Origin of the sequence: Arthrobacter sp. STN4, from assembly GCF_024539665.1 — a bacterium.
Classification (GTDB): Bacteria; Actinomycetota; Actinomycetes; order Actinomycetales; family Micrococcaceae; genus Specibacter.
The window spans coordinates 115,344-172,295 of record NZ_JAKZGX010000007.1 but is presented as its reverse complement, the minus strand read 5'-3'; the positions used below and the strand labels follow the sequence as shown (position 1 = coordinate 172,295).

General features: G+C 63.2%; 54 protein-coding genes, 3 pseudogenes, 4 riboswitches and 1 other annotated feature (2 of these 62 running past the window's edge). Of the genes and pseudogenes, 34 read left to right on the top strand and 23 right to left on the bottom strand.

The annotated features are described in order from the left end of the window. Both MMF96_RS07915 and MMF96_RS07910 read right to left on the bottom strand, forming a co-directional pair. On the bottom strand, nt 1-599 hold the 5' portion of the coding sequence (locus MMF96_RS07915) for an IS30 family transposase (protein ID WP_256883162.1). It extends 436 nt beyond the left edge of the window; the window shows 599 of its 1,035 coding nt (coding positions 1-599); the start codon lies at nt 597-599; its stop codon lies beyond the left edge, outside the window. 135 nt (nt 600-734) lie between these two features. Continuing rightward, entirely contained in the window at nt 735-1,193 is a 459-nt protein-coding gene (locus MMF96_RS07910) for a hypothetical protein (RefSeq protein ID WP_256883161.1), read from the bottom strand. A gap of 557 nt (nt 1,194-1,750) precedes the next feature. Between MMF96_RS07910 and MMF96_RS07905 the strand changes: the two genes are divergently transcribed. The 6 genes and pseudogenes from MMF96_RS07905 (at nt 1,751) to MMF96_RS07880 (ending at nt 8,219) form a co-directional block, all read left to right on the top strand. Continuing rightward, nucleotides 1,751-2,209, top strand: coding sequence for a hypothetical protein (locus tag MMF96_RS07905; RefSeq protein ID WP_256883160.1), 459 nt, complete (start codon nt 1,751-1,753; stop codon nt 2,207-2,209). A 267-nt stretch (nt 2,210-2,476) separates the two neighbouring features. Further along, nucleotides 2,477-2,932: pseudogene (locus MMF96_RS07900) on the top strand (Clp protease N-terminal domain-containing protein); the annotation flags it as partial. Nucleotides 2,933-3,235: 303 nt separating this feature from the next. Next, nucleotides 3,236-3,880, top strand: a complete 645-nt coding sequence (locus MMF96_RS07895) for a PadR family transcriptional regulator (protein ID WP_256883159.1) — start codon at nt 3,236-3,238, stop codon at nt 3,878-3,880. After that, complete coding sequence (locus tag MMF96_RS07890; RefSeq protein ID WP_256883158.1) at nt 3,877-4,602, top strand: ABC transporter ATP-binding protein; 726 nt, start codon at nt 3,877-3,879, stop codon at nt 4,600-4,602. Before MMF96_RS07895 ends, MMF96_RS07890 begins: the two co-directional genes overlap by 4 nt. A gap of 1 nt (nt 4,603) precedes the next feature. After that, nucleotides 4,604-7,513 carry an ABC transporter permease gene (locus tag MMF96_RS07885; RefSeq protein WP_256883157.1) on the top strand — a complete coding sequence of 970 codons (2,910 nt, stop codon included), beginning with the start codon at nt 4,604-4,606 and terminating at the stop codon, nt 7,511-7,513. 259 nt (nt 7,514-7,772) lie between these two features. Beyond that, a complete protein-coding gene (locus tag MMF96_RS07880) occupies nt 7,773-8,219 on the top strand; it encodes a Clp protease N-terminal domain-containing protein (protein WP_256883156.1) in 447 nt (148 codons plus the stop codon). A 354-nt stretch (nt 8,220-8,573) separates the two neighbouring features. On the opposite strand, the gene MMF96_RS07875 is transcribed toward MMF96_RS07880, so the two are convergent. Then, a protein-coding gene (locus MMF96_RS07875; protein ID WP_256883155.1) for an IS3 family transposase occupies nt 8,574-9,802 on the bottom strand; the annotation gives its coding sequence in 2 pieces (ribosomal slippage) (nt 8,574-9,514 and nt 9,514-9,802; 1,230 coding nt in all). Then, nucleotides 9,402-9,515, bottom strand: a sequence feature (AL1L pseudoknot). It overlaps the preceding gene by 114 nt. A gap of 246 nt (nt 9,803-10,048) precedes the next feature. Here MMF96_RS07875 and istB point away from each other — a divergent pair. Then, nucleotides 10,049-10,873, top strand: a complete 825-nt coding sequence (istB, locus tag MMF96_RS07870; RefSeq protein WP_256883154.1) for an IS21-like element helper ATPase IstB — start codon at nt 10,049-10,051, stop codon at nt 10,871-10,873. Here istB and MMF96_RS07865 read toward each other — a convergent pair. From MMF96_RS07865 to MMF96_RS07825, 9 genes are all read right to left on the bottom strand, one after another. After that, a complete protein-coding gene (locus MMF96_RS07865; RefSeq protein ID WP_256883170.1) occupies nt 10,866-11,384 on the bottom strand; it encodes an aldo/keto reductase in 519 nt (172 codons plus the stop codon). The genes istB and MMF96_RS07865 overlap by 8 nt on opposite strands. Nucleotides 11,385-11,635: 251 nt before the next feature. After that, on the bottom strand, nt 11,636-12,991 hold the full coding sequence (locus tag MMF96_RS07860) for a hypothetical protein (RefSeq protein WP_256883153.1): 1,356 nt from the start codon (nt 12,989-12,991) through the stop codon (nt 11,636-11,638). Next, on the bottom strand, nt 12,988-13,575 hold the full coding sequence (locus MMF96_RS07855; protein ID WP_256883152.1) for a hypothetical protein: 588 nt from the start codon (nt 13,573-13,575) through the stop codon (nt 12,988-12,990). Before MMF96_RS07855 ends, MMF96_RS07860 begins: the two co-directional genes overlap by 4 nt. Nucleotides 13,576-13,912: 337 nt before the next feature. Continuing rightward, nucleotides 13,913-15,076, bottom strand: coding sequence for a site-specific integrase (locus tag MMF96_RS07850; protein WP_256883151.1), 1,164 nt, complete (start codon nt 15,074-15,076; stop codon nt 13,913-13,915). Between the two features lie 13 nt (nt 15,077-15,089). After that, on the bottom strand, nt 15,090-15,317 hold the full coding sequence (locus MMF96_RS07845) for a helix-turn-helix domain-containing protein (RefSeq protein WP_176618692.1): 228 nt from the start codon (nt 15,315-15,317) through the stop codon (nt 15,090-15,092). 77 nt (nt 15,318-15,394) lie between these two features. Further along, complete coding sequence (locus MMF96_RS07840; protein WP_256883150.1) at nt 15,395-16,453, bottom strand: DUF4192 domain-containing protein; 1,059 nt, start codon at nt 16,451-16,453, stop codon at nt 15,395-15,397. Nucleotides 16,454-16,552: 99 nt separating this feature from the next. Then, a complete protein-coding gene (locus MMF96_RS07835) occupies nt 16,553-17,521 on the bottom strand; it encodes a hypothetical protein (protein ID WP_256883149.1) in 969 nt (322 codons plus the stop codon). Beyond that, nucleotides 17,521-17,997 carry a hypothetical protein gene (locus MMF96_RS07830; RefSeq protein ID WP_256883148.1) on the bottom strand — a complete coding sequence of 159 codons (477 nt, stop codon included), beginning with the start codon at nt 17,995-17,997 and terminating at the stop codon, nt 17,521-17,523. The genes MMF96_RS07835 and MMF96_RS07830 overlap by 1 nt, the downstream gene beginning before the upstream one ends. A gap of 269 nt (nt 17,998-18,266) precedes the next feature. Continuing rightward, nucleotides 18,267-18,776 (bottom strand): hypothetical protein, encoded by a 510-nt coding sequence (locus MMF96_RS07825; protein WP_256883147.1) that lies wholly within the window; start codon nt 18,774-18,776, stop codon nt 18,267-18,269. 173 nt (nt 18,777-18,949) lie between these two features. On the opposite strand from MMF96_RS07825, the gene MMF96_RS07820 reads away from it, so the two are divergent. Next, entirely contained in the window at nt 18,950-19,381 is a 432-nt protein-coding gene (locus tag MMF96_RS07820) for a LexA family protein (RefSeq protein ID WP_375141412.1), read from the top strand. 54 nt (nt 19,382-19,435) lie between these two features. Further along, entirely contained in the window at nt 19,436-20,731 is a 1,296-nt protein-coding gene (locus tag MMF96_RS07815; protein WP_256883145.1) for a Y-family DNA polymerase, read from the top strand. On the opposite strand, the gene MMF96_RS07810 is transcribed toward MMF96_RS07815, so the two are convergent. Further along, nucleotides 20,726-21,133 (bottom strand): SOS response-associated peptidase, encoded by a 408-nt coding sequence (locus tag MMF96_RS07810; protein ID WP_256883169.1) that lies wholly within the window; start codon nt 21,131-21,133, stop codon nt 20,726-20,728. The two genes, MMF96_RS07815 and MMF96_RS07810, sit on opposite strands and share 6 nt — an antisense overlap. A gap of 181 nt (nt 21,134-21,314) precedes the next feature. Between MMF96_RS07810 and MMF96_RS07805 the strand changes: the two genes are divergently transcribed. The 9 genes from MMF96_RS07805 (at nt 21,315) to crcB (ending at nt 30,464) form a co-directional block, all read left to right on the top strand. Further along, nucleotides 21,315-22,502 (top strand): site-specific integrase, encoded by a 1,188-nt coding sequence (locus tag MMF96_RS07805; RefSeq protein ID WP_256883144.1) that lies wholly within the window; start codon nt 21,315-21,317, stop codon nt 22,500-22,502. Beyond that, entirely contained in the window at nt 22,486-24,624 is a 2,139-nt protein-coding gene (locus MMF96_RS07800) for a site-specific integrase (RefSeq protein WP_256883143.1), read from the top strand. The genes MMF96_RS07805 and MMF96_RS07800 overlap by 17 nt, the downstream gene beginning before the upstream one ends. Further along, entirely contained in the window at nt 24,621-25,073 is a 453-nt protein-coding gene (locus MMF96_RS07795) for a DUF6262 family protein (RefSeq protein WP_256883142.1), read from the top strand. Before MMF96_RS07800 ends, MMF96_RS07795 begins: the two co-directional genes overlap by 4 nt. A gap of 885 nt (nt 25,074-25,958) precedes the next feature. Beyond that, on the top strand, nt 25,959-26,729 hold the full coding sequence (locus MMF96_RS07790) for a hypothetical protein (protein ID WP_256883141.1): 771 nt from the start codon (nt 25,959-25,961) through the stop codon (nt 26,727-26,729). A 66-nt stretch (nt 26,730-26,795) separates the two neighbouring features. After that, nucleotides 26,796-26,874: riboswitch (Fluoride riboswitch) on the top strand. Between the two features lie 20 nt (nt 26,875-26,894). Next, the gene (locus MMF96_RS07785; RefSeq protein ID WP_256883140.1) at nt 26,895-27,647 is read left to right on the top strand and encodes a 2,3-diphosphoglycerate-dependent phosphoglycerate mutase; all 753 of its coding nucleotides are present in this window, start codon (nt 26,895-26,897) and stop codon (nt 27,645-27,647) included. A 19-nt stretch (nt 27,648-27,666) separates the two neighbouring features. Next, entirely contained in the window at nt 27,667-28,962 is a 1,296-nt protein-coding gene (eno, locus tag MMF96_RS07780; RefSeq protein WP_256883139.1) for a phosphopyruvate hydratase, read from the top strand. Continuing rightward, nucleotides 28,955-29,530 carry a universal stress protein gene (locus MMF96_RS07775; RefSeq protein ID WP_256883138.1) on the top strand — a complete coding sequence of 192 codons (576 nt, stop codon included), beginning with the start codon at nt 28,955-28,957 and terminating at the stop codon, nt 29,528-29,530. The genes eno and MMF96_RS07775 overlap by 8 nt, the downstream gene beginning before the upstream one ends. Before the next feature lie 62 nt (nt 29,531-29,592). After that, nucleotides 29,593-30,099, top strand: coding sequence for a CrcB family protein (locus MMF96_RS07770; RefSeq protein WP_256883137.1), 507 nt, complete (start codon nt 29,593-29,595; stop codon nt 30,097-30,099). Continuing rightward, entirely contained in the window at nt 30,096-30,464 is a 369-nt protein-coding gene (gene crcB / locus MMF96_RS07765) for a fluoride efflux transporter CrcB (RefSeq protein WP_256883136.1), read from the top strand. Before MMF96_RS07770 ends, crcB begins: the two co-directional genes overlap by 4 nt. Before the next feature lie 27 nt (nt 30,465-30,491). Here the strand turns inward: crcB and MMF96_RS07760 are convergent, their stop codons facing one another. Continuing rightward, entirely contained in the window at nt 30,492-31,781 is a 1,290-nt protein-coding gene (locus tag MMF96_RS07760; protein WP_256883135.1) for an MFS transporter, read from the bottom strand. A 217-nt stretch (nt 31,782-31,998) separates the two neighbouring features. Then, nucleotides 31,999-32,547 (bottom strand): inorganic diphosphatase, encoded by a 549-nt coding sequence (locus MMF96_RS07755; protein ID WP_256883134.1) that lies wholly within the window; start codon nt 32,545-32,547, stop codon nt 31,999-32,001. A 156-nt stretch (nt 32,548-32,703) separates the two neighbouring features. Further along, nucleotides 32,704-32,784: riboswitch (Fluoride riboswitch) on the bottom strand. A 223-nt stretch (nt 32,785-33,007) separates the two neighbouring features. Here MMF96_RS07755 and MMF96_RS07750 point away from each other — a divergent pair. The 4 genes from MMF96_RS07750 to MMF96_RS07735 all read left to right on the top strand — a co-directional run bounded on the left by MMF96_RS07750 (nt 33,008) and on the right by MMF96_RS07735 (nt 37,507). Continuing rightward, entirely contained in the window at nt 33,008-33,382 is a 375-nt protein-coding gene (locus MMF96_RS07750) for a hypothetical protein (RefSeq protein ID WP_256883133.1), read from the top strand. A 40-nt stretch (nt 33,383-33,422) separates the two neighbouring features. Beyond that, nucleotides 33,423-34,220 (top strand): hypothetical protein, encoded by a 798-nt coding sequence (locus MMF96_RS07745; RefSeq protein ID WP_256883132.1) that lies wholly within the window; start codon nt 33,423-33,425, stop codon nt 34,218-34,220. 50 nt (nt 34,221-34,270) lie between these two features. Beyond that, nucleotides 34,271-34,344, top strand: a riboswitch (Fluoride riboswitch). Nucleotides 34,345-34,361: 17 nt separating this feature from the next. After that, entirely contained in the window at nt 34,362-35,921 is a 1,560-nt protein-coding gene (locus MMF96_RS07740) for a hypothetical protein (RefSeq protein WP_256883131.1), read from the top strand. After that, nucleotides 35,918-37,507, top strand: coding sequence for a hypothetical protein (locus MMF96_RS07735; RefSeq protein WP_256883130.1), 1,590 nt, complete (start codon nt 35,918-35,920; stop codon nt 37,505-37,507). Before MMF96_RS07740 ends, MMF96_RS07735 begins: the two co-directional genes overlap by 4 nt. Before the next feature lie 317 nt (nt 37,508-37,824). Here the strand turns inward: MMF96_RS07735 and MMF96_RS07730 are convergent, their stop codons facing one another. The 4 genes and pseudogenes from MMF96_RS07730 to MMF96_RS07715 all read right to left on the bottom strand — a co-directional run. Next, on the bottom strand, nt 37,825-38,622 hold the full coding sequence (locus MMF96_RS07730) for a phosphatase PAP2 family protein (protein WP_256883129.1): 798 nt from the start codon (nt 38,620-38,622) through the stop codon (nt 37,825-37,827). 95 nt (nt 38,623-38,717) lie between these two features. Continuing rightward, entirely contained in the window at nt 38,718-39,092 is a 375-nt protein-coding gene (locus MMF96_RS07725; protein ID WP_256883128.1) for a hypothetical protein, read from the bottom strand. A 229-nt stretch (nt 39,093-39,321) separates the two neighbouring features. Next, nucleotides 39,322-39,945 (bottom strand): annotated as a pseudogene (locus tag MMF96_RS07720) (histidine phosphatase family protein). A gap of 223 nt (nt 39,946-40,168) precedes the next feature. Further along, nucleotides 40,169-40,345 (bottom strand): annotated as a pseudogene (locus MMF96_RS07715) (ATP-binding cassette domain-containing protein); the annotation flags it as partial. Between the two features lie 311 nt (nt 40,346-40,656). Next, nucleotides 40,657-40,735: riboswitch (Fluoride riboswitch) on the top strand. Between the two features lie 21 nt (nt 40,736-40,756). Between MMF96_RS07715 and MMF96_RS07710 the strand changes: the two are divergent. Both MMF96_RS07710 and MMF96_RS07705 read left to right on the top strand, forming a co-directional pair. Next, nucleotides 40,757-42,328 carry a hypothetical protein gene (locus tag MMF96_RS07710; RefSeq protein WP_256883127.1) on the top strand — a complete coding sequence of 524 codons (1,572 nt, stop codon included), beginning with the start codon at nt 40,757-40,759 and terminating at the stop codon, nt 42,326-42,328. Then, complete coding sequence (locus MMF96_RS07705; RefSeq protein WP_256883126.1) at nt 42,325-43,884, top strand: hypothetical protein; 1,560 nt, start codon at nt 42,325-42,327, stop codon at nt 43,882-43,884. Before MMF96_RS07710 ends, MMF96_RS07705 begins: the two co-directional genes overlap by 4 nt. A 177-nt stretch (nt 43,885-44,061) precedes the next feature. On the opposite strand, the gene MMF96_RS07700 is transcribed toward MMF96_RS07705, so the two are convergent. Then, entirely contained in the window at nt 44,062-44,385 is a 324-nt protein-coding gene (locus MMF96_RS07700) for an SOS response-associated peptidase (RefSeq protein WP_256883125.1), read from the bottom strand. A 291-nt stretch (nt 44,386-44,676) separates the two neighbouring features. Next, complete coding sequence (locus tag MMF96_RS07695) at nt 44,677-44,898, bottom strand: hypothetical protein (protein WP_256883124.1); 222 nt, start codon at nt 44,896-44,898, stop codon at nt 44,677-44,679. Nucleotides 44,899-45,257: 359 nt separating this feature from the next. Between MMF96_RS07695 and MMF96_RS07690 the strand changes: the two genes are divergently transcribed. After that, nucleotides 45,258-45,758 carry a hypothetical protein gene (locus MMF96_RS07690; RefSeq protein WP_256883123.1) on the top strand — a complete coding sequence of 167 codons (501 nt, stop codon included), beginning with the start codon at nt 45,258-45,260 and terminating at the stop codon, nt 45,756-45,758. Here MMF96_RS07690 and MMF96_RS19865 read toward each other — a convergent pair. After that, entirely contained in the window at nt 45,706-46,035 is a 330-nt protein-coding gene (locus MMF96_RS19865; RefSeq protein ID WP_375141411.1) for an ArsR/SmtB family transcription factor, read from the bottom strand. The genes MMF96_RS07690 and MMF96_RS19865 overlap by 53 nt on opposite strands. Before the next feature lie 249 nt (nt 46,036-46,284). On the opposite strand from MMF96_RS19865, the gene MMF96_RS07680 reads away from it, so the two are divergent. From MMF96_RS07680 to MMF96_RS07670, 3 genes are all read left to right on the top strand, one after another. Next, nucleotides 46,285-47,205 (top strand): sigma factor, encoded by a 921-nt coding sequence (locus tag MMF96_RS07680; RefSeq protein ID WP_256883168.1) that lies wholly within the window; start codon nt 46,285-46,287, stop codon nt 47,203-47,205. Between the two features lie 214 nt (nt 47,206-47,419). After that, nucleotides 47,420-47,962, top strand: a complete 543-nt coding sequence (locus tag MMF96_RS07675) for a hypothetical protein (RefSeq protein ID WP_256883121.1) — start codon at nt 47,420-47,422, stop codon at nt 47,960-47,962. A gap of 278 nt (nt 47,963-48,240) precedes the next feature. Then, nucleotides 48,241-49,071: an NlpC/P60 family protein gene (locus tag MMF96_RS07670; RefSeq protein WP_256883120.1), complete on the top strand. Its 831-nt coding sequence runs from the start codon at nt 48,241-48,243 to the stop codon at nt 49,069-49,071. A 102-nt stretch (nt 49,072-49,173) separates the two neighbouring features. Here the strand turns inward: MMF96_RS07670 and MMF96_RS07665 are convergent, their stop codons facing one another. Continuing rightward, nucleotides 49,174-49,776, bottom strand: coding sequence for a hypothetical protein (locus MMF96_RS07665; RefSeq protein WP_256883119.1), 603 nt, complete (start codon nt 49,774-49,776; stop codon nt 49,174-49,176). Between the two features lie 165 nt (nt 49,777-49,941). Here MMF96_RS07665 and MMF96_RS07660 point away from each other — a divergent pair, with 165 nt between their 5' ends. The 6 genes in view from MMF96_RS07660 to MMF96_RS07635 are tightly spaced (at most 9 nt apart) and all read left to right on the top strand, a layout consistent with a single transcriptional unit that may run on beyond the window. Beyond that, nucleotides 49,942-50,232 (top strand): hypothetical protein, encoded by a 291-nt coding sequence (locus MMF96_RS07660; protein ID WP_256883118.1) that lies wholly within the window; start codon nt 49,942-49,944, stop codon nt 50,230-50,232. Between the two features lie 9 nt (nt 50,233-50,241). Next, nucleotides 50,242-51,744: a type IV secretion system protein gene (locus MMF96_RS07655; protein WP_256883117.1), complete on the top strand. Its 1,503-nt coding sequence runs from the start codon at nt 50,242-50,244 to the stop codon at nt 51,742-51,744. Then, nucleotides 51,737-53,203, top strand: coding sequence for an SCO6880 family protein (locus MMF96_RS07650; protein WP_256883116.1), 1,467 nt, complete (start codon nt 51,737-51,739; stop codon nt 53,201-53,203). The genes MMF96_RS07655 and MMF96_RS07650 overlap by 8 nt, the downstream gene beginning before the upstream one ends. Then, nucleotides 53,200-54,660, top strand: coding sequence for an ATP-binding protein (locus MMF96_RS07645; RefSeq protein ID WP_256883115.1), 1,461 nt, complete (start codon nt 53,200-53,202; stop codon nt 54,658-54,660). The genes MMF96_RS07650 and MMF96_RS07645 overlap by 4 nt, the downstream gene beginning before the upstream one ends. Beyond that, nucleotides 54,660-56,480: a type IV secretory system conjugative DNA transfer family protein gene (locus MMF96_RS07640; protein ID WP_256883114.1), complete on the top strand. Its 1,821-nt coding sequence runs from the start codon at nt 54,660-54,662 to the stop codon at nt 56,478-56,480. The genes MMF96_RS07645 and MMF96_RS07640 overlap by 1 nt, the downstream gene beginning before the upstream one ends. Nucleotides 56,481-56,482: 2 nt before the next feature. Then, nucleotides 56,483-56,952, top strand: the 5' portion of a protein-coding gene (locus MMF96_RS07635) for a hypothetical protein (protein WP_256883113.1). The gene runs 88 nt beyond the window's last position; the window shows 470 of its 558 coding nt (coding positions 1-470); it begins with the start codon at nt 56,483-56,485; the stop codon falls past the right edge of the window.

Here is a 56,952-nt window from a genome sequence, read left to right as displayed (position 1 = left end):
CCGCCCTTGCCGACCACCAAATCCCCTTCCCACGCCCCAGGAACACGGCGATCTGAGGCTTCCTCGGGCCGGTCGTCGATGCTGACCATCCCGACGATCCTCCCACCCGTGCGTTCACCCAGCGGCTTCACCGATTTACGCTTGGTGCGCTTGGACTGCAGCAGGATCCCGGACTTCGCCAACTCGCCTTTGGGCAGGGCGTAGATCCACCGGTAGATGGCCTCGTGGGACACGGTCCGCCCCTGAGCGTCGGGTGATTTCGTCATGGTCTCAACGCTGGCGTCCGTGGCTTCCAAACGCAAACGGCCAGCTATCTGCCGGGGCGTCCGGGACCTCGCCAAGTCTTCCCTTACCCGCGCGGCAAGGACAGGATCCGTCTCGATCTTGCGCGCCTGCGGACGCTTGCGCTTCCGCTCCGCGGCACAGTCCGCAGTCACGGGCCGGTAGCCGCGGGTCTTCGTCGAGTTCCGCCGGCGTTCCCGCCAAATAATCGTGTGGTCCCGGCCGAGATCAGCGCCGATCTGCCGGTCCGTCCTGCCATCCTGGATGCCTACGGCAATGTCCGCCCGATCCGAAAACGACAACGCCCTACGCCCCACCAGCAACTCCTCTATTCAACCAACTTGTTGCTTCGAGGGTATGACACCGCCGCTTTCAGAGTTCTTGGGCCAAGCCGTCCACTTTGAAAGCTGAGGCTTTAGGCTGCCAATAGGCACCCGTCCGGTTAGGAACGTTCAGTGGGACTGCTTTTGGCCGGTGGAATGGTTTCGGCGGATAAGCCGTCGAGTATGGAAGGCTGCAAGCAACCCGGAGATTGTGGCGAAGCCGGCCCCGAGTCCTGCAAGCGCCAACCCGCTTGCTCCCAATACATGGAAGGCGATGACGGTGTAAATGGCCGTCACCACGGCTGCTCCCAATCCAGCGGTGAGCGCGCGTGGCAGCACGCCTGATGAGGAGGTACTGGCGTCAATCCCAAGCGCCACTACCGAACCGGCACCCGTTGCCAGCCCGGCAACGGCTCCAACAACGAGCCCAAGCATGGTCATGAAGAATATCTGGCCGCCATTCATGCCCCAGAGCCCAAACTGCTCCGGATACAGGGCTGCCTGAATGCTGGAAAACACTGAGACGCCCGCGCTGACACACGCGCCCAGCAGGGCCCCGGCAAAAACAGCCCCGGCCAGGAGAGGCAACGCCACTGTCTTTACATTTCGCACGTCTGCCGGACCCATATTCGACACCCTAGCGGACGGCGTAGGAGAAGTAGCGCCGCCTGCACTGGCCACGACAAAAGGACCGGTGTCGGTTGTCGAGTCGCGCCCGTACGCCGGACCCGTAAGGGAACGCTTTGTGGGACAGATCTGTGGCCTGAGGGACCTACACTTCGTGTTGACAACAAGGACAGCAGGGCTTTTGCCAAATACGCCCATGTTGGCCACCGAATGCCGCTTAGTCCATGGAAAGGTAGACTTCGGCTCAAGGGTTATTCTGGCGGCCGGCTCACTGTCGTCAGGTACGCATTGAACGGGGTTATCCAATGGACCGAACACGAAAGAATTTCAAGAAGAAAGCAGTCCTATGGTCGACGGCCTCGTTGGCGGGCCTGGTGCTTGTCGGAGTCGTGGCCTCACCGCTCATAGCGTCCGCATCGCAGTCTTCTGCCGGTCCGCTTGTTTCGAGGTCGGTCCCGTCAAGCACCAAGGAGCTGCCCAAGCAACAAACCACGTCAGAATTTGCGCAGGCTCTGGGCGTGCCTCTTGAAGATGCCGGCGGGGGAGCCCACGCCGTGTTGGAACAGAACGCCGAGGCGGCCAAAGCACGTCTCGTAAGAGCCGGCTATGCGGTCAATCAGATCAAGCTGAACTACGAGCATGCATCAGCAGAGATCTTCGTTGCCGGCAAAACACTAAGCCCGACCGCAAAGTCAGCTGCCCAGTCCGCGGCCAACGGTACAACGATTAATTTCCGCACGGCAAGCAGAACGACGGCAGATGCCGTGATCCAGCAGGGCCGCATCGACGCCGACTCGAACACCCTCGCAAAGCGGGGCATCAAAGTCAGCACCACCGGGCTTTTAGAAGACGGGGCCACGATCCTGGTCCGGTTGATCGATGGCACACCGGCGCAGGCCGACTACATCCTGAAAACTTACGGATCCGACGGTCTCAAGGTCCAGATTTCACCAGGCCCCCTACCTCGGGAGAGCTGACCATTCGCGAAACGGACGGCCCGACCGTCGCCGCCCATTGTTGCCCCACCAAGGGAACGCTTTGCGGCAACGTCTTGTCGGGCCGCCCTTGGCGTGGACCTTGCGGTTGTCCAACAAGCTGTTGGACAAATGTCCCACGAACTGTGGGACATTCCTGAGGCTGAGGTTTTCCGATCGTCGGAGACTGAACGCCATGCGGGACGAAGAGCCCATGCTGGCCAGTTACTCGGTAGCATCAGATTAGGCACTGGCCAGGAGGGTGGCGAAATGTTTGAGCGATTTACGGATCGAGCTCGGCGTGTTTTTGTGCTGGCACAGGAAGAGGCCCGCATGCTCAACCACGATCACTTCGGTACGGAGCACATCCTGGTTGGTCTCATCCGTGAAGGCGGTGGTGTTGCCGCGAAGGCCCTTGAATCCTCGAATATCTACCTCGACGACGTCCGGGAACAGGTGCGGGTGAGCATGGGGGTTGGGGAGGGACAGGCGACCTCCAATGGGAGTATCCCGTTCACTTCGCATGCCAAGTCCGTTCTGGAGCTTTCACTTAGCGAAGCGCTGACGCTCGGGCACGACTACATTGACACCGAGCACGTCCTGTTGGGCTTAATCCGAGGGGGTGAAGGTATAGCTGTGCAGGTGTTGGTGAAGCTTGGGGCTGATCCCAATGGGATCCGCCAACAGGTCATTCGGATACTCGCTGGCTACCGGGGCGATGACCCTGGTGATGAGGACTGACCTGATGCCGAACCTTTTGCGGGACGGGTCGTGGCTGGCGCCTTCTGGAATTGTTCCCCGAAAGGATCGTAGGGGCATCGGTTTGATTGGCTCAGATGCCGACGCTGCCCTTCGTTATGAATCCCTCCCACAGCCGTGCGGATTAGGGTGCGCATTGGGGCAACTTTTGAAATAGGTCTCACTACTTGCCTTTGTGCATACTCGGTAGCTACTATTTGCTATACGCGGTATGTAGCCGTTGTTGTGGCCCGTCATTGGGGGCGGTCGCACCGAGTTGGGGGAGTTGTTATGTCGATCAGACATTCGTTGTTGGCGTTGTTGCAGGATGAGCCGCGGTACGGCTATCAGTTGCGCGGGGAATTTGAGGAGCGGACCGGGGCTACCTGGCCGCTGAACATTGGGCAGGTCTACACCACCCTTGACCGCCTGGAGCGCGATGAGCTCGTCGCCAAGGACGGGGACGACGGCGACGGCCACGTCATCTACAGCATCACCGCCGCCGGGCGTGCGGAGGTGATGGGCTGGTTTGCGGCCCCCGTGGCGGCGGCGAATCCGCCGCGGAACGAGCTGGCCATCAAGTTGGCGCTGGCCATGACCCTTGACGGCGTCGATGTTGCCGCCGTGATCCAGGCCCAGCGCACGGCCTCGATGCGGTTGCTGCAGGACTACACCCGCCAGCGCCGCACGGCCGCGGGCAATGCGGGGACGGGGATCTCCGGAACACAGGGGGTGGGCGAGGCCAATGATGCTGCCTGGCTGTTGGTGCTGGATTCGCTGATCTTCTCCACGGAGGCCGAGGTGCGGTGGCTGGACCACTGCGAGGGCTGGATGGCCCAACGGGCAGTCGCCGCCCGAAAAAGCGCAAAACCTGTCGCGGGAGCGCAACTGAAACAGCGGACAACGACGTCTACGGCCAAGGCGGTTTCACAATGAGCAACGAGGTCCTGCAACTTGACGGTGTGAGCCGCACCTACGGCGAGGGCGCCACGGCCGTGGCGGCGCTGCGTAACGTAAATTTGACCATCCATGCCGGGGAATTTGTGGCCGTGATGGGCCCGTCCGGTTCCGGGAAGTCGTCGCTGTTGACGCTGGCCGGCGGCCTGGACAAGGCCACCGGTGGTGAAGTGTTCGTGGAGGGCACCCCGCTGGGCGGGCTGAGCATCAACGAACTGGCCAGGTTGCGCCGCCGCGCTGTGGGATATGTGTTCCAAGACTTCAACCTGGTGCCCACGCTGACGGCCGCCGAGAACGTGGCGTTGCCGCGCGAGCTGGACGGCATCCCGGCCAGGAAGGCGCGCCGCCAGGCCAAGGATGCCTTGCGTCTGGTGGGCATTGAGGATCTGGCGGACAGGTTCATGGACCAGATGTCCGGCGGCCAGCAGCAGCGCGTGGCCATTGCCCGCGCCATCGTCGGCGATCGCCGGCTGATCTTGGCCGACGAACCCACCGGCGCTCTGGACTCCGCCACCGGTGACGGCATCCTGGAAGTGTTGCGCGGTCGTGCGGAAGCTGGGGCCGCCCTCGTGCTGGTCACACATGAGGCCCGGCATGCCGGGTGGGCGGACCGGGTGGTGTTCCTCAAGGATGGGCGCATCATTGACGAAGCCGCATCCCAACACGACCCGTCCGTGTTGCTCACCGGCTTGGCGAATTGAGATGGCACTCGACTTGGCCCCCGTCAATGGTGGTAAACGACACCGTCTGCGCCTTGCCCTGACCATGGCATGGCGTGACATCCGCCGACACAAGGGCCGCTCCGCACTGGTCATCGCCCTGATCGCGCTGCCCATCCTGGCCATGTCCCTGGCCGCCACCATGGGGTTGAGCATGCTGGCTACCCCCGCCGAAACCGTGGCCATGGAACTGGGCCAGACCCAGGGCCGGATCGGTACGATGTTTGCCCAGAACGCGAAGTCCCAGCAAGGACCTCGGGGCGATCTTGGACCGCAACGCACCGAAGGCGAACCGGACCCGAACTTTGCTGCCCCGAAACTGACCGACATGATCCCCTCGGGATACGAAGCCCTCCCGTGGCGGTCCTTTAATCTCACAACACCGGTAGGCTCGGCCAACATCACCTTGCCCAACGTGGTCACTGACGTCCTCAATCCAGCGTTCAAGGGCAAATACTCCCTGCTGGACGGGCATGCGCCAACATCCTCCGACGAGGCCTTGGGATCACCGGGCCTGCTCGATCGTTTTAGTCTGAAGCTTGGCGAGAAGCTGACAACATCGGCAGGCACCTTCGCGATTGTCGGGACCGTCCGGGATTCCGGCTCCGATGACGGCCTCAGCATGGTGTATTTGAAGCAGGACCAGATTCCGGCCACCCTCGCGGACCACCCCGACACGGTGAATATCTACTTGCTCGGAGCGAAACCACTGACCTGGGCCGAGGCGAAGGCATTCAACACCAAGGCCGTCATCCTGACCTCACGGAGCCTGATCTTGGATCCGCCATCGATGGCTGAGATTGGGCCCCACGCCAAGGACTTGACCGCAGACTCGCGCTTGGACAGCTTGGCCTCCTTCGCACTGGCAGGGAGCCTATTTGGTGTGCTGGCACTCTTGGAAGTCGGCTTGCTGGCCGGTGCCGCCTTTGCCGTGGGAGCCAGGAAGCAGCAACGCGATCTTGCCCTGCTGGCCGCTTCCGGGGCGGAAAGCAGCATGATACGCACCACCGTCACCGCCAGCGGTCTGTGGCTGGGACTGCCCGGCGGCATCGCCGGTGCCGTGCTCGGCAGCATCGGCGCCATCATCTGCGTCCTGGTGATGCAATCCCACGGCAGCTCCAGATTCCCCGGGGTACACCTTATGTGGCCTGTCGCACTTGGACTCGTTGTGGTCGGTGTCGCCGCTGGTTTAGTGGCCGCCATGGTCCCGGCCCGTGCCGTAGCCAAAGAAGCCACACTTGCTGCGCTGAAGTCCGGACGCACGGCGGACACTCCCTCCAAATGGACCGCCCGCATCGGAATGGGCCTGTTGACGTTGGCCGCCGTGGTGATGATCGCGGCCAGCGTTATCACGTGGGTGAGCAGTGGCAGTGACTCTGCATACTCATTGACGCAGCTGACCAGCAGTCTGGTTATCGTCGGGGCCGTCATGCTCGTCTTCGCCCTGATATGTCTTACGGGATCCGTCATCAAGCTGCTGACACTCAAGACCGGGTGGCTGCCCATACCCATGCGGCTCGCCTCCCGGGACGCAGCCCGCAACCGCGGACGCACAGTGCCCGCCGTGGCCGCAGTACTTGCCGCCGCCACGCTCTCCGGAGCCCTCATGGTCACCACGGCCAGCATCATGCAACAGGCCAGCAACAACCACCAATGGCGCTACAACATCAATCAAACCGGTATTCCATTGGAGTTCACCAAATACACCAAGACCTCGGCGGGCCCTGGAGCCACGAATCTCAGCGATCCAAAAGTCTCACGCATCAGTCCAGAGAAACTGGCCCCAGCCTTGAAAGGAGCCCTGGGACAGGAAGTTGTGACCCAAGTCCTCCGAGGAGCACCCGGCAACAGCCCTTGCCACCGCCTACTGGAGCAAGCCCAAGCCGCCGGCCTGGAAAAACCCGCAAAGCCCTGCTACGCCTGGGCCCTGCAAGAACCAGCGGCCAACCGCTGCGAAATAGCCGCCGACAACCAACCCAAAAACCTCAATGACTGGCGCTGCAAGGGATCCATGAGCAACAACGGGTTCGGCGACGACATCCCCACCATCGTGGTAGGAGGAGAAAACGAACTAGTAGCACTTCTCGGGCGCACCCCCAGCAGTGCCGCAGCCCGAGCCTTACACGACGGGGGAATGGTCATCACCAACAGAATCTATCTCAACGCGGACAACACAACCTCGATCATCACCTACGACCCCACCTCCCCGTCGAGCTACGCGACCAACGGACCAGGCACTGACGGGAAAACCTTTATGCGGGCCAGCCTGGAAGCGACCAGCACTCAAAAACTTGCCGCTGTCGTGGACGCGCCGGATAAACCACTGAATTTCTACGGCGTGGTTTCTCCCGCCACGGCTGCCAAGCTGGGTATCCCGGTCGATGACAGGCTCATGCTAGTAACCGTCCCTCAAAAGCTGACACAAGCTCAGACCGACAATCTTCAAGGCACCCTGGCGTCATTCATGGGACAGACCTACGGGATACAAATGGAAAACGGTCCATCCACGAACATCGCCACCATCTTGTGGATCGTGGTCATAGGTGCCGCACTCATCACCCTCAGCGCGGCTGGCATCACCGCCGGACTGGCACTAGCTGACGGACGCAACGACCATGCGACCCTGGCCAGCATCGGAGCCGATTCTCGACTACGAAAAGCCCTGTCAGGATCGCAGACCTTCTTGACAGCATTCCTTGGCACCGTGATGGGACTGTTCGCAGGAGCCGTACCAATCATCGTTTTGCTGTCCCTGTCACGAGGCACGCCAATAGTAGTTCCGTGGCTGCAATTCGGCGTCCTCTTGGTTCTGGTGCCCCTTTTCGGAGCGACCGCCGCCTGGATGTTCACCAAGGGCAAGCTACCCATGACCAGGCGACAAACACTTGCGTGAGAGGACTCCCACCATCGCCTCAAAGTCAGTGTGGGGGTCGCCGCAGAAAACGGAAAAACCGTACGCCAAGGGCCCATGGAGTCAGGCAGCCACTGGACTGCAGCTCGTCGATTGAATCTAGTCAAAGTCCGTCCGCAAGGGAACCTTCAGCGGGAACACCTGACACGGCCGCAGCTCGATTAGCGGCCGGGCGAGGAGATCCTCCTCCGGGGAGGCGCGCCCGTGGTGCCAGCGCGCCGCGAAGACTACGCTTCAGGGCATGAGCGGTTCAAAGTTTTCTGGGAATTACACCGACGGTGCCCGGCGGGCGGTGGTCCTTGCTCAGGAAGAGTCAAGGGCAATGATGCATGACGCGTACATCGCTCCCGAGCATCTACTATTAGGGCTTTTGCACGCATATCCGAACACGGTGCAGACGGCGCTGGGCGTCTGGCCGGATGAAGTGCGTGATGCGATAATGCGTTTCGCCTCCGCTGGTCCGCAGGACACCTCAGAATCGTTGCCGTTCACCCGCATGTCTCTGGAGGTCCTCAAGGCGGCGCAGCGCACCGCGCGTGAGCTTCATTCCGATCACGTCGGGATCAAGCACCTATTGTTCGGGGTGTTGAGTGTCCATAGCGACCGCCTGGATCGTGCGTTGGCCGCTGCGGGTGTGGATCGAGACAGTGCGCAAACGCGGGTAATGGCGGCGCTTACGCGAGAATGACCGGTTGCCGGGCGGGGCAACAGGCAGCGATCGCCCGCCGTCCTATCTTCGCAAGCACCCGCAAGGGGTCCGTCCGGATAGGCATTTCGAACCGTCCCGTAAGCCGGTCGGCAGACGGTTCATGTGTTCTTGGACAGTGCGATTGAGGTGCCCAAGCTCGTGGTGTTTCACTGGAGAACGCTCTGCGGGACGGTTTCACTGCGGCCGGGCCGAGACACGCTATTTCAGAGCCCCCCAGTATGAGCTTGGTCCGGAGCTAACACTGGCAGACTGGGTGCTGGCCCGGGTGGCCGCGTTCTGCACATCGAAGTGGGAGGAAAATGATGTCAAGCCCCGGGTTTGGTGGAGAGTTAGTTAGACCCGTTCCATCGTTTTGAGGGCGGGTAGGTTTACGTAGTAGTTGACTTCTGCTTCCACGGGCGGGATGTAGCCGATTTCCCCGTGGAGCCGTCGGTGGTTGTACCAGTCGAAGTATTCAGCGACGGCTATTTCCAGGTCGTTTATACCCGTCCAGGGCCCTTTATTTCTGACCAGTTCGGCCTTGAAGAGTGAGTTGAGGGCCTCGGCCATGGCGTTGTCGTAACTATCACCCTTGGCGCCGACGGAGGCGACGGCTTCGGCCTCTGCAAGGCGCTCTGTATAGCGGATCGCTCGATACTGCACACCTCTGTCCGAGTGATGCACAAGTTGTGAAACATCTTTTCGATCACGGTGTCGAGTCCATAATCCCATCTCCAACGCATCCAAGGCCAGGGCCGTGTGCATGGTCGTGGAGAGCTGCCAACCGACCACGCGGCGGGAGAAAACATCCAGCACGAAAGCAGCGTAGACCCAGCCGGAAAATGTCCGGATGTACGTTATGTCCACGACCCACAAGCAGTTCGGGGCCGGCGCCGTGAACTGCCTCTTCACCAGGTCTGCCGGCCGCTCCGCCAGCGGCCCTGGCACGGTCGTGCGGGGCCCCTTGGCGCGGCGTACGCCGTGGAGCCCTTCACGGCGCATGAGCCGTTCCACCGTGCAGCGGGCAACCTTGTGGCCGGCACGGTTCAGGGCCGCATAGACCTTTCTGGCCCCGTAAACACTGTAGTTATCCTTGTGCACCTCCTTGATCTTCTCCGTCGTCACAGCGTCACTGACGGCCCGCTTGGACTCAGGACGCGCCTTCGCTGCGTAGTAGGTGGACGGGGCGATCGGCAGCTGCTTGCAGATCGGCTCGACCCCGAATTCTTCCTTGTGCTGGTCGATGAAAGCGATCATCGTCTTGATGGGCGGTCGAGCTCCGCCGCGAAGAAAGCCGACGCGGACTTCAAAATCGCGTTCGCCCTCCGCAGCTCGGCCACTTCCCGCTCCAGCTCCGCCAGCCGGGTCGCGTCATCGGTCGTGGTGCCCGGACGCAGGCCCTGATCGATCTCCGCCGTGCGCACCCACCCACGGATCGTGTCGGCCGGAATGCCCAACTGCGAACCGATCCTGGTGCAGGCCCCGCGGCGGTCATTGGGATTCTTCTGGGCGTCCATCACGAGACGGACTGCCCGCTGGCGAAGCTCATCGGGATACTTCTTAGGTGCTGGCAAAATGCTCATCCTTTCAAGGAATCAACACCCTCCATTAAACCCGGGGCGGTTCAAAGGGACCAGCGTGGCCAACGCTGGGACCGGTTTGGCCACTACCAGGACCACGCTGGCCAGTGTGGGGACCGGCGAGAGCGCCAGTCACGGGACCGGCGGGGAGATCGGGGTCGGTGCCGCTCCGGCGTATGGCCGCGGCGTTCAACTGCATTTGGTCTTTTCCCATTCCGAGCAAGCCCACAAAGTACAGGAGGATGCGCGATGAACCAGTCCAGCAACACCATTGCCCCGGCGGGGCCGGTGGACCCGGTCAGCACGGAGCTGGCCCGGACCCTGCGGGCGTTGAAGCTCTCCGGACTCAAGGACACCCTGCCCGAACGCCTCGTGCTGGCCAGGCAACAGAAAATGGGCCACGCCGCGTTCCTGGAACTGCTCCTCGCCGATGAACTCTCCCGCAGGGATTCCCGCTCGGCAACCCTGCGCGCGGCCCGGGCTGGCCTGGACCCCATGATGCGCCTTGAAACATGGGATGACGCCGCGGATCTCTCCTACGACAGGATGCTCCTTTCGAACCTGGCCACCCTGGCGTTCGCCGAGGCCGGGCACTCCGTGCTGCTGCTGGGCCCGGTCGGGGTCGGCAAGACCCACCTCGCCACCGCCCTGGGCCACGCCGGGATCCGGCGGCGGATGAGCGTGCATTTCACCCGCGCGGACAAGCTCTTCACCCGGCTGCGGGCCGCCCGGCTCGATAACAGCCTCGAGGCCGAAATGCGACGCATCGCCGCCGTGGACATGTTGATCGTCGATGACTTTGCGATTAAGCCACTGGACGCCACCGAGACCAACGACTTCTACGAAATCGTCGTTGAACGCCACCGCCGCAAATCCACCATCATCAGCTCCAACCGCGAACCCGCCGAATGGATGACGATGACCGCCGACACCCTGCTCGCCCAGTCAGCCATCGACCGGCTTACTCAAGGCGCCCACACCCTCGTCATCGAAGGCCCCTCCTGGCGACAGCGAACCACCCAGAACCGGCGGACCACCCTTGACGAAAACAAGGAGACCCGCAATGCTAAATAACACTAACGAGTGGTCCCATACTCGTGGCAACGCGGTGGTCCCATCCCGCTGGCAAGCGACAGCTAAGCCCGATTCCGGCGACGGAGCCCTCCCGAACCAGCTCCGCGAGGAATCCGATCGTCTCCTCAATCGGAACCTTCGGATCGACGCGATGCAGGAAGAGCAAGTCGATTCTTTCAACACCGAGACGGGAAAGACTTGCACCGACCGCACGGCGCAGGTAGCTCCGATCGTTCTGAACGCCTCCGCGTCCGCCAGCGACGAGTCCTACTTTCGTCGCAACCGTAACTTCGTCGTGCCGGCCTGCGATCGCTCGACCGATGATCAATTCAGCGAGCCCATCTCCGTAAGCATCAGCTGTATCGACAAACTTCACTCCGAGTTCGATCGCCTTGTTGATGATAGCGACAGCATCGGACTCGCGTATCGGTCCGTACACGCCCGCGAGGGGTAGCGTACCAAAGCCCAACATAGGTAGTTGAGTGTAGCCATCGGGAATCAGTTCCTGCATCACGCTACCCAGACTAAACAAGACCAGCTCGATCAGGAGTCATCGCTCACCAAAGTGAGGTGACCACGATGACTTGCCACGCGTCCTCCCGAGTGAGTGCGGTTCTGAGTTCGCAAGGTCGCAGATTCATTAGGATACAACTGGGTGACTCCGAAATCATCGAGAAAGGTCACTGACACTTGAGGTGGGTCAAGGATCTGGGACGACGCTTTGTGTCTATCTGGTTGGATAGTCCAGCAGAACTTAACTGGTTAACTCGATAAGGGTGGAATGCCCCGAATCAATAGGTCTTCAACAGCCCGGGTGAGATCAGATAGGACGGCATCGCCGGTGCTAACGGCCAAGGACTTTCCAAAATCAATTTGCGTATCAACAGTGCCATCGTCCGTGGAATTAGTTCTCACGGTGACGGACTGAACGAAGTATGTATCTTCGAGAGAGCTAGCAATCTCTGAAATATCTTGTCTGATATCATCCGAATTTTCGGCGTTCACGGTTACAGAACGTCTCAAACCTTTCAGTTCCACCCGCGCAAGCCAGTATGGCGTAAGCGCAGGCTCGAGGTAGGCCCAAGTTGTCGATGTCGCGGACGCCCGCCCAGGAAGCTTGGTTCCCTTGTAAGCAACATGGATACGCGAACCGACGTCTGGCAGCGATTTGCCCAAAACGCGGCCGATAAATGACCAAGTACCAGAATCTTGTGCGAAACCGTCTTCCTCTGCGGCAACGTGGAGCCCCGCGTATGCTCGGGTCGCCGCCCATGTCCGACTATTAGCCTCAACTAGGGAGGATAGATCGTATCCACTCAATTCGTCGTGGAGTTTCTCGAGGTCGCCCAGAGTAAACATGGACCCTAGTCTTTGCCAGAATCCGATTTCTGGAGTGAGTTCGGATTTCAAAACCCAAGGCAAGATTTTCCGGAGCTCGCCCTCGCTGAGTTGGCCTCCAAAAAGATCATGTTCGTCCATGTCTTTCGTCCAAACGGGGCTGGAAGCCATTTCAAGAAGTTGGGCCGCTCGTCCGATGCGATTGGCAGCATCCGACTGAAAGTGCTTAGTTACTGTAGCTTCAAGGGATGCTATATCGCCAGATCTGTTGCCCGTTCCGGCCGCGATGAGAACTTTTGCGTCAGGGTAGTCCACCCAGCCTTTAGCGCCCTTAATGAAGTTGGAGCGGACTAGATCTGCCACCGGGGACCCTTGGCTACCCTTGTCGTCCAAGACGTCCAACGCTGACACCGATGTAATGAGTGCGTTGGGACGGTTTCCAATCTGGGCGTTTAGTCGATCTCTGTAGCGTTCTTCCATGGGTTCGTCATCGAGAGCGATCACGGCTGGGGCGTCCTCTGGTATGAATTCGGCATCCCGAGCTGCTACGACGTTCATCAACGTATCTCTAAGAAAAACAGACCGTTGGGACTTCTCGTGCCGCCAAGTGACCATGAAGTCTGGAATGGCGCTGTGCCCGAAGTATTTCGTATCCTCTACAACGGCATCCGGATCAATAAGATTAATCTCGGACTGGACGGCACCTTTGACCCTTCTGATGTATTCTTCAGGATTTAGCGTGTCTTTTGCCGCCGCCAGAGCTGCACTGAAGTCGTTCATGACTGATCCTGCTTCCTCTTGAGTGATTTCCAGACTTTCAATACCTCTTTCGATGTGAGCATAATCTGCTCTTGCTTCTCACTTAGGACAAGTAGCCAGATTCGTTCAGACAGAGTTTGCGCCAAAGAATGATCGAAAGGGGCATCTCCCACATACTGAGAGTATTTGTTCACGGCCCCTTCAATACTTGTCGGGGTGGTGAGTTTAGACCAATTTGTTTGGGAAAAAGGATGCGTGGTGGCCCAAATGTAGTTTCGATTCTTGTCCCGCATTCCATTCGAGCGCTCCCAAATGGATGTTCCATAGGCGATCGCTAGGAACTCCTCGAACTCTGCGGCTTGGCCTCCAACATATTGGTAGCGTTTGCACTCCACAACTACCGGGGGCATCCCGTCAGTCAAGAACATGCCCGCAAGATCGTATGTCTTGACACCCCCCATGTGCTTGACTTCACAAAGTGCAGCAGACCCGTAGGCATTCCATGAGAGATCGAGAAACGTCGTCGCTTCGAGCCATCGTTTAAAGAGAAATACTCCGTCGCGACCTAACTCGTGGTTTTCTTCTGCGGGCATGTCAACGATCATACGTCCCATTGTCGGTTCGGCCTGTTAGAACACGTGTGGGTGCATGCGTAGAACTTCATTGTGGCTTGCGGCTGAGCAACACTCCGACGCTATGCATTGTGCATACGAGCCAGGGACACTCTGTTGCCCGAAGGGGTAGCCGAGGCGGTGCGGCGCAGTTCCCCTTGAGGAGTACCTAAGCCAACCGGGCTGGGTTCCCAATTGCCGCGGCTGATATGGATGGATCCAGTGCGAGCCGCCCCGTCGCAGGGTGTCCTGCTTGAACACAGCAGATACACAACAAAGGATCTGGACTTTCAGAAGTTGGTTGGTGATGCCAAGGCGCGAGACCTGCCCCTCATTGAACAATTTGGTCGTTCTGCCCGAAGGCTTGCAGCACTTCAGTATTGTCCGGGGCCTCGTGTGTCTTCTGCACGTAGTGCTTGCTGGTGATCTTTTCGTTGGAGTGGCCGAGCTGCGCCGTCGCCGCAGCGATGCCGTGGGTATTTGCGAGGATCGTACCGACGGACTTTCGGAATGTGTGCGGGGTAACCCAGTCGTATCCGAGTGCTGTTCGCACCTCACGCCATTGTTTGCGGAAGCCGTTGGGATCGCGGATCGTGCCTACGCTGGAGGGGAAGACTAGGCCAAGGTCGTTGGATCGTGTGGTGTCGGCCTGACGCTTGCGGAGCATTTCCACGGCAAAGGACGGCAGGAAGTATCGTTGCCTTGAATTGGAGCTCTTCGGATGGTCCTGAATTTGCAGGCCGCTGGTGCCTTTGACTTTGATGACCGTGCCGTTGATCGTCACCGTCGGCTTCTCGGCCTCGAGATCCACATCCGACCACCGAATGGCCATGGCCTCGCCGATCCTGGCGCCGGTGGCCAGCATGATATCTACGACGTCCAGGATGTCCTTTTCGTGCAGCCCGTTGGGGCGCCCGGTCGGTTGCTGCCACGCGTACACGCCCTTGCGAAGAGCAATGACCTCCTCCAGCGTCAATGCTCGGACTTCCTTGGTCACGATGGGGATCTTCGCAACGTCTCGCAGGGGATTGGCACTGATGGCGCCGTGCCGCGTCGCCAAGCCGAGCATCCCGGACAGGATGGACTTGCACATCTTCGCCGTCGTGGATCCGCTATTGGTCCGGATGGTCTTGAGGAACCTGTCCAGGGAATTGACGTTAGCTTCCCTGATGGTCAGCTCACCTGTCCCTGGCAAGATGTGGGTGTCAAGAAGCTCCCGGTATCGTTTGCTGGTATTGGCTGCTCTGCCGAGGGACTCAAATTCGGCCCACCAGATCCGGGACAGTTCGCGCAGCTGCATCTCTGGCCCGATCTCGTCCTCATTGATCGGGACCAACAGCGTGAGCTTGTGGATCAGGGCCGCCTCGGCCTTCGGCCCAGATGCTCCCCACGCTTCATAGCGGCGGATTTTGCCATCAAAAGAGCGGAACTTGGCGCGGGCGCGCCAAGTCTTCGGCTTGAGCTGGAAGCGGGTTATTTGCCCCCACGTGCCCAAGAGGAGGCGAGCTCTAGGCAAAGTGATCCTCGGTTGTGACAAGCCAGTCGTTGAGGTCCGTCCGGCTAATCCGCAAGTGCCGGCCGATCCTGTGGGCCTTCGGGCCGAGGTGCTTGACGCGCCACTGGTAGAACGTCTGCTCGGGGATCTGCAACTCCCTGCAGATCTCCTTGGGCGTCAGCCACTCCTCCACGAGCCCGGTGGGCCTGGTGACGCGGGTGGTGTTCAGTTCCTGAGTCATTGGACTCTCCTTTGTTGGTGTTTACATCTATCCATGTCGTTTCACCTCCGAAGCTGCATGACCTGCGTTGAAATTCTTTATGCCAGGCCTATGCCGCCGATTTCAGGGCCCCGGGTGTGCGGCGGCTGGTAGGCGGCCTGTCTGTTGGTTGCCCATTCGGCAAGGACGCCTTCCCGGACGAGGTGGTCGGTAAGCTGGGCCAACCTGTAGTCCGGGTCGGCCTCCAGTGCGCGCTGGAAACACTCGTGGGCTTTGCTGCCGTGGCCTTCCCACCATTGAATGACGCCCAGGCTGGTCAGCACCGGTGCCGCGTCTGCGCTGTCCGTCCGCATGTACAGCTGCAGCAGCACGTCGGAGGCGCGGTCCACCCGCTGCCAATGTGGTGCTTGCTTGGTCTGCCCCAGGAGCAGGTCTCGCATGCTTTCTTCCAGGCCGGGAATGTCTGCCAGCAGCCTGTCGCGGACCGAGATGAACTTGAGGTTAGCGATGAGGTTGGCGGCGTCATCGTCCGTGGGAGTGTCGACGCCGCTCAAAAGCCGACCCCACAACTGTCTGGCCTGGGCGATTGCTGTCGGCGGGTCCATGGCCTCTATCCGGTAGCAATGCCGGACGACCTCGTCGTGAAGGTCGGGCTGGGCGAGAACGGGGACGTGAAGGCCGGGAGAGGCGTCGATGTTGGAGCCGCGGTAGATGAGTTCGGCATTGAGTTCGCTCGTCATGACCCCGTCCAGTGAGTAGGTGGCGGGCGAGTCAGAACCCATGCGCAGGTAGTTGGTGAACGTGGTTTCCCCAACGAGCCAGCCGTCGCGAACCGTGATTCCTAGCTCGCTGAGCCGTCCGGTTAGTTTTTCCATAAGGTCTTCGTGGGGGCGAGACTGGCCCGGATCCCAGGGCGTGTAGGTGAAGAGGCCAAAGACGACGCCGGTTGCCTGGCGGTCCGTGCCGATGTACCGCACAGCATGGTCGACCAGACGATCATTGCTGGCTCCGGTGCGGGGGAGGTCCACCCTGAGTGTTCCTCCGATCCGGCGGTCGTCCAGGATGACGCAGACCAGGCTTTCCTTCGGCCAGAATCCGAGGCTGTGCCCCATGAGGCTGACGAAGTCGTCGGGGGTCTTGATTCTGAGCTTTTCCACGATGTCCTCCACCTGCTGATGCCGCCGGTTTATTCCGGGAGCACTCATACATGGATGGCAGGGAAGGGAACTACGTGACGGGCGCCAACTTCGACTCGGTCAGCGCCCCATCAACAGTTGTTCGGCGGCGTTGACAAGAACCCGGTCACGGGGGAGGAGCTTCAGTCCGCGCAGCTGGCAGTCCCGGATTTCAATGACTCGGCGGTGCAGGTGGGCGCGGGCGCTTCCCGCGACGGGGTCAAGAAAAGGGGTCCATCGGTTCCGCAACATGAACTTTCGGTCCGGGCTGCTCCGTCGCCATGTGGGAGTCAGTAGCATCAAGAGCCGTCGTGTCCGGAAATTGTGCTGGACGGCATCGTAATACTTACTTAACCTTGGCAGCATCAGGCCGATGCTGACAAGCAGGACTGCCAAAGTTTCAAACAAGGAAAACGACCAGTTCAGTCCGTCAAGCAGTTGGTGGTTTGGACGTCGGGATTCCTCGAGGATCCCCAGCACCAGTCGGTTCCCCAGCGCCATGGCCATGAAGATGCACCCTACGGCAAAGCAACCGACGCCGGACTTGAAGGCCTTGCTGCTCATCTTCGGGAGGAATCGTCTGGAGGTCAGGGCGATATCGGCGCAGACCCAGATGATGAACGCGGAGCCCATCCACAGAAAGAGTTGCATGCCAGGCTGGTTGCCGTAGGCCAGTGGCAGATTTTGGTTGGTCGTGTCCACTTTGCTCAGGAAGAAGCCCGCAACGACGCTCGTGCCAGCCACAGCGATGGCGAAGCGTCCGCGCCGGAGGTGCTGCCACCGTCGTCCTTGGTCCCTAAAAGCGGCCAACACCATGGCCGTATGGAATTGCCAAAAGGCGGACACGATCGCGATAACCAGGACGAGCCCCACGTGATTTCGGCCGCCTAACAGCGGATCCATCGTGGTGTAGACGTCGGGGACGAATAAGGTGCACGCCATAGCGGCGAAGAACGTCGCGCGCAGCACGGAAGCCCGCTCCTTGTCCGAGGCCGTGGGTATCCGGACGATCGTGAGCAGCCACAGCATCGCGGCCGGCACGTATTCCATTATCCGAAGACCTGGTCAAATCCGGACGGCTCACCCTGCAGATCCTGTACGCGGGGAAGAGTGCGCGCCGCCAACAGTTCCGCCAGGTATTCCGCTGCGGCTTCGTCGTCATTCTCGAAGCTGCTGCGACCGAGTGTCATCAGCGGGGTTTCCGGAAAGCCTGGCAGGTGCATGGGAGCCAGTGACGAAGCGGAGAGTTGGTGGTCCAGGATCATGTGTGCGAATTCGTGGAGAACTATGAATTGGAGCTGCAAAGTTGACTTTGGCGGGGCATACACGACGACGTCTCGGTGCGGGTGGGACAGCCAGAACCCGCAGAGGTCATCCCCGCGCAGGGTGGGCAGCTCCATAATGGTGATGGGCTTGCCGCGCTTTGCTTCCAGCCAGGATTGGATGCTTTGCAGGTCTGGATGGGCCCCAAGTTTGAGTCGGCGATTGGCTTCACGGGCTTGGTGGTGTAGCGCCCGGCTCGTCACTGTAGTGCCTTCCAGTGGCCGCGTGGCCTCCTTGACGGTCTCCTGCCATTGTGGACATGGACGGATTCGTCAGTCTCGGTTCGTACTCGGTTCGTGAGCGACTTTTCGGCGGCAAATAGTAGCGCCTGGAACCTGAATCTGGCTTTTGAAGCGACCTTCTGGCGTTTGTTCATGCGTGAGACCCATCAGCCTGTCAGCGGTAGTGGAGAATCGCTGTTTAGATCATGTTAAATCCGGTCGACGCAGATGACTAGCGTTGGATGGTCAGGTTACTGGCCGTTTGTTGCTTTCCCCATGGCCAAATACGCTCGCAATCCCGATTCACCACGACGCATGAGGGCGGCGTGAGCGAATGTAAATACTGGCGAGGCAACGGGGCTGAGCATGGTCATCCAGCGGCTGGTGGGTCGGACGCGCCATTCGATGTCCATTTGGGTGTGTCCGTTGTCGAGCGGTGAGAGGATTACGCGGCCTTCGCCGGCCAGGTCTCCGCCGGCGTCAAAGACGACCTCGCGGGGGCTCTCAACGTGGGTGGGGTGGTAGGAAACCGCCAGCGAGTAGCCCAGCGAGGCCTTGAATTTCAGCGTGGCTGTGGTTGCAAGAAGTAGTTCCTCGTTTGACGTACCAGCTTGTGGGGACCGCTGCAGCGGCTTGGCGTAAGTACAGCCCGGCCACCAATCGGGCCATGACATGTTCGGATCCGCGATGACGTCCCAGACTTCCTGGTGGGTATTGGCGAAGGTCCAGGACGAGGAGAGGTCATAGAGGCGAGCAGTCATGGGGAAATTGTTGCACAAGGCCATGAAGCGTGACCATGCGCCGATGAATATGAAGCAGGGATGGTTGAGGGCTCGGGTGATGATCGTCCGCTTGTGCGCACTCGAACCTGCCTTTGTCAGGGGTTGGGCCTACACTCGGGATATCGAACTTTATTGCTAGTAAGTGGTGTGTAATGGATCATATATCGAATATTTGTTTAGTAGAATACGCGGCTCCTGCCTTGCATCCACTACTCGCCCCTGTCCTTGTAGCGGCCGGCTATCCGTCACCGGCCCAGGACTATTTCGATGGCAGGATCAACCTCAATGAGCACCTGATCAAGGATGTCACCAGCACGTACATTGTGCGGGTGTCCGGGCATTCCATGGAGGGTGCAGGCATCAGTGACGGGGATGAGTTGATCGTGAACCGGGCCCTTGAACCCAGGGACGGGTCCGTCGTGGTGGCAGTCATTGATGGTGAGCTCACCATCAAGCGACTGCGCCTCCTGCCGGGGGGAGTGGTGCTCCAGGCCGAGAACCCGGACTACCCGGACATCCGTGTCAGCGACCCTCGGTCGTTGACAATCTGGGGTGTCGCCCAGACCTGCCTCCACCACCTTTAGTGAGACCTGCTGCTGATGCGTATCCGGACGGCGGAGTACAAGGGGCCGGCACTCATGCCGGGTAGTGACTATATCGCCCATGTGGACGTGAACAGTTTCTATGCCAGTGCCGAGCGGGCCTTTGACCCTTCCCTGGAGGGCAAGCCGCTAATCGTGCTTTCCAACAACGACGGCTGCGCCGTGACCAGGAGTACCGAGGCGAAGGCTCTTGGCATCCAGATGGGTGATCCGTGGTTCAAGATCAAGCACCTCGCATCTGATGCGATTCCGCCTGAGCGGCGGCTGGTCGCCCGATCGAGCAATTATGAGTTGTATGGGGACGTCAGCGACCGCGTCATGGTCCTTTTGGGGCGCTATAGCGCCTGGGTGGAGGTGTACTCGATCGATGAGGCCTTCCTGGGCGTCAACGGAACTGCGGCGGAGATGCTCGCCCTGGGCCGGGGCATCAAGGACGCGGTGCGCCGCCACGTGGGTGTGCCGGTGTGTGTGGGGATCGCGGGCACGAAGGGGTTGGCGAAGTTGGCGAACAAGTGGGCGAAGCATAATGCGCCCTTTGGGGGTGTGTGCCATTGGGAATCGATTCCCGAGGCCGAGCGTGAGGCGCTGATGTCCAGGTTGTCCGTGGTGGAGTTGTGGGGTGTGGCCGGCCGGTTGACGAAGCGGTTGAACGCGATGGGCATTAGGTCGGTGCTGGATTTGAAGAACGCCAATCCGGTCCTGATCCGTGATCGGTTCTCGGTGGTGTTGATGCGCACCGTGCTGGAGTTGCAGGGCATCCGGTGCATCCCGATGGAGGAGGAACGCATCGGCCGGGAGCAGTTGATCTTCAGCCGGTCCTTCTCGACCCCGATCACCAGCCATGCGGCTATGCGCCAGGTCATGGGCTTGTACGCGCAGCAGGCCAGTGCACGGCTGGCCAAGCACCAGCTGCAGGCGAAAGTGCTGACCGCCTTCGCTGCGACGTCGCACTACAACCCGGCCGACACGTCCTTCCCGTCGGTGTGTGTTCCCCTGCCGATGCCCACGGCCGATCCGGTGTTGCTGGCCAGGGCCGCCCATGCGCTGCCGCCGCGGACGGTGGAGGGGGTGAAGTATGTGCGGGCCGGGATCATGGTCACCGACCTGCGCCCGACCGGCAACCAGGCGACGTTGAAGCTGTTTGAGAACCGGCACGAGGAACGCGGCATTGGCCAGCTGCTCGAGGAGGTCTCCAAGAAGCACGGGCGGGGAAGTATTGGCCTGGGTGCCGGGGGCATCAGGGGCGGGCCGGACTGGACGATGAAGCGTGAGATGCTCTCACCGCGCTATACGACGCATTGGGAGGAGTTGCCCGTGGCCAGGGCCTCATGAACCGGTGGGGTGTACCAGTTCGGGCCCGTTGCCGGTGAGCGGGCCGACCTGGTAAAACTCCAACGCCTCGGCCACCGGGGTGGCGGCGGCGACGGCGGCGTCGACCAGGGACTGGTCGCCGTCCTGGCCGGCGTCCAGCCATTCGTCCCAAAAGCTTGGTGGCAGGGTCACGGGTGTGCGGTCGTGCAATTGGCTGACCTCGCCGACGGCGGCTCGGGTCAGGATTGTGGCGGTCAGTGTCCAGTAGTCCTGGTGGTCCTGGGGCAGGGCCTTGTCCGGCCACCACGTGTACAGGCCGGCAAACGCCAGGACCTCATTGTTGGGGGAGTGGATCGCGTACGGGGTTTTCGTCTTCCCTTCCGTGTGCCACTCGTAGTAGTAGTCGGCCGGCTTATCCGGTATCCATTTGCGGTCGTCTTCAACGTCTTTGAGTGCGGTGACGGGTCGTCAGATCCTGTTGAAGACCTGACTATCTGGTCCTGTTCTTGAATGTCTTTGACGTCGTCAAGAGGTAAAACCCGATGTTGCCGCGGGCAGCAATCGGGGGAATGCTTGGTGAGAGCAACGTCTGGAAGGTGCCGAAATGGCCAGAATCCAACGTGTCACCCTCGATGGCCAGGACCCGACCTGGACTGTTCTCGGTGATGATTTCCTGCCGGTAGTTCCGGTTGAAGAGTTTCTTGAATACCTGCGCCAGACTGGCTCGTCGCCGAACACGGTTCGATCCTATGCCCGCGGGCTGATGTTGTGGTGCCAGTTTCTGGGACTGAAGGGCAGGGCGTGGGACGACGTCCGGCTGGAGGACCTGACAGGGTTTTTGGGGTGGCTCAGAACTGGCCTACCACCGGAAATCCCAACCATAGGACCACCGCCACCGATTCTTGTCTCCGATGCCACGGCCGCTCTACGGCTACAGTCCGTACGTTCCTTTTATCTCTTTCACCAATGGCAAGGTATGGCAATCATGCCGCAGCTCTCCGCGACATCGGACATCGGTCCGCCATACAAATCGTTCCTTCATCACATCCACCGCCCGGCAGGCAACCGGCGTGCGACCGTGAAGGTCCGGCGCCGGCGCCCGACTGCCCCCACACTGACCCCAACCCAGCTCACGCTAATCAAGGATTCCTGTGCCCTCTACGACCCGCACACCGGAATATGGGACGGGTCGGTGCGCGACAGGCTCTTCTTCAATCTTCTGGAGGAGACTGGATTGCGCATCGGCGAGGCATTGTCACTTCAACATCGGGACTGGCACAGCGGCGGGGGCGGCAACCCCTTTATCGAGGTGGTCCCGCGGCCCCACCCGCTGGGCGAGCGGGTCAAAGGCGGAAACTACCGCAAGCTGTACATCGGCGACGAGCTGGACCGCTTGTATACGGAGTTTGTTTGGCGGCTCTGCGACTCGGGCATGGATCTCGCGGTCGATGACATGGACCAGGCTTATGTCTTCGTCAATCTCAGGGGTGAGCGGATCTTCTGTCCTCTGCGGCCGGAGACCATTTACAAGCTGATTGGCAGGATTAGTCGGGCGCTGGGAGCGCAGCTCCCTTCCCGGTGGTCTCCACACTGGTTCCGCCATACCCACGCGACGGCCCTGCTGCTCTCGGGGAGCCCAGTCCATGTCGTGAGCCGGCGTCTGGGCCATGCGGACGTCCAGACAACCCTGAACATCTATGCCTGGGTTACTGAAGACGAAGAACTTCGGGCCCTGGCTGATTGGAAAGCGGTGACGAGCAAATGGAGGGACGGCAATGAAACGCTCGGATGAAAACACCTATTCCTGGCTGCACAAGCTCAACCCGGAACCCTACTCACCGACCATCAATGCAAGATTGTTAGAGACGGTGCCCCCGGGCCTGCGGTTGCTGCACTACACCCGCACCACCGTCCCGGTAGAACATCTGGGAGCTTTCGCGTTCTACCACCGCAAAATCGGCCCTTTCCACCTGGACGGGCTCCCGGACCCGATGCAGCGGGAAATGATGTTCGTCATCTGGCGGATAATCGAGCTCGGCGGGCGCGTGCCGTGCGCGCCCCTGTCCCTGCTGATGAGGGAACTGGCCGAAACCACACAACGACTCAAAGCCTCGGGACAGCCGTTCGAGTCCCTGATGGCCAGGACGCCAATCCAGTGGAAGTCCGAACTCTCCCGGACCTGGGTCAGAAGAACCAAGGCCTTTCCCAATCCACAGACGTTCCGCACCTATGTCTCACCGCTGGATAGGGCATGCAAACTCCTGTGGTTCGCCTACGACACCAGTGCTTGGTGGCAGCGGGAAGTATGGGACCTGACCATGGATTCCCGCATTCCACGCCGGGCACAGGAACCATGCGGCCAAAAGGGCATTCACTGGCACGCCTTGGAACCGTCCTGGTTGCGGGCTGGAGGCATGTATTACGTGAAGTCCATGATGGAAACGGGGCAGTTGACCTGGTCCACCGCGCACACGAATAAGAACGCCTTCATGGAATTCTCCCACTTCGTGACCTCACGTGGACTGACCAGCCCCCGCATGGTCAACGACGACCGCCAGCTTCGGACCTTGATGATGGAATTCCTCACGGAGTTGAGATCCACCCCGAATCACGGCGTACGCAACCACGGCAATCCACGCTCTGGTGCCAGCATCAGCCAAATTGCGTCCACCATCAGGGCCTTCTACGCATTCATGCACGACTACGGAGACGAGGCCTCAGCAGCACTCAACGACGATCGCTGGACCGGATTCAGTCCGGAGTACCTGCGCTTTTGGCGCCCCGGCGATGTGGGCAGATTCAAAAAGGAGCACTTCGATGAACGCTACCTCTTCAGCGACACCGACCTAGCGACAATCAAAGCGGCGGCACCGCTGCTGGGCTTGCCCCGTGCCGAGGGCGGGATGGGAGACCCGCAAGCCATGCGGATCCTTCTGCTGATGGTCGCCACCGGTCGAAGGATCAATGAGATCTGCATGCTTGACGCGGACCCGCTCACCCTGCTGGAGGCTAACCTTGCCAAGCTGCGATACCAACAAACAAAGATCCTGGACGCACCGGACACGATCTTCGTCGACCAGGAGGTCATCGACCTCGTTGAAGAGCAGCAAGCCTGGCTCAAAGCCCATCTGGCAACGATCGGCGCCACCTTTGATCCGCCCTACCTTTTCGTGAGCCGGCACAACAACCTCCGCGGCCAGAATCCCTACCTGACCCATGTCTTCAGGACCCAGCTGACGAAACTGGTTGACCGCGCCCACCTCACGGACGGCGGCGGCGAACCCTTGGATCTGGGCAAGACCCACCGATTCCGCCACACCAAGGCGACAAGCCTGCTCAACGCCGGCGTCCCGCTGCACGTGGTCCAGCGCTACATGGGGCACACGACGCCGGAAATGACCATGCACTACGCCCAAACACTGGACTCAACGGCGAAGACGGAATTCCTCAAATACAAGAAGATCACCAGCACCGCCACAGCCTCGACCGTCGAAGCCGAGGACCTCTACGACCTGATGCTTCTGGATTCACGCACCGACCGGGTCCTGTCCAACGGCTGGTGCACCCTGCCACCAGCCAAGACGTGCGAGAAAGGCAACGCCTGCCTGACGTGCGATCTCTTCGTTACCGACGAACGGTTCCTGGACATACATAAAAGCGAACTCGTCTCCCTGGACTCGCTCATCGACAAGCGCCAGGAAGTACACCGGCAACGGACCGGGGAGCCGATGTCCGAAAACCATGTCTGGCTCACCCTCCGACGCCGTGAACAAAAAGCCCTGAACACCATCGTGGACTCCCTCGAAAACGGAGCCTCCCAACCGGCTGCGGCCCTCCCCGCCCCGGCAACCCGGACACGGACGGAGGCCGACAGGCTCAGCGGACAGGGCAGCCGGACGGGCCACCGGCCGTGAGGGGCAACCCGGGGAATCTGCGTCACGCAGCCCGCGCGAAACACGAGGCGGCCGTGCTGCGCGCCGAAAAAGGCTTGAAAGCCGTCCTGCGCGCCCAAGCCCCAGTGACCTTCGAGAGCGTCGCCGCTGCAGCCAAGGTATCAAAAGATTTCCTCTATCGAACCCCGGACCTTCGGACCCGCATCGTCAAGTTGCGCGAACAACAAACTCCGGCCAAGAATGCTGCCGCCAGCAGGAACGCGGAACCGGTCGGGATTGATACGAGCAGCATCATTCACACGCTCACGGCCAAGCTGGCTTCCGAACGCGCCAGCCACCGGCAAGAATTGGTGGAGCTGAACCAGGCGCTGGCAGCGGCCCACGGACAGATCCTGGCACTCAAGCGCCATCTCCCCAACGCCGAACCGGGCCACAATGATCCCGGCCACCCGGCAAAGCCGATGGGATGAAACTTTCCCGTCCTGTCCAGACTCCTTGATACGGGTGCCCTTGGGCTATCCCGTGGTGCTGCCGTGCAGATCGATTGCCAGGCGGCTGGTCCAGTTTCGGATTTCGCCGGGAACCAGGCACCTCCGTTCCATGCCCTCGATGCCGCCTTCGAAGGGGTCATCCGTTGCCCCATTACGGATCCCAATCCCAGGACCAGGGTCCACAACGGCTTCCTGGCCGAGGGCGACCAGGGAGACATTAGCGGGCATCTCCGCAGTGATGGGCTTGGTTTAGTTCACCACTGATGTTGATGCCCGGCTCGGCCCCAGACTCGACTGACTGGCCGTTGAGGTCCCTTCCGGGTTTGGTGCCGGAGGGGTAGACGGTGATGATTCCCTGTAGAAAGTGCCTGTTCTATCCGGTTTGATGTTGAGCTGCTGCACGACCTTCACAGGCCATTTCAGCATCGGTGAGTGGAATCGTCTTGTCACGGGTCGCTTCAGGCGGCGGAAGGATCGTTTGTACGGGGTGTGCTGAGTCCGGCAGGCCTTTCTCGTACCTGTCCATTTCGTTGGGAATCCACGGGGCACGGCCATGGTTCCCTGGAACCTATGGCTGGTGGCGGACGGGTCGTTTCCGCTACCGGGTTGTTGTAGAGTTCGCTTCAACGGTGATGGATCCCGCCGGGACGTGAACGTCCGAACTGCCGCTGTGGCTGATGGCTTCCTGCCTGTCGTTCGAAGGTGGGTTGACGTGTCCGGATTTGTCGCGATCCTTCACGCCGCGTGGACGTCCTCCGTTTTCAGTGGATTTGCAGCGGCATCAGGGCCCCATTCGCACCGTCCGGCACTTCCAGCGCCTGTCCGTGAACAGCGTCTGGTCCGGAGTGCATGGGAGGTGGGTTAGTGAAGGCCAAGACTGAACAGCCCTTGGTTCCCCGGGCTCCGTTTGCCTTGACTCCGGAGGAGGTCCGCCAGCTGTGGTCTTTCGTGCACGGGGACATCATGGACGGCGGCACGCGCCAGTACCTGCGGGGATCCTTGGGGTTGTGTCCGCGCCATGCTTGGGGTCATGCCGTGGTGGAGATCGAGTTATGGCAGGCAGGGGCCGGCCTGCGCGGAGGGCACCAGCCCTTCGATGTTTCGGTCTTGTATGAGGACTTGTTGGAGTATGCGGCGGGTGAACTTCGCAAGCCGTTGTCGTGGATTCACCCGGGCCTGGCGCACCAGCCGACACGTTCCGGAGCGTGCCGGATCTGCCAGGAACTAACTGGCCCGCTCCCGGACGGGCTGCGGATGGGGTATGCGAACTCCAACAGCGCGGCCCTGGCGGTTGAGGCAAACGAGCTGACCTATACCACCGCATGGTGCCGCGAAACGCGCAGCACCTGGTTTCCCGGGGTGTGTCCGACCTGCCTGGGAAACGACGGCGCGGACCCTCTCACGCTGTGCCGGTGGCACCTGACGGCCCACGGGCCCATCTCCCGGGATACCGGCTACGCCGTCGCAGACCGCCTCTTGGAAATCAGGCAACGCTTGCTGCGGCTGGTAGCTTCGATGACCGATCATGGGGAACCGGCCACGGCAGGGGATGATGCGGCGTGGGTGGAGGCCTTGGGATGGTTCGCTGGCTGGGCCCTGCCGCTTTGCCTTTCCCGAAGCGCGCCCGGCCCCTGAGACTGACCCACTGACGGGTCCGGTCTGGCATCATGTGTTGACGTGGCTGCGGGCAGTGCCTGTAAAGTCTGTCTTGGTGATGGATCCCGCCGGGACCGACTTGTCGGTCCGAACCGCCACCATGGCTGATGGTTCCTACCTTTGAGGGATGAAGGTAGGTGGGCCATGCCCGGTTTCGGCACGCTGGTCCTCCTGCGCCACGGTGAAAGCGTCCTGAACGCCGAGGGCCGCTTCACCGGCCTCCTGGACCCACCCCTGACCGCCGAGGGCCGCTGCGAAGCCGAGGACGCCGCACGCCTGCTGGCCGCGAGTGGCCTTCATCCAACGATAGTCTTCACCTCCACCCTCCTGCGTGCGACCGAGACAGCGGACATTGTGGCCCGGGAGCTCGGACTCGCCGAAGAGCCGGTGCGGTTGTGGCAGCTCAACGAACGCAATTACGGCTCCCTGACCGGGAGGTCCAAGGCCGAGCTCTGGAGCGAATTCGGGGACGAGGTGCTGCATTTTTGGCGCCGCACCCTCTACGGGACACCCCCTCCCATGGACCAGGAAGCGCTGGGGAAACTGCGCAACAGCCCGGCCCTCGCCGGGGTCCCGGCCGGGGCCGTGCTGGCCAGTGAATCCCTATGCGCTGTCTCCAAACGCGTCAAGGAGGTGTGGGTGCGATCCCTACGTCCGCGGCTCCTGCGGGGGGAAACGGTGTTGTGTGTGGGGCACGGGAATTCCCTGCGCGCCCTGTGCTTCTTGTTGGACGGGCTCAGCGAGGCCGAGGTGGAGGCCTTGAACATTCCGACGGGCCAGCCGCTGGTGTACCGCTTCGACGGTTGGGGGCTTCCCTTCCTGCGCGGCGGCCGTTATCTGAATCCGCTGGCCGCGCGGACCGCTGCCGAGAAAGTCGCCGCCGAGGGCGGCACCTGAACAATGAATGGAGCACCCCATGAGTGAGCTGCGCATTACCGCCGTCCGGGCCCTGCAGATCCTAGACTCCCGCGGCTACCCAACCCTGCGCGTGCAGCTGGAGAACGACGCCGGCACCGTTTTCGAAGCGTCCGCACCGTCCGGGGCCTCCACCGGCGCCCACGAAGCGGTGGAACTGCGCGACGGCGGCACCGCCTTCCACGGCCGCGGCGTCACCGGGGCGATCAAAGCGGTGACCGGGGAGATCAGCGCACTGCTGACCTCCCGACCCTGGGCCTCCCAGCGGGAGCTGGATGAAGCACTGTGTGCGCTGGATGGGACGGCGAACAAGTCCCGGTTGGGGGCCAACGCTCTGGTGGCGGTGTCCATGGCCGCGGCCCGGGGTTTCGCCGCCGGGACCGGGCACTCCCTGCACACGTGGATCTCGCACTCCCTGGGGCGTGCCGAACGCCTTCCGGTCCCGCACTTCAATGTCCTCAACGGCGGCCAGCATGCCGCCAACGGCCTGGCCTTCCAGGAATTCATGATCGCCCCCGTCGGAGCCGCCACCTACCCGCAAGCCCTGGAATGGGGTGCCGACATTTACCATGCCCTGGCCGCCACCCTGCGCGGTCGGGGCCTGGCGACCGGGCTGGGGGATGAGGGAGGATACGCCCCGGAGATCTCCTCCCCCGAAGAGGCCCTGGATTTGATCGTCTCCGCCATCGACGCCGCCGGCCACCGGCCCGGCATCAACGAGGTCGCCATCGCCCTGGACCCGGCCGCGAACTCCTTCTTCCAGGACGGTACTTACCGGCTCAACGGACGCCACTACACCCCCTCCCAGATGGTCACCTACTACGGAAAACTCCTGGACAACTATCCGATCCGCAGCCTGGAAGACCCCCTGGCCGAGGACGACGCCGAGTCCTGGCCCTACCTCGTCGGTGTCCTGGGTGAGCGGGCACAAATTGTGGGCGATGACCTTTTCGTCACGCAGGCCGCCCGGGTCAGCGCCGGGATCCGGTCCGGCTCGGCCACCGCCGTGCTGATCAAACCGAACCAGGTCGGCACCGTCACCGAAACCCTGGACACCTTGTCTGTCGCGGACGGTGGCGGGTTCACCGCCATGGTCTCCCACCGCTCCGGGGAAACCCTCGACACCTTCGTGTCCGATCTGACCGTCGGCTCCGGCTGCGGCCAACTCAAGGCCGGCGCCCCCGCCCGCGGGGAACGGGTCGCCAAATACAACCGGCTGCTGGAAATCGCCGACGCGAACCCCACCCTGCCCTACGGGCTCGCGGCCCAGCCGAGGGAAGGAGCCACCCATGCCTGACCACCACAAAAGGCCCCAAACACACCCGGCCCCTTTGCCCCACCAGAAGATGACCGGGCCTGTTGTTGCCGGCGTTGTCCCGGGCCAGCCGGCCATCGTGATCCGCCAGGCCGCCGCCCTGGCCTACAGCCTCGGCGTCGGCCTGGTCTTCGCCTACGTCGACGTCACCCGCTACCTGGTCGAAGAACATGGCGGGGCGGATGACACCTCGGCGCCCATCGACCCGGACGGGGTCGATGAGCCCGACGACGTCGAAGGCGCCGCCCGAGCCATCCGGGAACGAATCAGCGCCGAGCTCGGCGCCGGTGACCGCGGGGACGCCGGAGCGGGCGACACCGAACCGGACTGGTCGTTGGTGACCCTGGCCGGGGAACCGGCCCGGTCCCTGGCCAGATTTGCTGAGAGCGTCCACGCCTGCGTGATTGTCGTGGGCACCCGGGAACGCGGGGTGGGTGCCCGCCTCGAGGAATTTCTCATCGGCTCCGTCGCCGTCCACCTGACCCACCGCCAACACCGCCCCGTCCTGGTCATCCCGTTGGACCCACACGCACCACAAGGGGGCTCTTGATGACCGAGCGAACACCACCCACCACAAAATCTGCCTCCCCGCCGGGGACCGAAAATCTTCCGGTGGACAGTGACGTCGACCTGCCCGGGCCGGTGCCGGGTTCGGCGCATCGGCCGATCCACCTGCATCCGGGGTTCGTGCTGCTCGTCGTGGCCGGAGGCTGCCTCGGCGCGCTGACCCGGTACAGCCTGGGCCGGATCCTGCCGGCCCCGGGAGGGTGGCCGCTGCCAACCCTGCTGATCAACCTGGCCGGTGCCTTCGCCCTGGGAGTGTTGTTAGAGGGGCTCTCCCGCCGCGGTGCGGACACGGGCCGGTTGCGGCTGGTGCGCCTGCTGGTAGGAACCGGGTTCATGGGCGCCTTCACGACCTACAGCACCCTGGCCGTGGATGCCGTCCACCTTTTCGACGCCGGGGCCCCAGTGTCCGCCCTGCTGTATCTGGCGGCGAGCCTGTTCGGCGGGATCGGGGCCGCGCTGGCCGGGATCTGGGTCGCGGCCCGGCACCACCGCGCCGTGGCTGCCCGGGAAGGAACCGACCTGGTTCCGGCCGGTCCTGGGGCGGAGCAGTGACGGTTCTTCTGCTGGCCCTGGCCGGAGGTGTCGGGGCCGGGCTGCGGTTCATGATCGACGGGCTCATCCGGGCCAGGGCCCGCACCGCCCTGCCGGTGGGAACCATGCTGATCAACACCACCGGCTCGCTGCTGCTGGGCATCTTGACCGGGCTGGTCGCCGGCCACTACACGGACACCGCCGTCGGCCTAGTCCTGGGGACCGGGCTCCTGGGCGGCTACACAACGTTCAGCACCGCCAGCTTCGAAACAGTCCGCCTCGTCCAGGCCCGGCGCACCGGATTGGCCATTATCAACGCCGCCGGAACCATGCTGGCGTGCGTGCTGGCCGCAGCCGCCGGCGCCGCCCTGACGCTCCTGCTGTAGCCCCGCCCTCCGCCAACAGGTGAGGGCTCAGGTGGGTTCGATGGCGGACTTGGTTCGGAGGGCGCCGGAGGCGATCAGCGAGGCCAGCATCCACACCGCCGCGTAGGTGAACGCCACGGCAGGGGAAAACACGGCCCACAGGATGCCGGCGGTGACGGTGGCCCCGAGGTCCCCGGCAGACTGGACCAGGCCCAGGATGCCGAAGCCGTTCCCGCGCAGCCTGTCCGGCAGCGACAGGGCAACCGTGGTTGATTCGGCCGTTTCGGCGAAGCCGATGCCCACCCCGGCCAGCAGGAAGGCCGCCAGGACCAGGCCCCAGTTGTGGGGGCTAAAGGCAAAGAGCAGGTAAGCCGCCACGTAGACCCCGGCCCCGGCGGCGAAGACGACCCGGGGACCGGCCTTGTCGATGAGCTGACCGCCCAGGAGCGAGGCGACGGTCGCTGCACCGTTGTGGGCGGCGTAGAAGAAGATCGCCAGGGCCGCGGCGGCGGCCAGGTCCCGGCCGCCGCCGGTGAGCAGTTCGGTGGCGCGCAGGATCAGCAGGGTCGTGGCCAGGTTGCCCAGCTCAAAGAACGAGACAGGGATCAGGGCACGGGCCACCCCGGCTCGGCGCAGCTCGCCGAGGTTGAAGCTCAGCGTGGTCCGCCCGGCGGGGGTGGCCAGGACCGTCCTCGCCTGCCGGGCAGCGATGGTGATCGCGACCGCGGCAAAAATGCTCGGAATGAAGGAGAACAGGATGGCGGGCCGGACGCCGACCAGCCCCACGAGCAGCCCTGCCAGCAGGGGACCAACAATGGCGCCGGCGTTGTCCCCGGCCCGTTCGATCCCGGCCGCACGCCCGTAGGCGGCGCGCGGGGTGATGGAGACCAGCAGGGTATCCCGGGCCGGAGACCGGATGCCGCGGGCCGCCCAGGCAAGGGCCCGCAGCCCGGCAACCTGCCAGACCATGGTGGTGACCCCGATCAGGGCGGTGGCCACGGCGGTGAGCAGGTAACCGCCGGAGGCTACCTTGGCCCGGCGGGCAGGTTCGTTGGACAGCGGCCCACCGGCGAGCTTGCTCAACCCCACCAGGGCATCGGATACCCCCTCGATCGCGCCGAGCGCGGCCGGCCCGGCATGCAGGGTCGAGGTCAGAAACGACGGCAGCAAGGAGGTGACCAGCTCGTGCCCGGCATCGCTGAAGAACGACGCGCTCCCGACGCCCAGGATTCCCTTGTTCAGCCACCGCCCGTCCGCGGCGTCGGCGGGCTGGTCGGGGACCGCGCCCGGATCCTCCGGATTCGGCTCGACGAGCGGGGTCGCTTCGTTCTCATCCATGGCGTCCTCCCGGGCAAAGGGTCGGACTCGACGCTCTTCGCAGCACCACAGCCGCCTGTCGCGTCCGCACCACCACCAATTTCCTGGCCGCTGTGCCGCGGGGAACCTGCACGGGCCCTTGACGATGGGGGACACTGCCTGTCGCCTGGGATACAGGGAAAACCTGCATGGGTGAGTCCTTTCAGGGGTCGTTTAGTTAGTCGATCCAAGCGTGGTGTCAGAGGTGCCGCGGGGGTTGGGTCTCCTGCCAGCGTCGGCTGCAGGCGGCAACGATGCCAATGGCTTCCTCGATGCCGGCCCAGCCCAAGACCCGGGTTTCGGTTCCGGCCTGGAAGTCCTTGTAGTGGTTGAAGTGGTGCTCGACCTGGTCCTTCCACCGCTGGCCCACATCCTCCAGGGTGCGAAGTGCGTTGCCGGTGTCCCGGTCGTCGGCGGGGACGGTGACGATCTTGTAGTCCATGTCGGGCCCGTCCCGAAAGTTCAGCACGCCCAAGATCCTTGCCTCAACGGCCAGTCCGGTGGGCAGGGGCTCGCCGGTGATGCACAGGATGTCGAGCTCGTCCCCGTCCTCGTCCAGGGTTTGGGGGATGAAGCCGTAGTTGACGGGTTTGGCGAAGATGGCCGGGTCCACCCGGTCCAGGCGGAAGAGCCCGGTGGTGCGGTCCCATTCAATTTTGTGGCTGGAACCCTGCGGGATGTCGATGACGCCGGTGACCAGGCCCTGGCGGAAATCCCCGCAGCTCAGAAGTGTGTTGAAGTCAGGCATGGGAGGTCCCCTTTCCGGGACGGGGAAGGGGACCGGAGCGACCGTGCCGGTCCACGGCCACGAGCGGCAGCAGAAAACCGGGACCAGGCACGACGGCAGCATGGGCGGACTGTTTTGGGTGAGTGAATGTGGTCATGGTTCTCCGTCCGCGTGGCGCCTTGGACAGGAACTATTAGCCGGCAGTGGCGGTTCGGACAGTGACCGCCTGCCCCGGCGAGATCCATCACCGTTCCTGTAATCAACCACACCCAGGGGACCGCTGGCAAGGGCCGGCCCTGATTTGGCCCCGGTTCACGTCATGCCCCGGCACAAGCACCTGGATGTTTGCGACGTGGTCCGCGGCGCCGACGCGATAGACTGCCTCCCAAAACCGCCGGGTCGAGAGGAGCCAGGGTGTCCGCATGAGAACCACAAGCCGGCACCGGCCAACCACCACGTCAGCGGCCAGGCAGACGCCGGGATGACCCAGAAGCGCGGGATGGGGGTCGGGCGGGTCATCCCGTTCGGCACCGGCCCGGCCGCCCGCCGGGCCGCCTCCCGGGAGGCCGACCGGCTGTGGCAGGAGGGCACGGCCGCCCGGGCGGTGTTCCATCCCAAGTACGGCGGGTGGGCCGTGCTCATCTTCGCCGGCGGCGTCCGGCACCGGCCACAGGACTATTCGAAGGTGCCGACGGGCCTGGCGGTCCCAGGCTCCACTGCACCTGGAACGCCCAGGTGCGCAGTCCAACCGTTCCCGGCCCGGGCAGTAATCTGCGGACCCGGCGCGTCCCTGGGAGAGTTCGGGGGCGACCCCAGTGGCAACGTGGGAATCGCGGGGGCTTCCCAAACCCGGTGAAGATCCCGAGACTGGTGGGTGATGGAGGTGAAGCTGCAACGTGCCTGATGACCCGCACCCCGGTGGCGAGCTGCCGGCCGGCGCCCTGGCCCCGCGCGCGACGTGGCGGGTGAGCGTCGACGTGCGCGACCTCGCCGATCGCCCTCTCGACGCCCTGCGGCTGCTGCTGGTCGCCGATGTGTTCCGACGGCTGGTGGAGGATCTGCAAGGCGGACTGGTCCTGCTCGCGGTACTTGAGAACGCGGCCGTGCCATCAACTACTACCAGGGAGGACGCGGCGAAGGCGCTGTGGATCCGTCCGCCCCTGGCCCGGACGTGCTCACCGACCGAGGTGGCAGCCCTTCTGGGTGCGCCACCAAACATCGTGCTGGTACCGGCAGTGCCGAGCAATTCCACCGCGGGGGCGCCGGATCCCGGCTACACCCTTCGGGTCGCCGCGGTCATCCCCCCTCATGGCGGGACGGGGCTGCCACCGTCCGGACTGCCCGCCGTCTTCGACCCGCTCGCGCTGCGGCTGGCGCTGCTGCGCTTCCCGTATCCGAGCCCGGCCGTGCTAACGACGGCGCGCCTACACCGCGCGGAGGAGACGCTGCAGCGCTGGCGGTTGAAGGTCGCAGACTGGGAAGACATGCCGCCGGCTCCGATGCACCAGCACAGTGTCGATGCCATGTCTGCCGCGCTCGTCGCCGGCCTTGACACCGTCACGGTGTTAAAGCTGCTGCATCGAATGGAAGTCGACCTGCACCTTGCCTCGGGCAGCAAATTCGCAACGTTCGCCCACCTGGACCGGGTCCTCGCCCTGGACCTGTGCCATTTGGTGGGCAAGGTGCGCAGGTAACGGCCGTCCCACCTGCGTGGGGTTGCGCAGCGTCCGTGCTCTCTGTTTGACTGGAAACAGGCGACGGCGCCCGCCTTGACCGAGAGGTCAGAACCGCGACACGGCTGATGGCGCCTCCAGTTGAGCTGGAGGTGGTGCCGAGTGCCTGCACACAGCATCCTGTTCCCTGGCCGCGTGCCGGCCGGTGCGGAAAAGTGCCCGCAGCCGGGGTTTTTCGTTGATCTAAACCTGGACCAGGTTGTGGCGTCGGTGACCGGCAAGGACGAATACACGCTCACGCCGTTCTTCTACCACCCGTTGGGCGACGTTGACGCGGTGCGCTACCGGCAGGAGGTGTTCCAGGATCTGGAACGCCGCGAGGTGCGCGAGCCGGTGTCCGCCTTCGAGTCCCAGACACTGGCGGCGAACTTCAGCTACCGGGCCCAGGAGATGCGAAGCGACCACCACGGCTCCGGCCACTACCACCGGGCGCTGTGGTTCCTCAACGCCGTCGAGAAGTACTGCCGGGCGGTTACCGCACTGGCAGAGGGCCTGGCGCAGGCGGGTGTACGTTCACGCGGCCTGCGCGGGCTGGTGCATTACCTGCAGGGCTACCTGGCCTCGGCGGCCTTCACCGAGATGAGAGCCGAAGCCCGCCGGCTGCAGGAGGGACTCGACGCGGTGGACTACTGCGTACTCGTCAAAGGCGACCGGGTCACGGTAGGCCACTATGACGATCAGGTCGACTACAGCGAACAGGTTACCGTGACGTTCGAGCGGTTCCAGCAGGGCACCGGGACCGACTACCGCGACACGCGCCCGGACTGGCAGGAAGAAGACTTCGCCGAACTGGCCGTGCTGGAGATGGTCGCGAAGCTGTATCCGGAGCTGTTCGCCGCCCTCGACGCCTTCTGCCGGCAGCACGCCGACTACCTGGATGCGACGGTGGCGCTGGCCGACCGCGAGTTCCAGTTCTACCTGTCCTACCTGGAGTACATCCGGCCGCTGCGCGAGGCCGGGCTCAGAGTGAGCTATCCGTGCGTTTCTGTGGAGTCCAAGGACGAGCAGGTGCTGGACACGTTCGACCTGGCACTGGCCGCGCAACTGATCGGCCACGGCGGGCAGGTGGTGTGCAACGACATCACGCTGAGCGGGCCCGAACGTGTCCTGGTGATCTCCGGACCGAACAACGGCGGCAAGACGACCTTGGCCCGCACCATCGGCCAGCTGCACCACCTCGCACGGCTGGGCTGCCCGGTCCCCGGACGGGACGTACGCCTGTTCCTGTGCGATCAGATCTTCACCCATTTCGAAAAGGAGGAAGACATCACCACCCTGGCCGGCAAGCTGCAAGACGAACTGAACCGGCTGCATGCCGACCTGGCGTCGGCGACGCCGGCCAGCCTGATCGTCCTCAACGAAGTGTTCAACTCCACCACCGTCGCCGACGCCGGGTACCTCAGCGGCAAGATCCTGCAGCGGGTCAGCGAGTTGGACGCGCTCGGGGTGTGCGTCACCTTCCTGGACGAACTGTCGACGCTGAACCGGAAGACGGTGAGCATGGTCAGCCAGGTTGACCCGCACGACCCGGCGATCCGTACGCACAAGGTCATCCGCATCATGGCGGACGGGCGAGCCTACGCCCACGCGATCGCGGACAAATACGGGTTGACCTACGAGCGGATCACGGCCGGCCGTCGCGCCGGACGGGGCACGTCATGAAGGCCCTGTTGATGTTTGAGGACCGCGACTTCCAGACGGACACCGCCCTGCTGGACGCTCTGGAACGGCCCTACGTCCGTCGCCAAGCACCCGTCGAGAAGCCTCCGGTCGGTCAGCGCGACCTGATCCAGGACTTTGAACTGGAGACCTTGTGGCATGCCATGGCACTTGATGACCTGGTGGTGTATGTCTCGGCAAGGACCGCCATGCTCGCCGGCCTGGGAAGCGTCGAGCAGATCCGCTACCGGCAGGCCGTGTTCGCCGACTGCCTGGCGCAGCCGGACGTCGTACGCGAAATCTACGGCCTCGCGGTCCAGGCCATCGTCGAGGAACGCTCGATCTTCCGCGGCAGTTTCTCCCTGACCCACAACAGTTCAGCCCCCCTGAGCACTTCGATCACCAGGCTGGAAGCCTTCCTGCCGATCCTCCAGCGGCTCCGCGCGCTCACCGACGAGCACGCCGGCCGGTTCACCTCAAAAGGGTTCACCCGGTTCTTCGACACACTGCGCCGCGAGCTGGACGAGGACTACTTCCAGGAGATCAGCCAACACCTGGGGTACCTGCGCCTCCGCGACGGGGTGTTGATGAGCGCCCGGCTCGGCACGGGCGGCCAGGGCATCGACTACGTGCTGCGGGCCCCCCGCCCGGACAACCGCCTCTTCCGGTTCCGGCGCGTCATGCTCAACCGGCCCACCTTCAGCCACACCGTGCCGCCGCGCGACCAGGCCGGAGGGCAGGCGCTGGGCCGGCTGCGCGACCGCGGGGTCAACCTGGCCGCCAATGCACTCGGGCAGTCCACTGACCACATCCATGGTTTCTTCACCGCGCTGCGCACCGAACTCGGTTTCTACGTCGGCTGCCTCAACCTTCACGACCAGCTCACCGCAAAGGGCGAACCGGAATGCCTGCCCGATCCGCACCCGGCCGGGACGTCTGTGTGGTCTGCGCAGGCCCTATTTGACCCGTGTCTGTCGCTGCGCCTGCCCGGCCGGGTGCAGGGCAACGACCTGCGCGCCGACGGCAAACCGCTGCTGGTCATCACCGGCGCCAACCAGGGCGGCAAGTCGACGTTCCTGCGCAGCCTGGGCCTGGCGCAGCTGATGATGCAGGCCGGCATGGCCACCCCCGCCGAGTCGTTTGCCGCCACCGTCACCACCGGCGTGTTCACCCACTGCAAACGCGAAGAAGACGCCACCATGACCAGCGGCAAGTTCGACGAAGAACTCGCCCGGATGGGCACCCTCGTCACGGCCATCACCCCGGGGGCCCTGCTGCTGTGCAACGAATCCTTCGCGGCCACGAACGAACGCGAAGCCTCCGAAATCGCCGACGGGTTCATCCACGCCATGAACGACATCGACGTGAAGATCGTGTTCGTCACCCACCTGTACACCCTGGCCCACCGCTACCACCAGCAGCACGCCGACACGACCGTGTTCCTGCGCGCCGAACGCGGCCGCGACGGGCAACGGCCCTTCCGCCTCATCCCCGCCGCCCCACTGCCCACCAGCTACGGCGAGGACCTCTACCGGCGCACCTTCACCGAAACGGACACCGCCCACACCGATAGCTCCGCGAGCCGGTAGAAGGGCGGGACACGGCCGCCCAACGGCGAAACAAGGCCGTGTGATTGCCAGCTGCCGGCGGAACACGCCGGCAGCGGCACGGTCCGATTCGGCCATGCCCCACCCTGCCACCAACACCGCGGCTCCGGCCTCAGGCTGGTGCCATGCTGCCCCTGCCGCTGTGGTCGCTGGGCCGCCAGCATCGCACCGTGAAGGTCCACGGCACTTCCCGATTCAGCCCCCGCACCCCGACCGCCACGGACCACGTCCGGGCCTGTGGCCCCTGGCTGCTGTGGCCGGCCGCCTCTGTGCGCCGGCCACGAAACGGCTTTGGGGTGCTATTTTGCCGGGACGGCACCGGCGGCCGGGACGGGCCCGAAGCGGGACAGCAACGGGATCCGTGGCAGGACGGCTGCTGCATACCGGTTCCAGAGGCCGGTGAAGAAGAGAATGGCCGCGCACGGGACCAGGAAGGAGGCGAGGATGTCACTGGGGTAGTGGACGCCGACGTACAGCCGGGAGAGCCCGACGCCGAGGGCGAACACGGCCCCGAGGATGGCCACCGGCTTCTCCCACCGGGTGTTTCTGGCAAGAAACCAGAAGGCAATGACCAAGGCTGTGGCCAGGCAGGTGTGTCCACTGGGGAAGCTGTTCGATCCGGTCTCCGGGGCGAGCGGGTCAAACAGGGCCGCGGGGTTGGGCCTCTGCCGGGCGACGATGACCTTGAAGACCTGGCTGGAGAGCCAGCCCACGGCCGCGACCGCGGCAACGGCCGTCGCGTTGACGGGCGAGCGCCGGACAAGGAGGAGGAAAAGGAACACTGCCGCGACAATGGCCACACCGATGGCCGGGCCCAGGATGGTGTTGATGGCCAGGCCGAGGACGTTGAGGAACCCGTCGTGGTGGCGGCTCAGGTCCTGGTCCACGGCCAGTTCGCCGGAGGTGATCCCGGGTATCGTTTTTGCGGTCAGCCCCAGGGCAATGATGAGCACGGAGAGCAGGGCCGGGACCATGATCCAGTGCCGGATCTGGGGCAGCCTCAGCAGGCGGGCGCGGTCGTCGTCGGGACGCCCGAGGGGGTGCTGTGGTGTCCCGTGCGTGGCCTGGTCCTGCGGCCGTTGTTCGTTTCTGTTCATCCGACGAGTTTAGAGTGCCGGGTCCATGGGACGAATCAGCCCGGAGGGGGAGACATCCCGTGCCGGCGGCTGGGCCCCGGGCCGGGGAGTGGCTGTCACGGTGTGGGTCCGTTGCGTGGTTGTGGGTTGTTGTTCAGGACGGTGATGAGGACGTTTTCGGCATCGTTGAAGCGCAGGGTGGCCACCCAGAGCCGGAACGGTTCGGTGTTGGTTTCTGCGCAGGTGTCGGTGCCACGGTGGCGGGCCTTGGCGGCCGTTTTGACCGGTGCGGCCCAGCCCGGGATGTCCTGCTCGCGCAGTGCGTCCAGGATGCCGTCGATGGCGGTGTGGGGCAGTTCGGCGATGCACGCCCAGAACAGTGCGTCCAGGCCGTTGCCGTGCCCGAAGGGTGGAAGCCACGACGGGCGCCCAAAACGCATCATCTCAACCGCGGAAATCGGCGATTCCTGCGAGAAACTCATCCTGACCACGACGTTTCATCCCGACCCGGACCCGTTGGCGCGGTGCAATTCGACCGGGACATGCTTCATCCCGGTCCGGTGGGGCCCACCCCCGTAAGGATCACAGGCAACCCTGCCTGCCTGTCTGCTTTCATTCTATCGCCGGCGCCCCGGGGTCGCCCGGGCGGCGGGGCCTCGCGGCGATGAAAGAGCAGCGGGACGTTCCGGCGTGGTGTGGGGTGTGTGGTGCCCGCATCACTCACCAGGACCGCTGGTCCCTGCGGGCGGGGGCGCTCAGGTTTGCCAGCACTGGTTTCTGGTCGACCTCCTCCACCGTCCAGGTGCCTTGGGTGCGGGTGAGGTGGTTCCAGCACCCGGGAGGGTCACTGGGCCGGGACCGGGCGGGGTCAAGGTCGGCGAGCAGGGCGCGGATGACGGCGTCGTGGGTGACAATGGCCACCGGCCCGCCGGGGATGCTGTCCAGGACGGCGTCGAGTGCGGGCCGGGCCCGGGCCAGGATGGCCGCGGTGGGCTCGACACCGGGTGCCTGGTCGGGGCTGCCCCACCGGCCGGCGACAGTGAACTCGCTGTACCCGGTCCAGGGCCCGTAGTCTCGGTCGGTGAACCGGTCATCCTTGCTGTGGGGCACCCTGGCCGTTTCGGCAATGATGCGCGCGGTTTCCGCCGCCCGGCCCAAGGGACTTTAAATCACCTGGACCAGGTGTTTGGCGGAAAAGACCGCGGCGAGGGCGTGGGCCTCAACCAGGCCGGCCCGGTCCAGGGCGGGGTTTGCGTGGCCGCGGATGTAGTGGGCGGCGTTCAGCGCGGTTTCACCGTGCCGCACCAGGTACACATGCCCGGTTTCCTCCGTCGTGCCCGTCATGGCTGCTTCCTTTCCTGCGCATTGGCTCCCTGGTCGCCACCTTGGCGGGGCGGCTCCCGGCTGGTGTTGGTCGGCTGCCGCACCGCCAGGGAGTGAGCGGCGGCCCATTCCGTGGTGTAGGAGCACTGCAAACCACCGGCAGTCCCCGTTGGGGGTGCGTTGGCGCCGGACCCTTCCCATGTGCACCCCCGTGAGGGCGACGATTTGAAGGACGGGTGAGGGCGCCATCGGTGGGCTGCTCAAGGACGGCCATGATCTTCAGCAGTGTCGATTTGCTGGCGCCGTTCGGTCCGACGACCCCTATTTTCGCGCCGGGAATCAATCCGAGGGTGACACCGGTGAGGATCACCTTCCTGCCACGAGCCACGCCCACGGCATTCAGTGCCAAGTTCACCACCATGACGCTACCGCCCCGCCGGCCCGGCGTGGCTACCGGGTTTCGCGCCGGGCCACGGCCGGGAGACACCTGTCCCGCAGGAGGAATTCCGAAAGAAAAGCACTCACCGTCCCACCGTCCAAAACACCGTTGCATCTTGTTCAAAGGTAGGGACCGTTGGCGGCATGGCCGCTGCTTCGAAGGGTGGGACCCTCCACCCTGTTGCTATTTGCATCATACTCCGCCACCGGCCTCATGGACCCCGAACATTCGGGCCTGGTTCAGAGGTGCCCGCCACCCGGTTGGCGTGGCCATCGCCCGCATTTCGGTTTAGCATGGGCATAGGCGATGGAACCCGCCCGAGTCGGCGTTTTCGGCTCAAACTGCCGCACGGCTTATGGCTCCTGTCCGCACGCAACGGACGGAGGTGCCACCGTGCTTTCCCCTACCGAACCCATCATGGTTGCTGAACCGGGCACCAAACCCTTTTCCAGCATCTTGTTCATGCACCCCCCGGCGGCGCCCGTGCGTCCGGGGCAGGATTCCTTCCTCGCCGACCTGCAACTCAACCAGATCATCCAGAACGTGACGGCAGGGCGGGAGCCCTACGACCTCACACCCCTTTTTCTCAGCCCCCTGACAAGTGTGGAGGAGATCGCCTACCGCCACCAGGTCATCTCCGACCTTGAAGACGGTGCCCTTCGGGCCATGATTGATTCCTGGGCCCGCAGTCTCCAGAACATGCGCAGCCACCTGGCCCAGGCGGCCGCACTCCGCTACCTGTACCAGCGCGAGGCCGTTTTTGTCGTCGCAGCCGAGTGCTATTGCGCCGCGGTCGAAGCACTCCGCCGCGAATTGGACGACGCCGATCCGGCCTCGCCGGGGCTTCTGGCGTTGCGCGACCACCTGCGCCGCTATGCCGACTCCGACGCCTTCCACACCCTAGGAACAGATGCGCGGGGGGTCCTCACGGGGCTCAGCGAGCTGAGGTACTGTCTGAGGATCAGGGGCAGCCGGGTCACGGTCTCCCGCTACAGCGGTCAAGCGGACCATGCCGCCCAGGTGCAGGAGACCTTCCAACGCTTCCAGCAACACGCCCTCGGTGGCTATGAAGACAAGGGCCGGACCATCATTGAGATGGACCATGTCGAGGCCATGGTCCTGGACCGTGTGGCAAAACTCTTCCCGGATGTCTTTGCCGCACTGGACCGCTTCTTCCAGGACCACCAGGCCTTTGCCGACGAGGTGATGCTCCGCTTTGACCGGGAGATCCAGTTCTACCTGGCCTACCTTGACCACACCGCACCACTCGCCGACGCCGGACTGCACTTTTGCCTGCCGACAGTGTCGGCTTCCAAGGACCTGCGCGTGGAGGACACCTTCGACCTGGCCCTGGCCCACGTGCTGGCGGCCAAGCACCGGCCGGTGGTGTGCAACGATTTCAGTCTCCGTGCCCCGGAACGGATCTTCGTCGTCTCGGGCCCCAACCAGGGCGGCAAGACAACCTTTGCACGCACCGTCGGCCAGCTCCACTATCTGGCGTCCCTGGGACTACCTGTCCCCGGCACGCGGGCGGAGCTGTTTTTGCCGGACAAAATATTCACCCATTTTGAACGCGGTGAAAACACGGCGGACCTGCGGGGAAAACTGATGGATGACCTGGTCCGCATCCACGCCGTCCTCCACCAGGCCACACCGGAGAGCCTGGTGATCCTCAATGAAATATTCACCTCCACCACCCTCGCCGATGCCATCGACCTGGGCGGAAAAATCCTGGGCACGCTCACCGACATGGGGCCGGTCTGCGTGTGCGTGACCTTCGTGGACGAACTGGCCTCCCTGAACCGGGCAACGGTGAGCATGGTCAGCACTGTCGATGAAAAGGATCCGGTGAAACGGACCTTCAAGGTCATACGGAAACCGGCCGACGGGCTCGCCTATGCCATGGTCCTCGCCCGAAAATACCGCCTCACCCACGACCAGCTCAAGGAACGGATCATCCCATGAAGGCCTTCCTGATGTACGACGGCAAGGACCTTGGCCGAGGCGCCGAGAGCTCCACGACGTCCAGGGCCCTGGCCAGGGACCTGGACCTTGAACGGCTCTTCACGGCGATGGCAGGCGGGGACCCCTACCTGCACGACGCCGTAGAAGGTGTCCTGTTGACGCCGCTGGCCACGGTTGGGGACATCATCTACCGCCAACAAAACCTGATCGATGCCCTGGAGAAGCCGGACGCCGTCCGGGCCCTCTATGCCCTGGCCGAAGAGACCGTTGCCGCGGAAAAGAAGATCTATCACAGCATCTTCTTCAACTACCCCGATGCGATCCTGCGTCGATCCATCCAGTCCCTGGAACTGCTCATCGGGATGATGCGCCGCTTGCGCACCATCGCCGAGGACAACAAGGACAAATTCAGTTCCCCCGGTTTCACCCGGTTCTTCACCATGATCAGTGACGAAATCAACGAGGACTACTTCCAACTCGCCACCAGCCACCTGGACCTGTTGCGCCTGCGCCACGGAGTCCTGATCAGCGCAGGGCTGGGCTATGCGAACAAGGGCGAGCAGTACACACTCAGGCGGCCCAACGAGCCGGACGGCAACTGGATGCGACGGATGTACAAACGGCAAGACGAATCCTATTCCTTCGAGATCCACCCCCGGGATGAAGCAGGGGCCCGCGCACTCGCCGAACTACACAACCACGGCATCGCCCTGGCCGCCCACGCCCTGGATCAGGCCGACGCCCACATCGTCAGCTTCTTCACCCTGCTCCGCGCCGAGCTCGCCTTCTACATCGGGTGCCTAAACCTGCGCCACGCACTGGAAACCAACGGCGCACCGATCTGCTTCCCCAAACCCGAACCCATGAACCAGCACGAGCTCGGCGCCCGGAACCTCCAAGACCTCTCCCTCGTCTTGGCCGGGACGGCCGGGGTGGTCGGCAACGACATGGACGCCGCGGGCCGCAATCTCATCATGGTCACCGGTGCCAACGAAGGCGGGAAATCAACGTTCCTGCGCAGCCTGGGAACAGCCCAACTGATGATGCAATGCGGCATGTTCGTCTGCGCCGACTACTTCACCTCCAGCATCAGCAACGGGATCCACACCCATTACAAACGCGAGGAAGACGCCGAACTCCAAAGCGGGAAACTCGACGAGGAACTGGCCCGGATGAGCGCCATCGCAGACAACCTGACCCCGCACTCACTCGTTCTCTTCAACGAATCCTTCGCCGCCACCAACGAACGGGAAGGATCCGCCATCGCCGGCAACATCATCTCAGCCCTGCTGGAGGCCAACATGAGGGTCGTCTTCGTCACTCATTTCTTCGACCTGGCCCACGGTTTCTACGCCCAGCACCTGCCGGACGCCCTTTTTCTGCAGGCACAGCGAGAAGCCACCGGCCGACGAACCCACCGGATCATCGAGGGCGAACCGGCGACCACCAGCTACGGCGGTGACCTCTACCACCAGATCTTCCGCCAGCCGTTCGGCGCCATCACTGACACCCCTGCCGGGCCCGCGCTGACCGGACCTCTAGCGGGCACGGGATGACTACCGATGGCACAGAATCCTGACAAATGATATGGCTCCCGACCATGTAGGCCGCCCAGTCTCGCCACGACGAATACTCATGGAAACCACCACGCCTGCCACATCACCTCGGCATAGCTGCCGAAGACGCGACGTCAAGAGGTGGACCTGCGCCAACACTCAATGCTTGCCCATCAACTACAGATAAGCCGGGAGGATCGCCCGCTTGCTTTTCACCGATCCCCGGAAGGTCGCCTTCTCGGCGGCCGTTTCGGCCCGGGCGTTGAAGGTGGCGAACTTTGTCTTGAGCTCCTTGGAATATGAAGGCGTCAGCGACCACCGGGCGGCCTCCAGCCGGCGCACGGCAGTGTCGGTGCCCTTGGCGGATTCGAGCACCACCGGCACCCGGTTGGTCGGCTTGAAGTTCCAGGCCGGTCCCGGCAGGCCCTCGCCGACCTCGGCCACATCGAACATGCCCACCAGGTCTGCGGTGGCCCGGGCCACCACGTATCGTCCGCACATGAGCCCATTCTGCACTGATCGACCGCCACCGGGAAGAACCGGCCAGGGTGTGACCGGCCAATCAAACCCATGGAAGTACCAGTCGGACAGCTATTGACAGTGATGGCACATGGACTCCATAGCGCATCCATGGCATTTGTGTGGGAGCAGGAATCGAGTACGTGTCCCGCCGACTTAAATGGATCCAGGGTCGAAAAAGCATCACCGACCCCTTGACCCTCAACTGGTTAGGGCTTCATTCCGGACGGTTGGATGGATCGGTTGCCTTGAGGCTCCCGATGCAGGCGGTAGTCATATCTCCAACCCCAGCCCGCGCCGAAACTGGGCCATCTCGCGAAAAATTTCCGGCGCGTCGTTGACGTAGGTGGACCCGAAATGCCCGGGGCTGGCTCCAGAAATACACACGATCCCGGCAACAACCAATTCCCCGAGTGCCTTCTCCCCAGCTGCGTCGGCAAGGCACAGTGCGCTGCAGATATCGGGCCCAGTTGCGGGGCCGGTGGTAACCAGCATGTGGAGGATGCGGCTCCTCGTGAGGTTCATCAATATTGAGGGTTCCATTGAAAGCGCTCCCAGTGAGCTTCCTCGAAGACGGATTGGACCCGTCTATTCTGATCAATCTTCTCTCATTTGGTTCATGGTGTAAATGGCGCCCAACTACGTGAGTTCCGGCCATTGCAAGTCGCCCGTCTGGGAGTGCGACATGGGCGGGCAGCAGGGGACAGGCTCGCGGCGTCCGTGGCAACTCTGCTCCGCCCATGTTGAAGAAGGCCTTATTGCGGTACTGGGGGTCGCAGACAATACTGGATGTAACCCGACCACGTGGCAGGGGATGCCGGCCTCTTTGCCGCCATTATCGTGAGGAGCCTGGGATGAGCGCTGGACTCGGCGACAGTCCGGATTCACCGTCACCGCAAGTGGCCTTGGCGCGTCGGATCAACCTCCTCCTCGACGCTGCCGCTGAAAAACGCGGCACAACCGTCACTTTCCGTGAGATCCAGGAGCATCTGGCTTCCCGGGGGATCGGCATGTCACGGGCGCGGTGGTTCTATATGAAGGACGGCACCGGTGCGCTGGTCACGAATAAGAAAGTACTGACCGCAATCTGCGAGATATTCGACGTCGACCCGTCGTTTTTGATCGATATGGAGTCAGGCGAACTTCCGGAAAGTATTGAGGCCAGGCTGGACTTCGTCAAGGCGCTGCGGGCGGCTCGAGTACAGGCTTTCGCTGCCCGGACTCTTGCAGACGTCTCCCCGGATACCTTGAGGGCAATCACCGAATTCCTCAACCGCGATATCGCAGCTTCGGACGGGAAGGTTAGCTTGTCGGGTCGGTCATATACCGCAGGTGGGCCTCCAGAAGAGCCCTGACACGGGCTCGATCGACCGAATATCTCGGGGCCCTGCCATGGCGGCGTCCAGGTTCGACGTCGGCAACCACTGTACCTGCTTCCTCAAGGAGCAGCAGGTGTTTCGCTACGCTAGCTTCGCTGGCACCAACGTTGGCCACAATGTCGCCGCGCGCCGCAGGTCCGTGTTCCAGCAGGTAACGGAGGATCTCGGTGCGCGCAATATTGCCGAAGGTGGCGATGGCCAGTTCTACTTCGGCTGACCAATCCTTGGCTATCGGACGCGTTATTCGTGGCATGACTTCATTCTGCCTCATCGGGGTCAACAAGGTAAGAGTGACCCCTTGACAATATGTGTTGGATACTTGCAGACTAGTCTTAGTACCTTACGAATTGGGCCGCACGTAATCAACAACTACGCCCAGCCCATTGGGTCCGGCCCCACGCCGGTACGATTCTGCCGCAACATTTAAGTGCCGCAGGATCTTCTGCACGACGCTCACCATGGACGCCGCGCGTGATATCCAATCAACGCAAAAGCGGTGATCATGATGGGTCCTTGGACCAATGAAGCCTTAGAAGTACCAGTTGAAGTCGTCGTCGACCAGTCGCTGGCCCGTCCGGTGGTACCCGACATTGCCATCGATCAGTTGATGCGGGCAGTCGAGGGTGTTCGTCCCTACGTGAAGTCCCACCTGGCCCGGTACGGGTTCATCCAAGATATGAATGATGTTCTGCAAGAGATCCGCGTCGCGGCGTGGGATGGGACGGTGCGTGGCATCTACCACGCCGTTCCTGGCGTGAAGTTTGATGCCTGGGTCCAGGGGATCGCCAGTAATCTGTGCGCCGACCACATCCGTCGAACGCTGTCCAGGCCGGCGTTGCCGCTGCTGGACGCCTGCGAGTCCGGGTTCCGGCGCTTGGCGGACGTCAATTTGACGCAACTTGACAATCAAGTGGCGAACCGAATGTGGGCAACAGACATTCTGCTATTCGTGAAGAGCCATGTGCAGGAGGCGACTTGGGAACTGGCCATTGCCTGCCTTGAAGGTCGCCATCGCGGAGAGACGTGTGACCGCGATCCCGGGGCGCGCAAGCGCTGGCAGGCCGTCTCGGTCGTTCGCCAAATGGCCTTGACGGTGCGCAATGCGATGGACGTCGAACCGCACAGGCTAGTCGATGCGGCGGCGCGGCGAACGGCAGTCGTTGCATCCTTGCCCAGCCCGCTGTATCGGATCATCGCCGAGCGCGTCGTGTTGCCGGGCGTTCGGGGTGAACTCCGCCAGACTGCCATCGAAGGCATCGCCCATGATGTGGGTATAAGTATTCGCTACATCGAGGTCCAGGTGGGCACAGTGCGCAATCTCGTACATGCCGCCGAAGATGTACTTCAGGCCGGGACGACCTCCAAGGTCCCAGCTGCCGAGACAGTCACTCCGCGGTTGACTGTCGCTGTGGTGGACGCATAGTTACTTCCAGTGACGAGGCCTGACCATGAAGCAAAGAACGTTGCTCCAGCGAGCCTGGGTTGGCCGCCGTCGCCAAGGGATTCTGCTCCTGGTGGCGGCGGCAGCCCTTGCCACAATCGCGATGGTGCTGTCCTTGCGGATGCCCGCGGCGCCGCCCGAAGGATTGGCCCCGACTCCGTCGGCCGTGGCGGCGGCCCCGCAGCCGCCGTCTCCCATGCCACTACCCACGAAACCGCCGACAACGCTGAACGCCGCTGCTGAACAGCTAACACGGGCCGTTGGCGAACCGGCCACCCGCGACTTTCGCCAACTTGCCGAGGCCGCCGCCCGCGCCATTTACACCTGGGACACTCGCACGGCCACGTACTCGCAGAGTTATGCCGCACTCCGCACCTGGTGGCATGTGCTCCCGGACGGGTCCAACCCGTTGACCATTTTCGCCCAGCAATTCGAGGCGACTGGGACCAATGCGGCCGCCTACGCATCACTTACCGGAGTTCACGGCCGCCGTTCGGCCCGCGTGGTGAACGCCTCCTGCGACGCCCAGCTGGCCCAGTACGTTCAGGAACCCCCACCCTGGGCTGGGTTGCACGTGTGCACGGTTACACTCGCGGTGACGGAGCACGCCAGCTCCGGAACCAATCAGTACACGGTGCCGGTAAGCATCGTGGTGAACTGTCCGCCGGCCGCTACAGCACCGGTAGATCGCTGCCAAGTGGTGGCGTTCTACGCCGCACCTGATCGAATCGTTTACTGATGGCCGTCCCGGCACTGCTCCTCGGAGTCGCCAAGAAGCGTGTGGTCCTGCGCCTTGCCGGGGCCGCGACGAGCGTAGTCATTCTGTGCGCCGTCATGGGATTGTGTGGGTCCATCGCACTTGTGGCTTTTGGTGCACAAAGCACGACGACGGCGTGCTCGGTCCCAGTCACGTCCTCTAGCACGGAGGCTTCGCAACTCGTCTCACTTAATGTGCCGTCGGCCTCGCCGATTGTATTGAGCGCGTCCCAGGTCGCTGTCGCGCGGTCATATATCGCCGTGGGCCGTGCCCGCTCGGTCCCCGACAGCGGCATCAGGATTGCGCTGATGATGGGGCTGCAGGAGTCAGGTCTTCAAAACTTGGCCAACGCGACAGTGCCCGAGTCGCTTCAGTTTCCACACGACGGCGTGGGCAGCGACCATGACTCGCTGGGCAGCGCCCAGCAGCGTCCCGCAGACGGCTGGGGAACCGTTGGGCAACTCATGCAACCCGCATATGACGCCGCAGCCTTTTACGGCGGTCCGCAAGGCCCCAACCACGGTTCGCCACCTGGCCTTCTCGACATTCCGGGCTGGCAAGGGATGGATCCGGGCGAGGCCGTGCAAGCTGTGCAAAATTCCGCGTTTCCAGAACAGTACTCCCAATGGCGACAGGAAGCCGATGCGATTTTGGAAGGGTTCGGAGCAACATTGGTACCAACGACATGCGGTCCGAGACAAAACGCTCCGGGACCCACGGAGCTGCCAGCCGGCCTGAGCCAATTGCGAAGGGAAATCATCACCCGCGCCCAAGAAGGAATCGGCGGTAAATACGTCTGGGGCGGTGCTGCGTTCAAGGCCTGGGACTGCTCGGGCTACGTGCAATGGGTTTACGGCCAGGTCGGCATCAACTTGCCGCGTACCGAGCAGTGGTCTGCTGGGAAACGCATCATGGAGCCACAAATTGGTGATCTCGTCGTACAAAATCCTGACGGTCCAAACCACTGGGGCCACATCGGCATCTACGCCGGCAATGGCTTGATGTACAGTGCTCTGAACCCCGCCGTTGGGACACTGCTGCACCCCGTCGGGTGGAATCATGGGACGGCGTACTTTGCAGTCGGCCCATAGCAATATGCGGATTCGTGGGAGCAGCCTTCGCCAGTCCAGGTGCATGAGATCGTGATAGTTGCGTACTCTGCTGTGACGGGACCGGATGAAGCCAAAGAATCTCTACACGGCAGGGTCCACAGGCGGAATTGGCCAAGATGGCAGTGTTGTCGCCCAAGGGTGGCCGGGCGGCAGGCCAACTCGATCCAACTGGGCGAGGGCATGAAAGTGCGGCGGCAGGAGTACATCAGTTTCATACGCTGACCGTTCGAGCAGATCCCATCGATTTTCGTACCGTTCCCAGACGTCGATGGGTACACGGGCCCTATCGATCGGTGCATTGCGCTTGCCGGTCTCAGCGCTCGGATCTGTGAGCCAAGCCATATGAGCAATCCAGGCGGCGGCAGAAACGTGGTTACGGGGAACGACAAACGACCTTGGAATAGCGCTCGTCTCCTCCGGTAGCGCCACGAATACAAACCATTCACGGTCATTGAGGGCCGGCGACTGGGCTTTTGTACCCACGGGCCAGCTGGTGCGCCTAGTTGCGCCCGACGCAGCCTTGACCTGAACGGCAATCATGCGACTCGAATCATCGGCTTTGACGGCAAGGATGTCCGTTCGCTCAAGACCATCGCGAGTTAGTGCAACACCCCAGTTCAGACGGCTGAGCATAGTGCAAACCCAATGTTCGCCTGAGGATTTTGTCATTTTGGTGTCGACCATCGCTCAATGCTATTCGAGATCCAGGGTTCTGAAGGTCGCCCCTGCTGCTGCTGTTATCCCTTATTCGAGGATCAGCGGAATTGGTCATGTAGCGGGCCTGCCCAATCTCCATGATGCAGGTGAACAGCGTCCACACACGTGGGCATGCATCGATTGGAGTTCATAATGTTGTATCTGGCCGCGGTGGATCCAGGGATCACACCGAACACCAACTTCCCATTTCTCGAGTCGCTCAAGCAGATCGGCGGCGGGATCCTCGTCGGCGCGTTCATCGTGATCGCCATCGTGGCCATCATCGGTGCCGCGATGCTGCTGGCCGGCAAGCTCAGCCAGTCTTCCCGCCTGGCATCCGGGGGCGGCATGATCCTGCTCTGGACGGGGCCGGTGGCCGCCATCCTGGGCGGTATCAACGGCTACATCATGTGGTCGCAAGGCGCGTTCAACCTCGGATTCTAGGACCTGGCCATGCTTCCCATGGTCAAATGCAACTTGGGCGGCTGGTGGCCGCCCGGCTGCGGGATTGTCTCCCAGGCCAACGACAATTTCGCCTCGTCCGTCACCGCCTACATTGCCGGCATCCTCGAAAGCATGGCCTCGTGGATGTGGTCGTTCATTTCCGGTGCCTTCGGCGTCTCAAACATTGACGCCTCGGAGTGGACCATCGTCAGCGGCCTGACGAACTGGTGGATAGTGGTCATGATGACGCCGCTCGTGGTGGTCATGATCATCCAACTCATCTCCGGTCTGGTCAGCCAGCAGCCTCGCCGCATCGGGCGGGCCCTGCTCGGCGGCGCTCTTGCAGTCCCACTTGTATTTCTGGCAACCAGCCTGATGAGCAAGCTCTCCAACTTCACCGACTCTGCGTCGACAGCGCTGTTGGCCACCCTAGGCACGGACCCGTATATGGTCTTCATGCGGCTCTTCGGTTTCCAGCGTGCCCCGGCCGGCTCAGGACGTCAATGGGATGTGGTCTCACTGAGCACGGGCACCGCCGGCGGTCCGGCAGGGTCCGTCGTTGTGACGGTTCTTGCCGTGCTTGTGGTCTGGGTACTGTCGTTCATCCTCATGTGTTCGATGATCTTCCGCTCCTTCGCGTTGATCGTGCTGGCCGCGGTTGCACCGGTGGCGCTCATGCTACTGCCCTGGGAGAGAACCAAGTCCTGGAGCAGGTTGTGGTGTGAAACGGTCATTGCCCTGTTGATTGCCAAACCGTTGGCGGCGACGGTCTTGGCCGTGGCGGTCAAACTGTTTGCGAATTCGACGTCGTTCAGCGGGCTTGCGTCCGGCGCCGTCGGGATGGTCTTGGCTTGCGGGGCACCGCTGATGGCCCTCAAGCTCGTCAGCTTCGCCGGCGGTGAAATCGCCGGAGCGGCCCAGATGGCTGGAGGAGGCCACGTTGCCAGCCGCGTCGGGAACTTTACGGGGCGGCAGGTTGGGCGGCAATTTGGCGGCAAGATTCACTTGTCCGGTATCGGGAGCCACGGACCAACACCGGTTGCTTCAATGCATCCGAACGTCTCAACGGGCACAAATACGACTCCCTTGAGGCCACCTTCAGAAGCCTCGGGTGGGCCTGGAAACGCAGGCACCGCGGGCGGCGGAGCCAGTTCGCAACCGTCGACGTCAACAGCCTGGCCGATGCCACCGGCGGCATCCAAGTCCGGGCGGCACGGACCGTCAGCGTCAAGCACCTCCGGCGAGCAACCAGAGACCGCTCCGCCTCAAGGCCCGACGACGTCGCGTTACCCCGGACGACGCAACAGCCCGCAGTCAGCCGGGCACCCGCCGCCGGGCCCAACGTCGCCAGCTTCAACACCACCGCCCCCACCCCATCCGGGAGCGCCGTACCAATCGGGTCCGGCATCCGGACCCACAAACGGGGCGCCGGTCAGCGGGCCTCCCGTCGTCGGCCCATCCAGGATTCCACCAAGAAATACGTCACAAAACGGAGATGGCAAACATGAGTGAAGAGACCCGTATCCTACAACCGGTCCGGTTTCCCCGTTATGAGCGGCATGGGCTGTTCATGGGGCTGCAGTGGTACCAGCTGACGTTGGTCGGGCTTGGCACCTTGGTGGCTGTCGCCGCGTCCGCGGCCGGGGGACCGGTTGCCTTCATCCTGACCTCGCCCGTCTGGCTGGGAACCCTCCTCTTCGGGATCCTTCATTATGGCCGGATCCCGTACCCGGTGTGGGCCTGGACGGCGTCCCTGTTCTTCCTGCGCTCCGTCCTTGACGAGACCCGATACTTGGTCCGGCCCGAACAGGCGCGGCAAGTAGGCACGATGGAACTTCCCGGCGGCCTGGGTAGCTTGGAACTGCGAAGGACTGCCAAAGGCGAAGGGTTCATCATTGACCGGAGCGGCCATGAAGCGATCGTTGCGCTGCGCTGCACCACGACGTCGTTTGCGCTCATGGACGGTGATGACAAGGCCTATGCGGTCCAGGCGTGGTCAAGGGTGCAGGCGGCGATGGCCCGGCGTCCGGCCGTGGCGCGGATAGCGATCCAGGACTTCACGGTCCCGTATCCGTCAAGTGCCTTGCGCGCCTACTACGAGCGTGCCGTGCCGCCGGAGCGCATTGCCGACGCCCAGTGGGGCGACCAGTCCTACCTGGCCCTGATCGAGGCTGCCGGCTCCGCCATGAGCCACGAGATCGTCCTGGCCATCGTGATCGACACCGCCAAGGCACACCGCCAGATCAAGGATGCCGGAGGAGCGATGGCCGGCCTGGAACATGTGCTCCGCTCGGAGGTGGAGGCATTCACCACCGGTCTGAAGACACACGGTGTACTGGTGACCGAGTGGCTGTCAGACACGGCGGTGACCGCAGTCGTCCGCGGTTCCTTCGATCCGGCAGCCGTGGCGAAGTGGGCGTCGGCCACCCAACAGGGAAACAACAATGCGCCAGTGTCGGCGGGGCCGATGGCTGCCGAAGAACATTGGACGTATCTGCGCACCGATTCGGGTTTCCACCAAACGTTCTGGGTCGCCGAGTGGCCCCGCCAGCAGGTATATCCGGGGTTCCTGCATCCGTTGGTCTACGTGGGCGAGTTCCGGCATACGGTCTCGCAGGTCATCCGCGCCATCCCCACGGACCAGGCCCTACGGGATATCCGCTCGGCGCAGGAGGCACACGACACCCGCCGTCGCATCAACGCCCGCCTGGACCGACCCCAGACCCGTGAACAGCGCGCCGAGGAGGAAGAAGTCGCCCAGCGCGAGGAGGAAATCGTCGCCGGTCATGGAGATGTCCGTCCCGCCGCCTATGTAACTATCACAGCCGAGACACTCGACGGGCTGTCGCGCTGCCGACAGGAGCTCGAATCCGCCGCGGCTGGCGCATTTGTGGAATTACGATTGCTGGCCGGCCAGCAATGGCCGGCCTTCATCGCCGGGGCACTGCCCTTTGGAAGGGGACTGAAATGAACAAGCACGTATCCACCGTGGGTTTTGCGCCGCCAGGCGAAAGCCACCGCCAACGGCAGGCACGACGCCGGACCGAGCGTTCCCTTACCGCCTCACCCAGGCTGTCCTTGCGTGAGTTGCGGGCACAACGTGCCGAGGACAGCACCGGGGCCGGGACAACGGGGGACTGGGGTCACCGGGACGGGGCCACGATGTGGGGCCCGCACCGCCTCCGCCCGGCACCGCACCGGGCATCGACACTCACGATGGCTGCCGCGTACCCGTTCCTCACAGAGTCCGGACTCGGCCCGGAGGGAACCTACATCGGCACAGACCTCTTCGGCTCTGGCGCCTTCTGTTACGACCCGTGGGTCATGTACGACAAGGGATTCATCAGCGGACCGTCCATCGTCGTCATCGGAACCGTCGGCACGGGGAAGTCCATGTGCGGCAAGTCCCTCGTCACCCGGTCCGTCACGCTCGGGCGCAAGGCGGCCGTGGCCTCGGATCCGAAAGGGGAGTGGGTACCCGTCGCCAACGCCATCCCCGGCGGCAAGGTCATCTCCGTTGGTCCCGGACGGGCCGCCCGCGTGAACCCGCTCGACGCCGGCCCCCGCTCCAGCGCCCTATCCGACGCACAATGGCACGCCGTGGTCAGGCAGCGCCGCCGCCACCTGCTCGTCGCCCTCGTATCGCTCATGCGCCCAGGCGTCCCGCTCAGCCCAGTCGAACACACCGCCCTAGACATGGCCCTGACCGATGCCGTCGCGGCCAACAGCACACCCACGCTGCCCATGGTCCTGGAGTACCTGCTCAACCCGACCCCGGTGACGGCCGCCCTCGTGGGACCAAGCGGAGGGACCGGCGTCGGACATTCACTACGCCGCACAGTCTCCGGCGACCTGGAGGGAATGTTTGATGCTCCCTCCACCGTGGCGTTCGACGCCGATGCCCCCATCATGGTCATGGACACCTCAGCACTCATCGGGGCCTCGGAACAAGCCCTGTCCCTGGCCGCTGCCTGCGGGGCAACCTGGCTGGAAGCAGCAGTGACGAACCCCGACGGCGCCAAACGAATCGTGGTCTACGACGAAGGCTGGCGGATGCTCGCCGACCCCTACATGCTCGCCAAGATGAGCGAGCAATGGCGGCTGGCCCGCAGTTACGGAATCGCGAACCTGCTCATCATGCACAAGATTGCCGACCTCAATGAAATAGGCGACAGCACCAGCGGCCTGCGACAAAAGGCCCTCGGCCTCCTCACCGAGGCAGACACCCGGGTCATTTACCGACAAAAGCACGACGCCATGCGCCTGACCCGCGACGCCCTGGGCCTGACGGAAGCCGAATGCGAACACGTCGAAAACCTTCCCAAGGGCGTAGGCCTCTGGAAGATCGGCAACCGCTCCTTCATCGTCGCCAACCAAGTCACCACCGACGAGCTCGCCGTCTTCGGCACCGACGAAAGGATGCTCTAATGCCCCGGCGCCTCGATGACGGCAACCCCATGGTGTCCGTGGGCCTGATCGCCACATCCATATACGTGATACTCAGCCTCCTCGTCCAAGTGGCCGCCCACATCGCCCACTCATGGCGCTGCGGCACCGCCGCGCCATGGAACTTCAGCCCCATGGCCCTACCCGGCCTGATCACCGGACACATGCAATGGATCCTCCCCACCCAGGGCAGCTGCCGAATCGGCACCGGACAGCTCTGGCTCATCATCACACCCGTCATCGCGGTCATAACCCTTGCAGCGCTCGTAGGGATCCTGCGTTGGCACACGTGGCGTCAATCCGGCGCGTGGCTGCGACAGGACATCCTCAGCCGCGACGGCGTCGCCCGCAGGGCGGAGATAGCCCGTGAATTCGGCGCCCGGGCAGCACTGAAAAGGGGCCGCTACACGCGTCCCGGCGCAAAAGACCCACAAGTGGAGGAAGTGTCATGGACCATTGGCAAATCTCGCGGCGTCACCGTCCACGTTTCCACGGAGGAGTCACTGGTCATCCAAGGCGCACCGCGCTCCGGCAAGGGCCTTTACGTCGTCATCAACGCCATCCTCGACGCCCCCGGCGCGGTCGTCACCACCTCCACCCGGGCCGACAACCTGGTCGTCACGATGAAGGCCCGTGCCGAAGGCGGGCGGCCCGTCACTGTCTTTGACCCGCAAGGCATGTCCGGCCTGCCATCAACGCTGCGCTGGTCACCGGTCCGTGGTTGCCAGGATCCCGACGTGGCCAACCGCCGGGCACTGGTGATCTCAGCCGACAGCGCCCTGAAGGGCGAGAACGCGGCTTGGCAGGCGCGTTCGCAGATCGTGATCCAATGCCTGCTCCACGCCGCAGCGCTGTCGGGGCAAGGCGTGGCGGCGTTCCGGAGATGGGCATCCAACCCTGTCCTGGCCCGGGAGGCACTGGAAATCCTGGGCCGGCCAGAAGCCGCCCTGGGCTGGCAGGCCGACCTGATCGGCATCATCGACGACGACCCCCGCAACACATCCAACTCCTGGATCGGCGTGACCGCCGCTGCCGCGCCCCTATCGTCCCCCAAGGTACTCGCTGCCCTTGACCCGAAGGGCGCCAGCGAGCAGTTCGACCCCAAGGCGTTCATCCAGCAGCGCGGCACGCTGTATTTGATTGGGACCAAGAGCGGTGCAGCGGCCGCCGGGCCATACCTGTCTGCCTTGATTGACGACATCGACTATGCCGCCCGTGAAATGGCCTTCGTTGCCGCCGGCGGCCGGCTCGACCCACCGCTGTCCCTGATCCTCGACGAGATCGCCAACCTCTCACCCTGGCCCGGACTGCCCGTTGTCTTGTCCGACGGCGGCGGCATCGGCATCTCGACCATCGTCGTCCTGCAATCACTTTCCCAAGCCCGCTCCGGATGGTCAATCGACGAGGCTGCCACCATCTGGGACGCAGCCATCATCAAGGTCATCTTCGGCGGGGGCTCCGACGAACGCGACCTGCGCGCTCTTGCCGGCCTGATTGGGGAACGGACGCTGACCTTCAACACGCGGTCCTGGTCCGCCCAAGGCCGCCAAGACGGCGAACAGATCCGCGAATCACCGGTGATCCCGCTCCATGAGATCCGACGCCTCCCGGCAGGGACTGCCATCATGCTCGGGCGACGCAGCCGCCCCATCTTGCTGGACCTGCGCGAATGGCACAAACGCAAAGACGCTGCGCAGCTGGGCAGATCCAAGGAACAAACCGAGCTCGAACTGCTCACCGGCCACCTCAAACGACAACACGAGCAACAAACGCCCATCCCCGTACAAGAACAGGAGTCATAGCCATGGACGAGGACGAATCCTTTGAATACGACGTTGCAAACGGGGCAGAGGACAACTTCGCAGCCCTGCTCTTCGGTTCAACGAAAGGCCTGGGATCCAAACGGGTGCCCATCACCTACCGTTGGCGGGACATGGACCCGCGCACGGCCGAACACGTCTGGGACCACCTGGGCCGCTGGGTTCACTGGCTCGTGGAAACCTACCACCTGCCCACCTCAGTAATCCCGGATTGCTGGTGGCGGCACTCGGAAATTGTCGCCGAGCTCTATGCCCTCCAACGTGCTGAGCAAGCTTCCTATACCGAGGACGACGGCGGTTTCGGCCCCTTGGGCTTTCACGAGCGCCTCGAGCACAGCATTGCCCGGCTCCGCGATCTCACCAGGACGGCCGGCTGCGTCAGCCTTCAAACCCATCGAGAGCCCCCATTGCGGCGGTTTCCCACCACTGGACCGGGAATGACAGCACCCGCGGC

What these genes read in the sequence shown, in the direction of transcription:
- MMF96_RS07785 (WP_256883140.1), top strand. Translation starts at nt 26,895, where the DNA reads ATGCCCGGTTTCGGCACGCTGGTCCTCCTGCGCCACGGTGAAAGCGTC.
- MMF96_RS07645 (WP_256883115.1), top strand. Translation starts at nt 53,200, where the DNA reads ATGAACAAGCACGTATCCACCGTGGGTTTTGCGCCGCCAGGCGAAAGC.
- MMF96_RS07775 (WP_256883138.1), top strand. Translation starts at nt 28,955, where the DNA reads ATGCCTGACCACCACAAAAGGCCCCAAACACACCCGGCCCCTTTGCCC.
- MMF96_RS07665 (WP_256883119.1), bottom strand. Translation starts at nt 49,776, where the DNA reads ATGGTCGACACCAAAATGACAAAATCCTCAGGCGAACATTGGGTTTGC.
- MMF96_RS07660 (WP_256883118.1), top strand. Translation starts at nt 49,942, where the DNA reads ATGTTGTATCTGGCCGCGGTGGATCCAGGGATCACACCGAACACCAAC.
- MMF96_RS07640 (WP_256883114.1), top strand. Translation starts at nt 54,660, where the DNA reads ATGCCCCGGCGCCTCGATGACGGCAACCCCATGGTGTCCGTGGGCCTG.
- MMF96_RS07825 (WP_256883147.1), bottom strand. Translation starts at nt 18,776, where the DNA reads ATGACTGCTCGCCTCTATGACCTCTCCTCGTCCTGGACCTTCGCCAAT.
- MMF96_RS19865 (WP_375141411.1), bottom strand. Translation starts at nt 46,035, where the DNA reads ATGCCACGAATAACGCGTCCGATAGCCAAGGATTGGTCAGCCGAAGTA.
- eno (WP_256883139.1), top strand. Translation starts at nt 27,667, where the DNA reads ATGAGTGAGCTGCGCATTACCGCCGTCCGGGCCCTGCAGATCCTAGAC.
- MMF96_RS07800 (WP_256883143.1), top strand. Translation starts at nt 22,486, where the DNA reads ATGAAACGCTCGGATGAAAACACCTATTCCTGGCTGCACAAGCTCAAC.
- istB (WP_256883154.1), top strand. Translation starts at nt 10,049, where the DNA reads ATGAACCAGTCCAGCAACACCATTGCCCCGGCGGGGCCGGTGGACCCG.
- MMF96_RS07755 (WP_256883134.1), bottom strand. Translation starts at nt 32,547, where the DNA reads ATGCCTGACTTCAACACACTTCTGAGCTGCGGGGATTTCCGCCAGGGC.
- MMF96_RS07805 (WP_256883144.1), top strand. Translation starts at nt 21,315, where the DNA reads ATGGCCAGAATCCAACGTGTCACCCTCGATGGCCAGGACCCGACCTGG.
- MMF96_RS07705 (WP_256883126.1), top strand. Translation starts at nt 42,325, where the DNA reads ATGAAGGCCTTCCTGATGTACGACGGCAAGGACCTTGGCCGAGGCGCC.
- MMF96_RS07735 (WP_256883130.1), top strand. Translation starts at nt 35,918, where the DNA reads ATGAAGGCCCTGTTGATGTTTGAGGACCGCGACTTCCAGACGGACACC.
- MMF96_RS07695 (WP_256883124.1), bottom strand. Translation starts at nt 44,898, where the DNA reads ATGCTGGTTACCACCGGCCCCGCAACTGGGCCCGATATCTGCAGCGCA.
- MMF96_RS07680 (WP_256883168.1), top strand. Translation starts at nt 46,285, where the DNA reads ATGATGGGTCCTTGGACCAATGAAGCCTTAGAAGTACCAGTTGAAGTC.
- MMF96_RS07700 (WP_256883125.1), bottom strand. Translation starts at nt 44,385, where the DNA reads ATGTGCGGACGATACGTGGTGGCCCGGGCCACCGCAGACCTGGTGGGC.
- MMF96_RS07750 (WP_256883133.1), top strand. Translation starts at nt 33,008, where the DNA reads ATGACCCAGAAGCGCGGGATGGGGGTCGGGCGGGTCATCCCGTTCGGC.
- MMF96_RS07865 (WP_256883170.1), bottom strand. Translation starts at nt 11,384, where the DNA reads ATGCAGGAACTGATTCCCGATGGCTACACTCAACTACCTATGTTGGGC.
- MMF96_RS07860 (WP_256883153.1), bottom strand. Translation starts at nt 12,991, where the DNA reads ATGAACGACTTCAGTGCAGCTCTGGCGGCGGCAAAAGACACGCTAAAT.
- MMF96_RS07885 (WP_256883157.1), top strand. Translation starts at nt 4,604, where the DNA reads ATGGCACTCGACTTGGCCCCCGTCAATGGTGGTAAACGACACCGTCTG.
- MMF96_RS07815 (WP_256883145.1), top strand. Translation starts at nt 19,436, where the DNA reads ATGCCGGGTAGTGACTATATCGCCCATGTGGACGTGAACAGTTTCTAT.
- MMF96_RS07690 (WP_256883123.1), top strand. Translation starts at nt 45,258, where the DNA reads ATGAGCGCTGGACTCGGCGACAGTCCGGATTCACCGTCACCGCAAGTG.
- MMF96_RS07760 (WP_256883135.1), bottom strand. Translation starts at nt 31,781, where the DNA reads ATGGATGAGAACGAAGCGACCCCGCTCGTCGAGCCGAATCCGGAGGAT.
- MMF96_RS07655 (WP_256883117.1), top strand. Translation starts at nt 50,242, where the DNA reads ATGCTTCCCATGGTCAAATGCAACTTGGGCGGCTGGTGGCCGCCCGGC.
- MMF96_RS07890 (WP_256883158.1), top strand. Translation starts at nt 3,877, where the DNA reads ATGAGCAACGAGGTCCTGCAACTTGACGGTGTGAGCCGCACCTACGGC.
- MMF96_RS07820 (WP_375141412.1), top strand. Translation starts at nt 18,950, where the DNA reads ATGGATCATATATCGAATATTTGTTTAGTAGAATACGCGGCTCCTGCC.
- MMF96_RS07895 (WP_256883159.1), top strand. Translation starts at nt 3,236, where the DNA reads ATGTCGATCAGACATTCGTTGTTGGCGTTGTTGCAGGATGAGCCGCGG.
- MMF96_RS07880 (WP_256883156.1), top strand. Translation starts at nt 7,773, where the DNA reads ATGAGCGGTTCAAAGTTTTCTGGGAATTACACCGACGGTGCCCGGCGG.
- MMF96_RS07730 (WP_256883129.1), bottom strand. Translation starts at nt 38,622, where the DNA reads ATGAACAGAAACGAACAACGGCCGCAGGACCAGGCCACGCACGGGACA.
- MMF96_RS07845 (WP_176618692.1), bottom strand. Translation starts at nt 15,317, where the DNA reads ATGACTCAGGAACTGAACACCACCCGCGTCACCAGGCCCACCGGGCTC.
- MMF96_RS07835 (WP_256883149.1), bottom strand. Translation starts at nt 17,521, where the DNA reads ATGGAATACGTGCCGGCCGCGATGCTGTGGCTGCTCACGATCGTCCGG.
- MMF96_RS07675 (WP_256883121.1), top strand. Translation starts at nt 47,420, where the DNA reads ATGCCACTACCCACGAAACCGCCGACAACGCTGAACGCCGCTGCTGAA.
- MMF96_RS07855 (WP_256883152.1), bottom strand. Translation starts at nt 13,575, where the DNA reads ATGATCGTTGACATGCCCGCAGAAGAAAACCACGAGTTAGGTCGCGAC.
- MMF96_RS07650 (WP_256883116.1), top strand. Translation starts at nt 51,737, where the DNA reads ATGAGTGAAGAGACCCGTATCCTACAACCGGTCCGGTTTCCCCGTTAT.